This window comes from Paenibacillus sp. p3-SID867 (assembly GCF_025142895.1).
In the GTDB taxonomy this organism is placed as follows: Bacteria; Bacillota; Bacilli; order Paenibacillales; family Paenibacillaceae; genus Paenibacillus_AQ.
This window is the reverse complement of record NZ_JAMBDM010000005.1, coordinates 1-57,477: the sequence shown is the minus strand read 5'-3', so window position 1 is coordinate 57,477 and position 57,477 is coordinate 1. Positions and strand designations below refer to the sequence as shown.

55 protein-coding genes, 1 pseudogene and 1 riboswitch (1 of these 57 only partly in view) are annotated in these 57,477 nt (G+C 51.4%); of the genes and pseudogenes, 31 read left to right on the top strand and 25 right to left on the bottom strand.

The window, feature by feature from the left end; translation table 11 throughout:
- From M4D81_RS12030 to M4D81_RS12015, 4 genes are all read left to right on the top strand, one after another.
- Nucleotides 1-90: the final stretch of an ABC transporter permease gene (locus M4D81_RS12030; RefSeq protein WP_071222200.1), read on the top strand. 891 nt of this gene lie to the left of the window's left edge; the window shows 90 of its 981 coding nt (coding positions 892-981); its start codon lies beyond the left edge, outside the window; the stop codon is at nt 88-90.
- A 30-nt stretch (nt 91-120) separates the two neighbouring features.
- Entirely contained in the window at nt 121-1,005 is an 885-nt protein-coding gene (locus M4D81_RS12025; RefSeq protein WP_071222199.1) for a carbohydrate ABC transporter permease, read from the top strand.
- Between the two features lie 66 nt (nt 1,006-1,071).
- Nucleotides 1,072-2,625 (top strand): extracellular solute-binding protein, encoded by a 1,554-nt coding sequence (locus tag M4D81_RS12020; RefSeq protein ID WP_083397711.1) that lies wholly within the window; start codon nt 1,072-1,074, stop codon nt 2,623-2,625.
- 185 nt (nt 2,626-2,810) lie between these two features.
- Nucleotides 2,811-2,990, top strand: coding sequence for an aspartyl-phosphate phosphatase Spo0E family protein (locus tag M4D81_RS12015; protein WP_071222198.1), 180 nt, complete (start codon nt 2,811-2,813; stop codon nt 2,988-2,990).
- A gap of 32 nt (nt 2,991-3,022) precedes the next feature.
- On the opposite strand, the gene M4D81_RS12010 is transcribed toward M4D81_RS12015, so the two are convergent.
- The 6 genes from M4D81_RS12010 to M4D81_RS11985 form a co-directional block, all read right to left on the bottom strand.
- Nucleotides 3,023-3,838 (bottom strand): TatD family hydrolase, encoded by an 816-nt coding sequence (locus M4D81_RS12010; RefSeq protein ID WP_260066475.1) that lies wholly within the window; start codon nt 3,836-3,838, stop codon nt 3,023-3,025.
- Nucleotides 3,839-3,917: 79 nt separating this feature from the next.
- Entirely contained in the window at nt 3,918-4,751 is an 834-nt protein-coding gene (locus M4D81_RS12005; RefSeq protein ID WP_260066473.1) for an ABC transporter ATP-binding protein, read from the bottom strand.
- 53 nt (nt 4,752-4,804) lie between these two features.
- Nucleotides 4,805-5,560 carry an ABC transporter permease gene (locus tag M4D81_RS12000; protein ID WP_260066472.1) on the bottom strand — a complete coding sequence of 252 codons (756 nt, stop codon included), beginning with the start codon at nt 5,558-5,560 and terminating at the stop codon, nt 4,805-4,807.
- Nucleotides 5,557-5,850, bottom strand: a complete 294-nt coding sequence (locus M4D81_RS11995; RefSeq protein ID WP_260066471.1) for a thiamine-binding protein — start codon at nt 5,848-5,850, stop codon at nt 5,557-5,559. The genes M4D81_RS12000 and M4D81_RS11995 overlap by 4 nt, the downstream gene beginning before the upstream one ends.
- A 96-nt stretch (nt 5,851-5,946) precedes the next feature.
- The gene (locus M4D81_RS11990) at nt 5,947-6,978 is read right to left on the bottom strand and encodes an ABC transporter substrate-binding protein (protein WP_260066470.1); all 1,032 of its coding nucleotides are present in this window, start codon (nt 6,976-6,978) and stop codon (nt 5,947-5,949) included.
- A 114-nt stretch (nt 6,979-7,092) separates the two neighbouring features.
- A riboswitch (TPP riboswitch) is annotated at nt 7,093-7,204 on the bottom strand.
- A gap of 173 nt (nt 7,205-7,377) precedes the next feature.
- A complete protein-coding gene (locus M4D81_RS11985; RefSeq protein WP_071222193.1) occupies nt 7,378-7,761 on the bottom strand; it encodes a VOC family protein in 384 nt (127 codons plus the stop codon).
- 233 nt (nt 7,762-7,994) lie between these two features.
- Between M4D81_RS11985 and M4D81_RS11980 the strand changes: the two genes are divergently transcribed.
- Nucleotides 7,995-9,530, top strand: coding sequence for a GGDEF domain-containing protein (locus M4D81_RS11980; protein WP_260066467.1), 1,536 nt, complete (start codon nt 7,995-7,997; stop codon nt 9,528-9,530).
- Nucleotides 9,531-9,738: 208 nt separating this feature from the next.
- Complete coding sequence (locus tag M4D81_RS11975; protein WP_260066465.1) at nt 9,739-10,785, top strand: EAL domain-containing protein; 1,047 nt, start codon at nt 9,739-9,741, stop codon at nt 10,783-10,785.
- A 233-nt stretch (nt 10,786-11,018) separates the two neighbouring features.
- Here M4D81_RS11975 and M4D81_RS11970 read toward each other — a convergent pair whose 3' ends face one another.
- The 3 genes from M4D81_RS11970 to M4D81_RS11960 all read right to left on the bottom strand — a co-directional run bounded on the left by M4D81_RS11970 (nt 11,019) and on the right by M4D81_RS11960 (nt 15,218).
- Nucleotides 11,019-13,322, bottom strand: coding sequence for a glycoside hydrolase family 65 protein (locus M4D81_RS11970; protein WP_260066464.1), 2,304 nt, complete (start codon nt 13,320-13,322; stop codon nt 11,019-11,021).
- A 90-nt stretch (nt 13,323-13,412) separates the two neighbouring features.
- Nucleotides 13,413-14,063 (bottom strand): beta-phosphoglucomutase, encoded by a 651-nt coding sequence (gene pgmB, locus M4D81_RS11965; protein ID WP_260066462.1) that lies wholly within the window; start codon nt 14,061-14,063, stop codon nt 13,413-13,415.
- 120 nt (nt 14,064-14,183) lie between these two features.
- Nucleotides 14,184-15,218, bottom strand: coding sequence for a LacI family DNA-binding transcriptional regulator (locus M4D81_RS11960; RefSeq protein ID WP_071222189.1), 1,035 nt, complete (start codon nt 15,216-15,218; stop codon nt 14,184-14,186).
- 610 nt (nt 15,219-15,828) lie between these two features.
- On the opposite strand from M4D81_RS11960, the gene M4D81_RS11955 reads away from it, so the two are divergent.
- The gene (locus M4D81_RS11955; RefSeq protein ID WP_260066887.1) at nt 15,829-17,523 is read left to right on the top strand and encodes an alpha-amylase family glycosyl hydrolase; all 1,695 of its coding nucleotides are present in this window, start codon (nt 15,829-15,831) and stop codon (nt 17,521-17,523) included.
- Between the two features lie 119 nt (nt 17,524-17,642).
- Here M4D81_RS11955 and M4D81_RS11950 read toward each other — a convergent pair whose 3' ends face one another.
- Entirely contained in the window at nt 17,643-19,910 is a 2,268-nt protein-coding gene (locus M4D81_RS11950; RefSeq protein WP_260066461.1) for an ATP-binding cassette domain-containing protein, read from the bottom strand.
- A gap of 99 nt (nt 19,911-20,009) precedes the next feature.
- Between M4D81_RS11950 and M4D81_RS11945 the strand changes: the two genes are divergently transcribed.
- The 7 genes from M4D81_RS11945 to M4D81_RS11915 all read left to right on the top strand — a co-directional run bounded on the left by M4D81_RS11945 (nt 20,010) and on the right by M4D81_RS11915 (nt 26,222).
- The gene (locus M4D81_RS11945) at nt 20,010-20,951 is read left to right on the top strand and encodes a helix-turn-helix transcriptional regulator (RefSeq protein WP_260066459.1); all 942 of its coding nucleotides are present in this window, start codon (nt 20,010-20,012) and stop codon (nt 20,949-20,951) included.
- A 159-nt stretch (nt 20,952-21,110) separates the two neighbouring features.
- Complete coding sequence (locus M4D81_RS11940) at nt 21,111-21,785, top strand: response regulator transcription factor (protein WP_071222186.1); 675 nt, start codon at nt 21,111-21,113, stop codon at nt 21,783-21,785.
- Nucleotides 21,782-23,170, top strand: coding sequence for a sensor histidine kinase (locus M4D81_RS11935; RefSeq protein WP_260066456.1), 1,389 nt, complete (start codon nt 21,782-21,784; stop codon nt 23,168-23,170). Before M4D81_RS11940 ends, M4D81_RS11935 begins: the two co-directional genes overlap by 4 nt.
- Before the next feature lie 339 nt (nt 23,171-23,509).
- Complete coding sequence (locus M4D81_RS11930; protein ID WP_260066454.1) at nt 23,510-23,671, top strand: hypothetical protein; 162 nt, start codon at nt 23,510-23,512, stop codon at nt 23,669-23,671.
- Nucleotides 23,672-23,852: 181 nt separating this feature from the next.
- On the top strand, nt 23,853-24,773 hold the full coding sequence (locus tag M4D81_RS11925; RefSeq protein WP_397376687.1) for an ABC transporter ATP-binding protein: 921 nt from the start codon (nt 23,853-23,855) through the stop codon (nt 24,771-24,773).
- A complete protein-coding gene (locus M4D81_RS11920) occupies nt 24,770-25,486 on the top strand; it encodes an ABC transporter permease (RefSeq protein ID WP_071222184.1) in 717 nt (238 codons plus the stop codon). The genes M4D81_RS11925 and M4D81_RS11920 overlap by 4 nt, the downstream gene beginning before the upstream one ends.
- Before the next feature lies 1 nt (nt 25,487).
- The gene (locus M4D81_RS11915) at nt 25,488-26,222 is read left to right on the top strand and encodes an ABC transporter permease (protein ID WP_071222183.1); all 735 of its coding nucleotides are present in this window, start codon (nt 25,488-25,490) and stop codon (nt 26,220-26,222) included.
- Between the two features lie 115 nt (nt 26,223-26,337).
- On the opposite strand, the gene M4D81_RS11910 is transcribed toward M4D81_RS11915, so the two are convergent.
- From M4D81_RS11910 to M4D81_RS11895, 4 genes are all read right to left on the bottom strand, one after another.
- Nucleotides 26,338-27,177 (bottom strand): Gfo/Idh/MocA family protein, encoded by an 840-nt coding sequence (locus tag M4D81_RS11910; protein ID WP_260066452.1) that lies wholly within the window; start codon nt 27,175-27,177, stop codon nt 26,338-26,340.
- A 34-nt stretch (nt 27,178-27,211) separates the two neighbouring features.
- On the bottom strand, nt 27,212-28,294 hold the full coding sequence (locus M4D81_RS11905) for a Gfo/Idh/MocA family protein (RefSeq protein ID WP_071222181.1): 1,083 nt from the start codon (nt 28,292-28,294) through the stop codon (nt 27,212-27,214).
- Between the two features lie 151 nt (nt 28,295-28,445).
- Entirely contained in the window at nt 28,446-29,393 is a 948-nt protein-coding gene (locus tag M4D81_RS11900) for a helix-turn-helix domain-containing protein (RefSeq protein WP_071222180.1), read from the bottom strand.
- A 341-nt stretch (nt 29,394-29,734) separates the two neighbouring features.
- Nucleotides 29,735-30,319, bottom strand: a complete 585-nt coding sequence (locus tag M4D81_RS11895; protein ID WP_071222179.1) for a TetR/AcrR family transcriptional regulator — start codon at nt 30,317-30,319, stop codon at nt 29,735-29,737.
- Nucleotides 30,320-30,559: 240 nt separating this feature from the next.
- On the opposite strand from M4D81_RS11895, the gene M4D81_RS11890 reads away from it, so the two are divergent.
- The 3 genes from M4D81_RS11890 (at nt 30,560) to M4D81_RS11880 (ending at nt 34,844) form a co-directional block, all read left to right on the top strand.
- Entirely contained in the window at nt 30,560-32,539 is a 1,980-nt protein-coding gene (locus M4D81_RS11890; protein WP_260066451.1) for a peptidase U32 family protein, read from the top strand.
- Nucleotides 32,540-32,648: 109 nt separating this feature from the next.
- Entirely contained in the window at nt 32,649-33,956 is a 1,308-nt protein-coding gene (locus tag M4D81_RS11885) for an aspartate aminotransferase family protein (RefSeq protein WP_260066450.1), read from the top strand.
- A gap of 12 nt (nt 33,957-33,968) precedes the next feature.
- Entirely contained in the window at nt 33,969-34,844 is an 876-nt protein-coding gene (locus M4D81_RS11880; protein ID WP_260066448.1) for a UbiA-like polyprenyltransferase, read from the top strand.
- Nucleotides 34,845-34,910: 66 nt separating this feature from the next.
- Here M4D81_RS11880 and M4D81_RS11875 read toward each other — a convergent pair whose 3' ends face one another.
- Nucleotides 34,911-36,659 carry an alpha-glycosidase gene (locus M4D81_RS11875; protein ID WP_071222174.1) on the bottom strand — a complete coding sequence of 583 codons (1,749 nt, stop codon included), beginning with the start codon at nt 36,657-36,659 and terminating at the stop codon, nt 34,911-34,913.
- Nucleotides 36,660-37,006: 347 nt separating this feature from the next.
- Here M4D81_RS11875 and M4D81_RS11870 point away from each other — a divergent pair, with 347 nt between their 5' ends.
- Together M4D81_RS11870 and M4D81_RS11865 are read left to right on the top strand one after the other, a co-directional pair.
- The gene (locus tag M4D81_RS11870) at nt 37,007-37,267 is read left to right on the top strand and encodes a metal-sensitive transcriptional regulator (RefSeq protein ID WP_071222173.1); all 261 of its coding nucleotides are present in this window, start codon (nt 37,007-37,009) and stop codon (nt 37,265-37,267) included.
- Between the two features lie 122 nt (nt 37,268-37,389).
- The gene (locus M4D81_RS11865) at nt 37,390-38,403 is read left to right on the top strand and encodes an NADP-dependent oxidoreductase (RefSeq protein ID WP_260066445.1); all 1,014 of its coding nucleotides are present in this window, start codon (nt 37,390-37,392) and stop codon (nt 38,401-38,403) included.
- Nucleotides 38,404-38,761: 358 nt separating this feature from the next.
- Here M4D81_RS11865 and M4D81_RS11860 read toward each other — a convergent pair whose 3' ends face one another.
- The 3 genes from M4D81_RS11860 to M4D81_RS11850 all read right to left on the bottom strand — a co-directional run bounded on the left by M4D81_RS11860 (nt 38,762) and on the right by M4D81_RS11850 (nt 40,652).
- Nucleotides 38,762-39,253, bottom strand: a complete 492-nt coding sequence (locus tag M4D81_RS11860) for a cytochrome c biogenesis protein CcdC (RefSeq protein ID WP_071222169.1) — start codon at nt 39,251-39,253, stop codon at nt 38,762-38,764.
- A gap of 122 nt (nt 39,254-39,375) precedes the next feature.
- Nucleotides 39,376-39,936 carry a TetR/AcrR family transcriptional regulator gene (locus tag M4D81_RS11855; protein ID WP_260066443.1) on the bottom strand — a complete coding sequence of 187 codons (561 nt, stop codon included), beginning with the start codon at nt 39,934-39,936 and terminating at the stop codon, nt 39,376-39,378.
- Entirely contained in the window at nt 39,933-40,652 is a 720-nt protein-coding gene (locus M4D81_RS11850; protein ID WP_071222166.1) for an MBL fold metallo-hydrolase, read from the bottom strand. The genes M4D81_RS11855 and M4D81_RS11850 overlap by 4 nt, the downstream gene beginning before the upstream one ends.
- A gap of 229 nt (nt 40,653-40,881) precedes the next feature.
- On the opposite strand from M4D81_RS11850, the gene M4D81_RS11845 reads away from it, so the two are divergent.
- The 3 genes from M4D81_RS11845 (at nt 40,882) to M4D81_RS11835 (ending at nt 43,154) form a co-directional block, all read left to right on the top strand.
- The gene (locus M4D81_RS11845; RefSeq protein ID WP_071222164.1) at nt 40,882-41,073 is read left to right on the top strand and encodes a hypothetical protein; all 192 of its coding nucleotides are present in this window, start codon (nt 40,882-40,884) and stop codon (nt 41,071-41,073) included.
- A 154-nt stretch (nt 41,074-41,227) separates the two neighbouring features.
- The gene (locus M4D81_RS11840) at nt 41,228-41,758 is read left to right on the top strand and encodes a sigma-70 family RNA polymerase sigma factor (protein ID WP_260066441.1); all 531 of its coding nucleotides are present in this window, start codon (nt 41,228-41,230) and stop codon (nt 41,756-41,758) included.
- Nucleotides 41,751-43,154 carry a DUF4179 domain-containing protein gene (locus M4D81_RS11835; RefSeq protein ID WP_260066439.1) on the top strand — a complete coding sequence of 468 codons (1,404 nt, stop codon included), beginning with the start codon at nt 41,751-41,753 and terminating at the stop codon, nt 43,152-43,154. Before M4D81_RS11840 ends, M4D81_RS11835 begins: the two co-directional genes overlap by 8 nt.
- Nucleotides 43,155-43,156: 2 nt before the next feature.
- On the opposite strand, the gene M4D81_RS11830 is transcribed toward M4D81_RS11835, so the two are convergent.
- From M4D81_RS11830 to M4D81_RS11815, 4 genes are all read right to left on the bottom strand, one after another.
- Nucleotides 43,157-43,369 carry a DUF6199 family natural product biosynthesis protein gene (locus M4D81_RS11830; protein WP_260066438.1) on the bottom strand — a complete coding sequence of 71 codons (213 nt, stop codon included), beginning with the start codon at nt 43,367-43,369 and terminating at the stop codon, nt 43,157-43,159.
- Nucleotides 43,370-43,569: 200 nt separating this feature from the next.
- On the bottom strand, nt 43,570-43,980 hold the full coding sequence (locus M4D81_RS11825) for a hypothetical protein (protein WP_260066436.1): 411 nt from the start codon (nt 43,978-43,980) through the stop codon (nt 43,570-43,572).
- Between the two features lie 150 nt (nt 43,981-44,130).
- The gene (locus tag M4D81_RS11820) at nt 44,131-44,502 is read right to left on the bottom strand and encodes a cytochrome-c oxidase (RefSeq protein ID WP_260066434.1); all 372 of its coding nucleotides are present in this window, start codon (nt 44,500-44,502) and stop codon (nt 44,131-44,133) included.
- Between the two features lie 211 nt (nt 44,503-44,713).
- Nucleotides 44,714-45,874: a copper amine oxidase N-terminal domain-containing protein gene (locus M4D81_RS11815; RefSeq protein ID WP_260066431.1), complete on the bottom strand. Its 1,161-nt coding sequence runs from the start codon at nt 45,872-45,874 to the stop codon at nt 44,714-44,716.
- Nucleotides 45,875-46,110: 236 nt separating this feature from the next.
- Between M4D81_RS11815 and M4D81_RS11810 the strand changes: the two genes are divergently transcribed.
- Nucleotides 46,111-47,184, top strand: a complete 1,074-nt coding sequence (locus M4D81_RS11810) for a lactonase family protein (RefSeq protein ID WP_260066429.1) — start codon at nt 46,111-46,113, stop codon at nt 47,182-47,184.
- 210 nt (nt 47,185-47,394) lie between these two features.
- Here the strand turns inward: M4D81_RS11810 and sleB are convergent, their stop codons facing one another.
- Nucleotides 47,395-48,054: a spore cortex-lytic enzyme gene (sleB, locus tag M4D81_RS11805; RefSeq protein WP_071222149.1), complete on the bottom strand. Its 660-nt coding sequence runs from the start codon at nt 48,052-48,054 to the stop codon at nt 47,395-47,397.
- A 359-nt stretch (nt 48,055-48,413) separates the two neighbouring features.
- On the opposite strand from sleB, the gene M4D81_RS11800 reads away from it, so the two are divergent.
- From M4D81_RS11800 to M4D81_RS11785, 4 genes are all read left to right on the top strand, one after another.
- On the top strand, nt 48,414-49,490 hold the full coding sequence (locus M4D81_RS11800) for a sulfate ABC transporter substrate-binding protein (RefSeq protein ID WP_071222147.1): 1,077 nt from the start codon (nt 48,414-48,416) through the stop codon (nt 49,488-49,490).
- Nucleotides 49,491-49,528: 38 nt separating this feature from the next.
- Nucleotides 49,529-50,377: a sulfate ABC transporter permease subunit CysT gene (gene cysT, locus M4D81_RS11795; protein WP_260066425.1), complete on the top strand. Its 849-nt coding sequence runs from the start codon at nt 49,529-49,531 to the stop codon at nt 50,375-50,377.
- A gap of 12 nt (nt 50,378-50,389) precedes the next feature.
- Entirely contained in the window at nt 50,390-51,256 is an 867-nt protein-coding gene (cysW, locus tag M4D81_RS11790; RefSeq protein ID WP_260066423.1) for a sulfate ABC transporter permease subunit CysW, read from the top strand.
- A 144-nt stretch (nt 51,257-51,400) separates the two neighbouring features.
- The gene (locus M4D81_RS11785; protein WP_071222142.1) at nt 51,401-51,613 is read left to right on the top strand and encodes a YezD family protein; all 213 of its coding nucleotides are present in this window, start codon (nt 51,401-51,403) and stop codon (nt 51,611-51,613) included.
- Nucleotides 51,614-51,908: 295 nt separating this feature from the next.
- Here the strand turns inward: M4D81_RS11785 and M4D81_RS11780 are convergent, their stop codons facing one another.
- The gene (locus tag M4D81_RS11780; protein WP_071222141.1) at nt 51,909-52,820 is read right to left on the bottom strand and encodes a hypothetical protein; all 912 of its coding nucleotides are present in this window, start codon (nt 52,818-52,820) and stop codon (nt 51,909-51,911) included.
- Between the two features lie 148 nt (nt 52,821-52,968).
- Between M4D81_RS11780 and M4D81_RS11775 the strand changes: the two genes are divergently transcribed.
- Nucleotides 52,969-53,952, top strand: a complete 984-nt coding sequence (locus tag M4D81_RS11775; RefSeq protein ID WP_260066420.1) for an alpha/beta fold hydrolase — start codon at nt 52,969-52,971, stop codon at nt 53,950-53,952.
- A 21-nt stretch (nt 53,953-53,973) separates the two neighbouring features.
- The gene (locus tag M4D81_RS11770) at nt 53,974-54,726 is read left to right on the top strand and encodes a MerR family transcriptional regulator (protein WP_260066419.1); all 753 of its coding nucleotides are present in this window, start codon (nt 53,974-53,976) and stop codon (nt 54,724-54,726) included.
- Between the two features lie 399 nt (nt 54,727-55,125).
- Here M4D81_RS11770 and M4D81_RS11765 read toward each other — a convergent pair whose 3' ends face one another.
- Entirely contained in the window at nt 55,126-56,019 is an 894-nt protein-coding gene (locus M4D81_RS11765) for a hypothetical protein (protein WP_260066418.1), read from the bottom strand.
- Between the two features lie 364 nt (nt 56,020-56,383).
- Between M4D81_RS11765 and M4D81_RS11760 the strand changes: the two genes are divergently transcribed.
- Together M4D81_RS11760 and M4D81_RS11755 are read left to right on the top strand one after the other, a co-directional pair.
- Entirely contained in the window at nt 56,384-57,016 is a 633-nt protein-coding gene (locus M4D81_RS11760) for an NAD(P)-dependent oxidoreductase (RefSeq protein ID WP_071222135.1), read from the top strand.
- Between the two features lie 66 nt (nt 57,017-57,082).
- A pseudogene (locus M4D81_RS11755) lies at nt 57,083-57,477 on the top strand (bifunctional ADP-dependent NAD(P)H-hydrate dehydratase/NAD(P)H-hydrate epimerase); the annotation flags it as partial.

Here is a 57,477-nt window from a genome sequence, read left to right as displayed (position 1 = left end):
ATCGGACTGTTCAAATCGATTGTCGGCGTCATTCTGGTGGTTACGGCCAACCGGTTGGCGAGGCGTTACGGTCAAGAAAGCTTGTACTAAAGGATGGGTGAAGACAAGGAGGAGTAAAGCATGCATGAGAAAGGATGGAAAACCAGGCTGTTCGGTCTTGTGAATAACGGACTGCTGCTGATCATCGGTTTGGCAACGATATTTCCGATTTATTATACCGTTATTTTGTCGTTTACCGATCCGGTGGAGTATTATCAACGCAGCCTGATATTATGGCCGCGGGTTTGGACGCTGGATGCTTATAAGCATTTACTCTCCAACGGATTGTTTGTCACCTCGATTTCCGTGAGCGTGTTCCTGGCTACGGTCGGCACGCTGCTCAGTCTGCTTGTTACCGGGGGCTTGGCTTATGCGGTGTCCCGCAAACGCCTGCGGTTTCGCAAGGCGATCATGATTATGATCCTAATTACCTTTCTCTTTACGCCGGGATTGGTGCCGCTGTATTTGGTGGTTCGTAATGTGGGACTCATTGACAGCATCTGGTCGCTTATCCTGCCCAGCTTGACCAGCGCATGGTATGTGCTGCTCATGAAGGGATTCTTCGACAGCATTCCGGAAAGTCTGGAGGAAGCTGCGATGATTGATGGTTCGAATGATATCGGCGTATTCTGGAGAATTATTCTGCCATTGTCGCTGCCGGCGCTGGTCGCTTTCGGATTGTTCTTTGCGGTCGGTTATTGGAATACGTATTTCAACGCACTGATGTTTATTAACGACCAGAAGATGTGGCCGCTGCAAGTATTGCTGCAAAATATGCTTGTGGATCCAACGACGATGGGATCCGGGAGCGGCGGCGGATTCGCCTTCCAAGTGAATCGTCCCGTTCCAACGGAAACGTTGAAGATGGCGGCGGTCGTTATTGCAACCGTGCCGATCATGTTAGTGTATCCATTCCTGCAGAAGCACTTCGCCAAAGGAGCGATGGTAGGCTCTGTCAAGGAATGAATCGATATACGGTTTATCCGACATCATGATCAGTCAGGAGAGAGGTATCATTATAAGGGAGGTCTAATGATGAAAAGAATGGAAACCAAGCCGGGCAAGGCGCTTTTGAAAATGTCGGGGGTGCTGCTCTTGGCAAGCTCGCTCTTGCTTAGCGCATGCGGCAGCCGTGACGGAAGTGCACCGAGCGACAACGGAGGCGGAACAGACAGCAGTGAACCTACAAGCATTACGATACAGACCCTGAATTATGCCACCGAATTCATAGACAACACCAATGCACTATGGAAAGAGCTCGAGAAACGCACCAATACCAAGCTGAATATTACGTGGCTGTCGCCGTCCACGGCCGAAGAGAAGATCAATGTCATGCTTGCATCCGGCGATCTTCCAGAGGTTACTTTCGTGGAGACGCTGCAGAACCCGCAGCTGCAGAAAATGCTGAAGCAGGGGGTTTTCTGGGACCTGACACCGTTCCTTAAAGACTATCCGAATTTGAACCGCGAAGAATTGAAGGAAATGTGGGAAATCACCAAGGTGGATGGCAAGAACATCGTCATTCCTCGTTATTATCCTAGCTATGGCGGCGGAGTGTTCCCGATGATCCGCAAGGACTGGCTGGATGCCCTTCAGCTGGAAACGCCCAAAACGCTGGATGAGTTCCATAACGTGTTAAAGGCGTTTAAGGAAAAGGACCCGAATGGTAATGGACAGGCCGATGAGATTCCATATGCCGCAAATCCGGGGGCTCTCGCCTATATTTATAATATATTTAATGAAACGCAAGGGTCTTGGAAGCTTCAACCCGATAATACCCTGACTCCGATTATGACGTCGGACGAGTCTAGGGAGGCCATGTTGTGGATCAAAAAGGCATATGATGAGGGCTTGTTCCCCAAAGACTTCGCTATCATGAAGTTCTCGCAGGTAATGGATACGATGCGAAGCGCCAAGGCAGGGGTAGGGGGCATGTCCATGAACCATGCCTGGGTGACCGGCGAAGCCGTGAAGGGCGTTGATCCCAAGGCGGATCTCATGCCGCTTGCTTACTTGGAGAATGCAAACGGGGTGAAGTATACGCCTTCAGGATCGCCTTATTATGGAGTATACCTGATTCCGAAGAAAGTGCCGGAGGCGAAAGTGAAGAAAATCCTCGAGTTTTTCGACTATGGTTATAGTCAGGAAGGCAATGAAATGTTGACCTACGGAATCGAAGGTGTCCATTACAATGTGGAGAACGGGAAGAAGGTTGCTACGCCGCAGGCTGCCGTTGATAAGACGGGTGACGGCAACTTGAACAATATGATTCACCTCGTCAGCGACGATATGGCTATCAGCGCGGTAGGGATGCCGGATGAAGTATATGAGCGGAACGTAGAGATCGTCACAGAGCGTAAGACGGTCAAGGTTCCGAACCCTTCGGGAGAGCTGTATTCGGAAGCCTACAATAAATACTACCCCGAGCTTTCCAAGAAAGTGGATGATATGCGGGTCATGGTCATCACGGGCAAAGAACCGGTTGAATCGTACGATAAACTGATCGAAACAATCAAGAGTGATCCGAAGATGAAGGAAATTACAGACGAGATGTCAAAGGCATATCAGGAGAAATATGTTAAATAAGTACGTTAATTAAGTACGTTAAATAATGGAACCAAAGAACCACAATGCTGCGGTTGGCATTGTGGTTTTTTGGCGTGAATAACAGAAATAAGCCCCTCCATGTCATATTTCTGATGTCTAATATTGAACATCCTATAATTTTACATTAAAGCATAAAATATTACATGAGGGGAGGATATAAAGTCATGGAAACGAAGGAAGGCATAAAGTTTAGTATCGAGCAAGAACGGCATAAGCTTCATAAGATGAAGCAGCGGTATCGTGATTTTAATCATCCTAAAGTCCTCAGACAATCGATCGTGCTTGATGAGTTGATTAATCAATATAACCGATTTCTTCTTAAAGAGAACAAGCCGATTGCCTAAGCAACCGACTTGAACTGCATGAAGATTCTTTTTTATAGACGGTAAAGTCTCGCGGCGTTCTCATATAAAATCCTGCGGGCTTCAAGTATGGACAGCCCCTTAAGCTCAGCCCATGCCGAAGCCACAGAAGCCGTCAACCGAGGATGGGTCATTTGTCCGGTGAATGGACCTTCGAACGGCCAAGGTCCATCGGTTTCGGTCATGACGAGATGATCCGGATACCTACTTGCCATAGCACGAATTTCTTCCTCATAGAGGATGTCGGGCGTAAAGGAAATATAGTATCCATTATTTTCCATCCGATGTAAGGTGTCACGGGAGCCCTTAGACCAATGAAAATGGGCACGAGTGATGCCGTATTTTTCGAGCAAATCACATGCGATATCCGCATCTTCATATACAGCGTGCAGATTCACCGGTTTATGATGCTTCTTAGCAAAAGCTATAAATTGCTCCAACAGATAGGCGTAAGGGCGGTTATCCCAGGGTCGGCCTTCCGATTCAGCCTCCAGCCTGGCGTAATAGGGGAGACCCACCTCTCCTACGGCAACCATCTCATCGGCATGCTCTGCCATCCAATCCAGCAGCTCTTCGGTTTCGTCAGAGGAAGGGAGGGGCTGCTCCGGATGATAACCGAAAGCCGGCCGCACCATCGGTCCGTACTGCCGGGCCAGCTCCAGGTTTCGCTTGCAGGAAACCAGATGCATGGAGACAGAGATGACGGATTGAACCTCATGATGGCGGATATCCGCGAGAATCGCTTGTTGATCGGATAACGCATAACTGTCTAGATGAATATGAGTGTCGATCAGGGGGGAATTCGCTTCACTCTGCATGAATGATTTCATCGTTACATCACCTCGCTTGTAAGCTTCCACGAAGCGCTTTGCCCATCATGGATGTATGTATTGCGCTGGCCTTCATCGGTCAGCGCTTGTGCTGTTCTTCCCGCATGATGGCGGAAATTTCGGTTTTTAATGCGATGAAGGACGGATCCATCAGGATGTTTTCGGGACGCGGACGGGAGAAAGGGACTTCTACCCGTTTCAAGATGGTTCCGGGCCGTGCTGACAGGATATAGATGCTGTCCGAGAGGAGCAGCGCCTCCTCGATATGGTGGGTAATCATCAGCACCGAACGGCGCGTATCCTCCCAGATATCGAGCAGCCAGCGCTGCATATCACTGCGCGTTAACGCATCCAATGCACTGAACGGTTCGTCCAGGCACATAACTTCCTGCGGACTCATCAGTGCGCGCAGAAAAGCTGCCCGCTGCTGCATTCCTCCAGAGAGGGTGTGCGGATATGCCTTTTCGAAGCCGCTGAGTCCGGCACGTTCCATCCAGCTGCGGGCATGTTCCCTGGCAGTGGCTTTCGAGGTGCCTCGCAGCTCTTCGGGAAGGAGCACATTGTCCTCCACCGTACGCCAAGGGAACAGGGCCGGCTGTTGAGGCATATAGGCGATGCGGCCTTTTTCCCCGGTCACGTCCTTACCATCCATGAGGACAGAGCCCGCATCCGGAGCTGTTAACCCCCCAATGATATGGAAGAGGGTGCTCTTTCCGCTGCCTGAAGGACCGATCAAGGAGACGAATTCCCCGGGCTGTACTTGAAGCGAAAGGCCATCCAGCACATGCACTTCGCTGCGCCGGTCGCGGAAGGTTTTTCGAAGGCTGCGAACCTCGAGGGCAGGTGAGGTTGAGACCGGCGCAGCCGACGGGTCAGCTCCGTCCTGGACCGTCAGGGGTACTTGATGTGTCATATCGACAAATGGCCTCCTATCATATAAGATTCGAAACATCTATTCACGGGGACTCAACCTTTTCGATTCCAGCGGATGAGCCGCTTCTCCAGCAAAGTGATCAGCAGCACCATCAGCAGGCTGAGCAGGACGATGACCAGGATGGCAACAAACACCCGATCCGTGCGGTAGCCGGATTTTTGCAGCATCATGTAGTAGCCGATTCCCCGGTCCGAGCCGATCCATTCCCCGATAACCGCACCCATGACCGAATAGGTAGCCGCAATTCGAATCCCGGAGAAGATGGAGGGAAGGGCATGTGGCAGCTCCAGCTTGCTGAAAATTTGCCATGAGGTAGCCCCCGCCATCTGCATGTAATTCATCATGGTTCGGTCAGTACGGGTCAGTCCGTCCAGGGCCGCAACAGCGACGGGGAAGAAGCAGACCAGCGTAATCACGATAACCTTGGGCAGCATGCCGAAGCCGAACCAAATCATGAGAAGCGGGGCTAGGGCGATTGTCGGCACATTCTGGCTAAGAATAAGAAGCGGATAAAGAGCGGTTTTGAGAAAAGGCACCATGTGCAGTGCCAGCGAGATGACTAGACCGATCGCCGTACCGATCATAAATCCGACCAGGGTTAATTGCAGGGTAGCCGCTGTATGCTGGAAGAGACCGGAAGCTCCGGTAACGGCCTCATGCCCGATGGCCGTCGGCGCAGGCAGAATAAAAGGTTCAATGTCGAATATGGATACTGCGGCCTGCCATACCACCAAAAAGAAGAGGACCGCCACAACGGGCGGCCAAACCGAACTCCACCAGCTTCTCATGGACGGTATTTCTCAGTCAGCTTATCCATGCTGATGCCGCTGGGGTGATGGGCGATTTTGACTTGGGATATGATGCTGAGACTTCCCGCATTCACCAGCGCTTCATGCATGCGCTCCACGATTTTGAGCAGCTCGGCGAGCTCACCTTCCATGGTCGTTTCGAGTGCATGAACCTCGTATTTCACGCCTGATTCCTGAATGACCTTAATCGCTTCATCTACATAAGGGATGCTGTCGGCCCCGTTTGGCGTTCTCGGTATCACTTGAATGCTCAAAAGTGTATTCGCCATGTAAACTCATCCTTTCGTGCAAGCTATATTGTAATGGAAGAGAGAGGGGCAGCCTGCCGTAAATGCCGTCTCTCTTCTTTTTAAATAGAAATAACCTTATGGCTGCTCCGGTAAAAAATCATTGGTGAATGCGCGGTCCGCATCAAGTTCCTTCTCCAGCAGCTTGCGCTCAAACATCCAGTCGGCATATCCTGACCATACTTCGGCTTTCTGCTCGCCCCAGCGGGATGCATCATCCTGATAACGGGGGCTCAGCCATTTCTGGCTGGCGAGAACCAGTTCGGCATCCAAGTCAGGAACCGCCTTCGTAAGCAGAGCTGCCGCATCTTCAGGATGTTGAATCGCATAGTCGTATCCTTTTGAAGTCGCCCGCATGAACGCTTTGATAAGCTCAGGGTCCTCCTGGATCAGCTTCTCGTTCGTCACGATTACCGGTGTGTAATAATCAAGCTGCTCGGAGTAGTCCTTCACATAAATCATGTCAAGCGGTTCATTGCGAAGCTCGGCTTCAATCCCCGTCCAAGCATAGAAGATCCAGGCAAAATCAATGTCGCGTTTGACGGCCGTAAAATAATCGGCATCGCCCATATTGACCATATTCACCTTGCTGACATCGGCGCCATCGATCTCCATGATGGATTTCATGACGGCTTCCTCCACAGGTGAGCCCCAGCCGCCATAGGATTTTCCTTCAAAATCGCCTGCCTTCACGATGCCTTTGTCCTTGGGGGCGGCAAAGCCGGACGTATTATGCTGAATGATCGCTGCAATGGAAACGAGCGGCAATCCTTGGGTTCTGGCCAGTGTTACGCCTTCCTGATAACTGATGCCAAACGGCACTTTTCCGGATGCGACCAGCGTATCCGTTCCGCCTGCTCCCGGCTGGACGATCTGGACATTAAGCCCTTCTTCCTCATAATACCCAAGCTCCTTCGCTGCATACAGGCCGGTGTGATTCGTATTGGCGGACCAATCGAGCATCAGCTGCACGTCACGGAGTTTCCCGGAAGTCTGACTGCCTTCGCCTTCGGCACCTGTCTTCTTGTTCTGTTCGCTTGTACCGCATCCGGACGCGACCATAAGCAGGACGCAAGCGAGAAGCAGCGGAATCCATCTTCCCTTCTTCATCGTTTCTTCTCTCCTTTAAGTTCTCTTTCTATTACCTCGCAACTCCACACAAAAAACGCCCTGATGATATCAGGACGCATGACGGCGTAAGTGTATACCACGGCAAATAAATAGCTGCCGCAAACATGGGCTTCCTACGCTGGCATTACCCAGATCAGGTGTAAGGGTCAGTATCATATCGGATACACTCTCAGCCGGCCATATCCCAGCTCCCCCGGTATTTATGAAGTTTCGATCATTACATCCGCTATTATAGTCCTAACACACCAGACCTGTCTAGTTCGAAGAGGTACGAACGGGGCAGGTCTTTGCTTAGAATACTTATGCAATGGGAAACATTAATTGATCCTATGAACCTTTCACGAGATAAAGTATTTGAAAAAGGCTGCTACGTGGAGGTTAGCGCTGGAAGAACTCAATCCATTCCCCTTCGGGACCATGTACGAAGAAATAACGGAAACCATTCGGGAGCGTCACGATTTCCTCGTCCAAGTGAGGAACGTCAAGTCCTTGAACCCGGGCATATTCCTCTTCAATGTTATCCGTGCTGACGGCGAAATGATGAACGGTGCCCTCCGCTGGCAGCGTGTCGCTGTATCCCTGAATAAGCTCGACTTCCGTCTCGTTGCTGCCGTTAAACCCGAGGAACGCCAGCTGGATGACGCCATTCGTATGGGTCAGGCGATTCTTTAGTTCTAGTCCGACTACGGATGTATAGAAGGCGATTGTAGCTTCTAGGTCCCGGACAACAATACCGACATGATCTAAGCGTTTCTGTGACATGGTTCAACACCCTTTCCGATCTATATGAGATATGACTGAAATGTTATCACATAATCCCTATACGTCAAGTGGGAGTTGTGTTCATGCAGGGGCTGATAAAGATGATTTTTCTTTCATTTCCTCATCTTTACTTTTGAGTGGGTAAAAAGTATCATGAGAAATAGAAAGATTAATTCAAAAGACCTAACATATGAAAGTGATCCAGCTTACCTTTTGGCCGAGGAGGAATGCTTATGAGTCCAACTCCAGCAGATCATCTGTGGATTCGACTCGCCATGATATATGCATTCATTCAGATCATGATTGCTCTGTGGATGCCTGAGGCTTTATCGCTTCAGCGTGTTCTAGTCATTATTCCTCCTGCAGCCGCCTCCGTTTATTTAATGCGGATTAGTCGGCGTTATGAGGTTCATCTTCGCAGATTTTGGCTTATTGTGAGTCTCGGATTAATGGGGGATGCAGCGGCACGAATCATTCACGCTTGTTATGTTTGGTTTGGAAAAGAGAGCGCTTTCTCTCCGATCCTAACCCACTTATTCTGGGGACTTGAACTCATTTTGTTCGCAAGTTCTCTCATTTATTTATTCCGGCATGTTCAAGGATCGTTTCGGGGACTCCGGTTTATGCTGGATATCGTGATTGTTGGCATAGCCGTCATGACAGTAGGGTGGGAATATTTCATCAAGCCTGAGCTTCAGGGGCTGGCCCATGAGGCAGTATGGGGAAACCTTTGGGTGGACATGCTGTATCCCCTGTGCGCAATAGTACTTATTTTTTTTACGCTGGTATTGTATTTTAATACCGGACTGTTAGGGAAAAGGGCGGCCATTCTGTTATGTCTTGGCGGAAGCGCTTATATTGCCGGAGATGTCCTGTACATCTATCTCGTTGATCTGATGGGTATCGAGGTTCGTTCCTATCTGTATCCACTCTATACGATATCGGTATTAATCATTAGTTTCGCAGGTGCGCAGTCCGCTCCTAATTCCCGTAAACCATCCGTTGGCGAGCGGGAGCCGCGTTCAGTCGGAAGCCTGATCGTAAGGTACCTGCTTCCCTACAGCGTGCTTGGCGGGATGTTTGCCCTTATGGCGCAGCGGTTTGGAGGGTGGACTGGACTGTTTACCGGCCTTTCCCTGTGCGTGATCCTGATTCTGTTCAGGCAGATTTTAATCCAGTTCGAGAACGATCGCTTGTTTGACCGACTGCATGAGAGTCTGATGCAGAGTGAAGCCCTGGCACATCGTGATGATCTGACGGGGCTGTATAATCGCCGTTATTTTAATGCAAGGCTGGCGAGCTCGCTGAAGGAGGCGGACCGCGCAGGTTCCCGTGTAGGCTTATTGTATATGGATATGAATCGTTTCAAACGAGTCAATGACCGATACGGCCACCGTACCGGCGATTTGTTGATACGAAAGGTTGCAGATCGGCTTCAATCTCTTGAATCCAAGGGAGTTTTGGTTTCTCGTTTAGGAGGAGACGAATTCACCGTTATGATCCATCCGGCTGGTGAGGATCAGGAGCTGATCTGGATGGCGGAGGAGATTTGGACGTTGCTTAGCGAGCCGTATGAATTGGAAGGGCATGAAGTCCGAACCACGCCGAGTATCGGCATTGCAGTTTATCCGGATCATGCCAGAAATGATCAGGAGCTGATTGGCCGCGCCGATGCCGCGATGTATGCGGCGAAGGAACGGAACGCCCCTTGGCATTTTGATGTGGAGCGGACGATGCTGCTGCAGCTTTTGGATCAAAAGGTTGAGTAGATCAAGCATGACCATCGTATTGACAATACGTTGTTAAAAGCAATATAAGTCGATTTTTGTAGAATTTGGTGTAATCATTGTACGAATCTTGCGCATTTCTCTTAAAATAGGTCATAACTTCGATATAAAATCCATAAAATGCAAAGAAATCATATTCAAAATGCCGATAAGAAGCATAGTGAGAGCTAGCTTGCCAAGGAGGACGAACATGATTTGCGACAATTGCAGCACCTTTGAACCGATTGAGGACCAGGGGACCATTCATATGAAGCCTGCAAGTGGAGAGCTTATTCAGTTGCTGGCAGTGAACGGCTACGCGGTACAAGAGAACAATGAGGGTTGTGCTGTAAACTACAAGGTACGTGCGGACCTGATCTCCATGATGAAGTGTCTGCAGCCCCTTCCGCTGAAGATTCGTCAAGAGCTGTCCTTCTGTGTTACCGGTGGAGAAGCTCCGCAAATCCGGCATTCGTGGACCCCTATGCAGAAGTTCGAACTGCAGATGGAGCATTACGATATGGTAAGTATCATTTTACATAAGCAGTTTACGAGCTTTATGCAGCCCATCGTGGATTCATCCGAGCAGATCGTTGCCTACGAATTTCTCCTTCGTCCGGTAGAGTGGGGAGTCAGGTTCCAGCCGTATGAGCTGTTTGAGACAGCCCGTAAAACCGGATTGCATGCATTCCTGGACCGGGCGGCACGAACCAGTGCCATTGAGACCAGTGCCGAGTGGCTTCCTATCGGCGTGAAGCGATTCGTGAACTTCCTGCCATCCTCTATATATGATGCGCAGATGTGTCTAAGCCACACCTTTCATACCATAGACAGGCTCCATCTGGATCCGAGGGATTTCGTATTTGAGGTTGTGGAAACCGAGAAGATTGATGATGTCGAGCATTTGCAATCGATTTTCGAGGTGTATCGCAGTCATGGAATCTCGGTAGCCATGGATGACGTCGGTGCAGGTTATTCTACATTGGAGCAGATGATTAAGCTTAAGCCGGATTATGTAAAGATCGACCGGAGTCTGATCGACCATTGCGATCGTAACCCCGCGCAGCAGGAGCAGCTCAAAATGATCACGAACAAGGCTCATGATTTTGGGGCCATGGTGCTGGCTGAAGGCATTGAGAGACGGGAGGAGTTTCATTTTTGCCGAGATATCGGGATTGAGCTCTCGCAGGGGTATTTGTTTGGGAAGCCATCTGAACGGCCTCCGCGTGATCCTCATTCTCAACTCATTTATTCATAGCATACATAATCGGTATTTCCCCCGCCATCGGGATGCGGAGCTTTGCATCTGATTGTCACAGCCTTTGGCTGAGTTCAGACAATATAGATGCTTGGCGTGGATGAAAACGGGCCCTTTAAGAAGGAGCAATGCTGCCTGAAGGAGCCCGTTTTCTGTAAAAACAAGAGCCCTGGAATGTTCTCCAGGGCTCTTGTTTTTATATAACTCGGTAGTTTTTATTAGACGTATGCCTGTTATCTTGCGGCTTGGACCTCTCCAAATCCGTCGATGCTGTACTCCTTACCATTCACGTTCAGGACAGCCGGCGTATCCGTTTCGTTGACGATGATGGTTTCCTTGCCTTTGACGTTGACCTTCAGGCGGGAACCGCGGAACATCACCTTGAAGGAGAAGGAAGACCAGTGACCTGGAATGAATGGATTCAAATGCAATACGCCGTCCTTCACGCGCAAGCCGCCGAAGCCATGCACAACGGACATCCAGGTTCCCGCCATACTGGTTGTATGACAGCCGTCCTCGGTATCGTTGTTGTAGTTGTCCAGATCCAGGCGAGCTGTACGAAGGTACATCTCGTACGCCTTCTCCTGGTACCCAAGCTCGCACGCGAGAATGGAGTGTACGCAAGGCGAGAGAGAGGACTCATGCACCGTGAACGGTTCATAGAAGTCGAAGTTGCGTTTTTTCGTAGCCAAGTCGTACTGGTCGCCAAGGAAGAACAATCCTTGCAGCACGTCAGCCTGCTTAATGTACACCGAGCGCAGAATGCGGTCCCAGGACCAGTTCTGATTCAGGGGCAGGTGGGCTGGATCCAATTCTTTCACAGGGACAAGCTCCTTGTTGAGGAATCCGTCCTGCTGCAGGAATACGCCGAGCTCCTCATTGACCGGGTAGTACATTTTGCTGATGATATCCTGCCATTTGGTCGTTTCGACATCCTGCAGCCCCAGCTTCGCCGTAAGCTCGGCATAGCGGGAATTCTCGTTCTCTTTCAAATATTCGAGCACGTCAAGCGTGTATTCCATCGTCCAGCTGGCAATGCGGTTAGTATACCAGTTGTTGTTGACGTTGTTCTCGTACTCGTTCGGACCGGTGACCCCGAGCATCATATACTGATCCTTCGCCGGCACGTAATTCACGCGCTCTTCCCAGAAGCGGGAAATTTCGACGAGCACTTCCAGGCCGTATTGGCCGAGGTAAGAGAAGTCCCCGGTATAGTTTACATAGTTATAGATGGCATAGGCAATCGCGCCGTTACGATGGATTTCTTCAAACGTAATTTCCCACTCGTTATGGCACTCCTCGCCGTTCATCGTCACCATAGGATAGAGGGCGCCTTTGGTAAAGCCGAGCTTCTTGGCGTTTTCCTTCGCTTTTTCCAGGTGTTTATAACGATAGATCAGCAGGTTGCGCGAAATGCTGGCGTCCGCGGTGCTCAGGTAGAACGGCAGGCAATAAGCCTCGGTATCCCAGTAGGTGCTGCCGCCGTATTTTTCCCCGGTGAAGCCCTTCGGCCCGATGTTCAGACGGTCGTCTTCGCCGCTGTAGGTTTGGTTCAGCTGGAAGATGTTGAAGCGGATCGCTTGCTGGGCCGCCACATCCCCTTCAATGACGATATCGCTTTCCTTCCATTTGTCGCCCCACGCATCCGCCTGCTCCTTCAGCAGCATCTCAAATCCGGTTTCGACCGCCGGCTCCAGCACAGCACGTGCAGCATCCACCAATTCGCCGAATCCATGATTGCGGGATGTGACGTTGGCTACATATTTATAGATGGTGATGGCTTCACCTTCGGACACGGATACATTTACGCGGTTGGCCGCATACTTCTCTTTTTCCACCAGTTCGGCCTGAAGATCCAGCTTCGCGCCGTTCTTAAGAATGCTATATGACATGACGGAGGTCACATGAAAATCGAGTTTCTTGGTCTTTACGGTCAATGCGGCCGAGCCTTGCGCAGCTTCCTTGAATACCTCCAGCCAGAACTTCTCGTCATAGTTGGAGTCTTTGTTCTTCACATCGCCATCGAGATAAGGCGTGACCGTAAGCTCTCCAGCAAAATTAAGCGGAGTTACGGCATATCGAATGGCGCCGATCTCGTGGCGAACAATGCTGACAAAACGGACAGCTTCAACCTTGAGCTCCTTGCCGTTTTCCATGACGGCGATAAAGCTGCGGGAGAGGAAGCCTTCTTTCATATTCAGCTCGCGCACAAAATCCTTCACCGTGCATTTGGCCAGATCAAGCGGCGTCCCGTCGATTTCAATGCCGATGCCAATCCAGTTGGTGCTGTTCAGCACTTTGGCAAAATATTCGGGATAACCGTTCTTCCACCAGCCTACACGGGTTTTATCCGGATAATACACGCCGGCCATATAACTGCCTTGCAGGGAGGAACCGCTGTAGGATTCCTCGAAGTTGGCGCGCTGGCCCATAAATCCGTTACCGATACTGAAGATACTCTCCGAGATCTCATGCGTGTGAGGATCAAAGCCCTCCTCAATAATTGACCATTCATCAAGCTTTAAATATTGTTTCACAATCATCGGCTCCTTTGTTTTTAGGAAAAATGGTTGCAGATCTATATGGGATGAAACTACCGGATGCCGTAAGCATGTGTCGCAATTCGCTTACAACTCCAGCAGACGATCCACCGTAAATCCTTCCAGGGAGGGAAGAACGATGTTGGCGCGCCCCAAGGTTTCAGGCGATCCGATGCCGACGCTCCGCATTCCCGCGCGGATGGCGGCTTCGATGCCGGCCTCTGCATCCTCGAATACGACGCAGTCGTCAGGCCGGGCGCCAAGCTCTCGGGCTCCCAGCGTAAATACCTCGGGATCCGGTTTCGCTTGGGCAGTCTTCGTTCCATCGATGATAGCGTCGAAGTAGGGAGTCAGGCCGGTATTGTTGAGGATCAGCATCGCGTTCTTGCTGGCGGAGCCCAGCGCAACCTTGATGCCGCGGTCCTTCAGCGCTTGGATAAATTCGCGGGCTCCAGGCAAAATCTCGGATTCGTCCATGTTGGAAATATACTCGACATACCAAGCATTCTTCTTCTCGGCTAGCGCCAGCTTCGCGTCTTCATCGAGCGTGATTCCGCCAACCTCAAGCAGAATATCGAGGGAAGCCATGCGGCTTACCCCCTTCAGGCGTTCATTGTCCTGCTCCGTAAATTCAAAGCCCAGCTCTCCGGCAAGACGCTTCCAGGCAATGTAGTGATACTTGGCGGTATCCACCAGCACGCCGTCAAGATCAAATAAACAAGCGGTTAGGTTTGACATGATCATCCTCCTTAATGAATTAGTGCAAACGTTTGAACCAAGCTGCAAAAATAAAGGAAGCACCACGATGCTTCTTTATTTTGATAATACTTCGTGTATTCCGCCATGCTTATCCAAACCTTATGATTTCGGCAGCGAAAACATCGAGGATTCGCGGATCATCAACCGGTGCGGAATGATATAGCGGTGCGGTAGTATCGTGTTGTCATCGTTACGAATGGTCTGGATCAGCGCTTGCGAAGCGGTGTAACCCAGGTTGTAAATACCGATGTCCACACTGCTCAGCGGCGGGGTCGATAGTTCGGTCAATGAGATGTTATTGAAACTGATAATGGACACATCTTCGGGAACCTTATACCCCAGCTCGTGCAGTCCTCTCAGCACGCCGAAGGATACAATATCGTCAACAATAACAAGCGCCGTCGGACGTTCAGGCAAGTTCATGAAAAAGGACATGGCGCGATAGCCGCTCTCCTGAAGGAACTCGCCTTCGACAATCCATTCTTTTCTCATCTCCAGACCGGCATCGGCAAGCGCTTTGCCATAGCCTTTCATCCTGTCCTGAGAGACGATCAGGTTAGGCGGGCCGCTGACAAAGCCGATCCGTTGATGTCCAAGGGAGATCAGATGCTTGGTTGCATCATAGGCAGCCTGCACATTATCGGTATCGACGGATAACAGATCCGGGTATTTCTCGCTCCGGCCGACAAGCACGAACGGATAGTTGTTGGACTTGAGAAAATCGACAACCTGATCGTCCTGCCTGGAGTACAGCAAAATGGCGCCGTCGACGCGGCGACCGTTAAGCAGCCGGGATACGGCCTCGACTTCTTCCTTCTCGTTGCCGCCCGAACTGAGAACGACGTCGTATCCGGAGCGGTTCGCTTGGGTGACGATCCCGCGGATCAGTTCCATGAAGAATAAGTTGAGGAACAATTCTTCCGCAGGTTTCGGCAGAATCACGCATATGCTTTCCGTCGTTTTGGAAACCAGGCTCTTGGCCATAATATTGGGATGGTAGCCCATTTCCTCCATGATCTCTTTCACTTTCCGCGAGGTTTCGCGGCTGATCCTAGGATGATTGGAAAGCACCCGTGAGACGGTGGAGGGGGATACGCCCGCTCGTTTTGCGACATCTTTAATCGTTACAGACATAATAGGACCTCCAGTGGAACCGTTTGCGTTTTTTTGAAAATAAGAAAGCGACTACTGGAGTTCTCTCTAATTTCAGAAGAGTAACTTCCGCTAATCGCGGACCGTTCTTCTTTATTTAATTGTGGGTCTGTCAGGCCCTGTGTATACATGATACCTATTGATTTAAAGCCATATTGATCCGGTTTGTTAAACGGTTTCACACTGCTATATTAACGTTAATCGATAGGCTTGTAAATACGTATCCAAGTCAGTCCAGCGCAAATATTTCACAAATACATCAAAAAAGAAGAAAGGATTAGAAAATGGGAGAAAGTGCGGTATTATAGTCAGAAAAACCCGGAAAACAACTTAAAACGGCGTTGTGCAAACGATTTAACAAAACCAAGAAGTAAGTTATGATATGGATGGATAAAAACGAGTCGTCATCTACGAAAGAAGATGAATTTTAAGTTGGACCACGAAATGTAACCGTTTTACTGGAAAAAAAATCATGAAATTGAATACAAACGTTTGCGCTATTCTAAGATTGTTGTAGGGACCCTTTTGAATAGAGAAGTGCAGCAACTGGATGAATTTCAGCTGCCGCAATGAACAGGAGGTAAACAACGTGATGCGTTCTACTTGGGGAAAATGCAGGGCTCTGCCTATATGGCTCGCTGTCTTTGCGCTTACGGGAAGTCTGCTGGCAGGCTGCAGCGGCACAGCGGCTCCATCGCAAGAGGAGGCTAAGCCGCCGGCAGCCCCGGAAACAAAACAGCCGGATCCGAAAGCGCCCGAAGCAATGGAGACAGCGGAGGTGGATGAGCAGCCCTCCGACGTCTATTATGAGATCTTTGTACGCTCATTCTATGATTCCGATGGGGATGGGATCGGTGACTTACAAGGCGTCATTGAGAAGCTGGATTATCTGAATGACGGAAATCCGGAGACTTCAGAGGATCTTGGCGTGACGGGGATTTGGCTGATGCCGATTAATCCTTCGCCGAGCTATCACGGCTATGATGTGACCAACTATCGTTCCATCCACCCGGACTACGGAACCCTTGATGACTTTAAGACGCTGCTTGCCGAAGCGGATAAGCGCGGAATCAAGATTATTATGGATTTGGTAGTTAATCACACAAGCACGGAGCATGCCTGGTTTCAGCAGGCTGCAAAAGACAAGGCTTCGGCAACCCGCGATTGGTACATATGGGCCGAGGATCAAGGTAGGACTCCTTCAGGAGCCAGCGCCGCAGGCAGCGACTCGCCATGGCATGAGATCAATGGGGCCCATTACATGGGCACGTTCTGGGGCGGGATGCCAGACCTGAACTTCGATCACCCCAAGGTCCGCGAGGAGATGAAGGATATCGGGAAGTTCTGGCTGGAGCTCGGCGTCGACGGATTCCGGATCGATGCAGCCAAACATATTTATGAGGATCTGATGTCCGATAAAGGCGAAGCGACAACGGCTAAGAATACAGCATGGTGGCAGGAATTCCGCGCGAGCATGAATGAGGTGAATCCGGACGCTTATATTGTCGGGGAGATTTGGGATAATTCCGCTGCGGTCATTGCGCCGTATCTGGATAACGCGTTTGATTCCGGGTTCAACTTTAGCCTGGGCGAGAGCATCATCGGTGCCGCGATGAATGAAAAGGATAACAATCTGGCCTTCACCCTGGAGCGGATGTATGGTTTGTTCAGCCAAGTATCAGGCGGCAAGTTTACGGATGCCGCGTTCTTGACGAATCATGACATGAACCGTGTCATGTCGCAGCTGAAGGACGATAAGAACCACGCCAAGATGGCCGCCGGCATTCTGCTGACCATGCCGGGCAATCCGTTTATTTATTACGGAGAAGAGATCGGGATGAAGGGAGCGAAGCCGGACGAACAAATCCGCGAACCGATGATCTGGTCCAATACGGGCAGCGATAAGGGGCAGACAACCTGGGAGCCGCTTAAGCATAACCGCGGCGATCAGGTGCAGGGTGTGGAGCAGCAGGCGGGAGATCCGGATTCTCTGCTGTCCCGTTACCGCACGCTGATCCGCTGGCGGAATGATGTGCCTGCGCTGAACAGCGGAACGATTGAATCCTTTGCTTCCGGCAATGGGCAGGTGATGGCTTATATCCGCCGTTCCCAAGACAACAAAGCCCTTGTTGTCCATAACCTGTCAAGCGAAGAGCAGACGGTCGATTTGGCAGCAAAGAGCGGGGAATCACCATTCCAATCCTTGTCGAAAACAACGGATGATAGAGCGGCATTAGACGGCAAAGGCTTAACATTGCCTCCTTATACAACCGTCATATTAGAGTAGGCAGCTGCTTCTCTATTGAATGGAACACAAAAAGACCGCGAGCTCCCTTGGAAGGAGGGGTACTCTCGGTCTTTTTGCCGTTTAGGATGCCTTCGCATGAGCCTGGAAGGCCTAGATGTCTAGCCTTGAAACTGCCGTAAATATCTGGCTGTTAGGGAATGCGGGTTATTCAGCAGATCGGCCGGTTTGCCGGAGAACAGGACATTCCCGCCGTCATGTCCCGCGCCGGGTCCCATGTCAATAATCCAATCCGCTTGGCTGATGATATCCAGGTTATGCTCAATCACAATGACCGTGCTGTTCTGAGCGACAAGTCGGTTGATGATGGACATAAGCCGCTCACAGTCGGAAAGGTGAAGGCCAGTCGAAGGTTCATCGAGCACATAAATTTCACCTTGCTTATCAAGCTCTGCTGCCAGCTTTACCCGCTGCCGTTCCCCTCCCGATAGCGTGCTTAAGGGCTGGCCGAGCGTCAAGTAACCCAGTCCAACATGCTGTATGCGCTGAAGCGATGCCACGATACCCTGTTCCGTGAAATAATCCAGCGCTTCGTCGGTGGTCATGGCGAGCACGTCACTGATGTTTTTACCGCGAAGTTGATAGCCCAGAACGTCATCATGAAAGCGGCGGCCCCGGCAGGCTTCGCAAACCGTAACCAGGCTGTCCATAAAAGCCAGATCCATCGTAATCGTGCCGGAGCCGTTACACACCGGACAAGCCCCCTTGGCATTAAAGCTGAACAGGGATGGACTTACCCGATTCTCGTCGGCGAACAGCTTGCGGATGGCATCAAAAATGCCAGTAAACGTCGCGATATTGGAGCGGTTGGACGCCTGGATCATATCCTGGTTAATAATGATGGCCTCCGGATAAACGTCCGGCAGCACCTGGTTAATGAGCGTGCTTTTGCCTGACCCGGCAACGCCTGTTACCACGGTCAGCACCCCGGCCGGAATGCTCACGGATACCTGCTTCAGATTGTGAAGGGAGGCGTCTTTGATGCGCAGCCATCCGGCCGGCTCCCGGACCGCGGACTTTAAGCGGGCGCGTTGACTGAGATATTTACCTGTCAGGGTGTTGGCGTGCCGCAACCCTTCCGGGTCCCCCTCATACACGATCGTACCGCCGGCGCTGCCTGCTCGCGGCCCCATATCTACAATATGATCGGCAATCCGGATGACGTCCGGATCATGCTCCACGATGATGACTGTATTTCCCTTATCCCGAAGCTGTTGCAGCAGGCGGTTCATGTTATGCACATCGTGCGGATGCAGGCCAATGCTGGGCTCGTCAAAAATATACGTTAAATCCGTCAAGCTGCTCCCCAGCTGGCGCACCATTTTGATGCGCTGGGACTCGCCTCCGGACAGTGTTGCGGTTTCCCGGTCCATCGTCAGGTAACCGATCCCGACCAGAAGCAGCTGCTCCAGCCGAGTGATGCAGGTTCCCACGACGGTTGCTGCCGCAGGATCCTCGATCGTCTGCAAAAAAGCGATCAGCTCATTGACCTGCATCCGTGCACAGTCGGCGATGGATGTGCCGTTGATTTTGCAGGAGAGCACCTCCTGATTCAGTCTCCCGCCATGGCATAACGGGCAGGCAGTCTCAGCCACCACTTGATCAATAGCTTCCCTGTACGTCCTCGCATCCCGTGAATCCTTGCTCAGGAACGTCCGCTCCAACCGGGGAATAATGCCTTCATAATACGAGGTGGGCGGCCATTCCTCCGTTGGGTTGGGTGGTTTAAAACCGGTTTTGTACAGCAGCGTGTCCCATTCTTCCTCGGTGTAATCCTTCAGTTTCTTATCATTATCAAACAGGCCTGTGGCGACATAACGCTTCCAGCGGAACTCCCCCGGGCGGAACGTTGGGAACCGGATGGGGCCTTCGTTCAGCGATTTCTCCTTGTCGATCAAGTTCTCGATCCGAAAGCTGTTCACTTTGCCCAGTCCCTCACAATGGGGGCACATGCCTTGAGGGTTGTTAAAGGAAAAGACGTCCGAATATCCGACAAAGGGCCGGCCTATTCGGGAGAATAACAAGCGTAGCAAGGAATGGATATCGGTGATGGTTCCCACGGTTGAACGGGCATTGCCGCCGATTCTTTTCTGATTGACGACGATGGCCACCGACAGGTTTTCAACCGAATCCACCTCCGGCTGTCCGTAATGGGGGAGGCGATGGCGGATAAAGCTGGAATACGTCTCATTCAGCTGACGCTGGGATTCCGCGGCAATCGTATCGAAGACCATGGCGGATTTGCCGGAACCGGACACACCGGTGAACACCGTGATTTGTTTTTTGGGGATCGAGAGGCTCACGTTACGCAGGTTTTTGTTGCGGGCACCATTAACCTTGATGGCCTGTTCCATAGGGTTGCACATCATGAGGGCTCCTTTCTTGTATCGTTTTGACCTGGACACAGCAATAGCATATCTTATAAACATGACAATTATTGTCTAGTTATAACGTGTGAGGTGGGTATTATGTCAAAAGCGAAACAGCTTATGGATGTCATCATGTATGTCAATGCCAAAAGGAGCTTTACCGCTCAGGAAGTGGCCGATGAATTCGGCGTTTCCGTTCGCACGGCGCACCGGTATCTAACCGAGATCAGCGACATGGGCGTTCCCTTATATACGGAGCAAGGGCGGCACGGGGGATACCGTACATTGAAGAGCCGCGTTCTTCCGCCGATCCTGTTCGATGAAGATGAAGTGTTTGCTATATTTTTTGCTTTTCAAGCCTTGAAGCGTTATACCTCGTTGCCGTTTGAGCTGAATATCGGCTCTGCCTCCCGCAAGCTGCTGGCCGGATTTCCGAAGGATACCAAAATGATGATCAGCCGCCTGGAATCGGTGCTGACATTCTGGAGTCCAAGCAGAACCGCAGGGTCCCCTTATCTAAAAGACGTCATTGAAGCCGCTCTTCATCAGCGGGCTATACGGATCAGCTATCGTTCCAAATCGGGCACGAGAGACCGGGAAGTGCTGCCGATCGGCGTTTATGCCCAGGATGGTTTATGGTATATGCCCGCGGTGGAGCATGGGAAGGAAGGGGTGCGCCTGTTCCGCATGGACCGAATGGAATCCTTAGCACTGACCGATAACACCTATGAGGCGGACATTAGCATGCAAGAATGGCTCGAGGATTACCCCATTCGGGAGCCGGTTCGATTGTATGCAGAGCTGACTAGGGAAGGGGCGAGACAGTGCGAGAGCATTCCGTGGCTGGAGAACGAGGTAGCCATGCAAGATGAGCACCGGGGCATTGTGGATACAACCATCGATCGCAATGATCTTGAGTATGTCGCTCAAATCTTCCTGCGTCTGGGTACGGAAGCGAAAGTCATTGAACCTCCGGAGATCGTTAATATGCTGAGGGAAAAGGCAAGGCAGCTGAGCTTGCATTACGGATTGCCGGATTAGCGAATCAGATGCCTGCACGCCGGGTATCCCATGATACAATGACAAATGATGGATCAATGTATACCTACATAGATAAGGGAGTCTTTTTTTTGGCTTGAAGGATCTAAGGAGCTCCTTCTAAGGGGATATGATTATTTGCACGAGAAAGGAAGATGGATCATGAGCGCATGCATTCTATATATCGAGGATGACCGGGAGATCGGCGGATGGGTCAGTGAGTTTCTCAAGGACAAGGGGTATGAGGTGCGGTGGCTGCTCAGCGGAGAGAAGGCCGTAGGGGAAGCAGCTTCGTGTGCGGTCGTTGTTCTGGATGTTATGCTTCCAGGACTAGACGGCTTTACAGTCGGGCAGCGTCTCAAAAAGGCTTATCCCGGACTTCCCATCCTGATGCTGTCGGCTCGAACCTCCATTGACGATAAGCTGCAGGGGCTTGAGTTCGCCGATGATTACTTGACGAAGCCCTTCCACCCGGACGAGCTGGCTGCCCGTCTCGAGGTGCTTCTGCGTCGATCCGTCGTCAAATCCGCGGAGCCCATGAGAGTGAAGCACTTATCGGTATACGAAGCCGAGAATCGGATTGTGAACGAGGATACCGGCGAGGAGACGCTGCTGACCGGTAAACAGCATCAAATTTTCATGTACCTGCTCCAGCACCAGGGGCGTGTCATGACCAAGGAGCAAATATATGAGTCGGTCTGGGGAGAGTCATATATCGAAGGGGATAAGACGCTGATGGTCCATATCCGGTATCTGCGCGAGAAGCTGGAGCGGGATCCCGCCAACCCGGAGATTATTGAGACGGTCCGCGGGCTTGGTTATCGGGTGAGAGCATGAGATGGAGAAAGAAGCAGGGAAGGTTCCGCAATTCACTGACCAACCGGTATTTGCTGTTGATTTTGATGGCGATGATCTTCATGCCGATCATGTTTCCGTTAGCGTCGATTTTTTACTGGTTCGTGAACGATACCTTCTCGGACCGTCCGCCGACCCCTGCAGGAAAATATACCAGCGGTGCCGCGTTAGAGAGAATGTGGCACGAGGAAGCAGCCGGATTAAGCGGAGCTTCACCGGAGGCCATTAAGCAGAAGCTGAATTCGATACGGCAGGAGTATCCGGAGATCTCCATGTTCTGGGTGGATGGCGGCAATGAGACCAGGCTGCAGCTGCCGGTGCAGCCTAACCTGCCCGAGGTATGGAGCGCGCTCTATACCGTGCAATTTATGAAAAACTCCAGGGATAGCGACCCGTTCACTTCCGTGGCTTTTATCGGGGGAGAGGGATCGGGAGAAGGATTCATGGTCATGCAGCTGCCGAGAAAATACCTGAATGTCCAGCAGCCCATTGCGAGCGAAACGGCGCTGTACGGGGTGTTCACGGCATCGATGTCCGGCCTGTTCATTCTGGTCTCCTGGCTGTTCTTCGTGCGTATTCGCAAGCGGCTGCTGCGGCTTCGTACTGCTATGAAGTCGTCCCATACGGTGACGGGCATACCGCAGCCGGTTACGTTAACCAAGTATGACGAGATTGGGCAGCTGGAAGAGGGCTATAACGATATGGTCATCCAGTTGGAAGAGGGGCAACGCCGCCAGCGCGAGGAAGAAGAGCTGCGCAAATCCCTGATCGCCAATCTGTCTCATGATCTGAGAACCCCCCTGACGGTGATTCGAAGCCATATTTTCTCCATGGAACGGGAGCCGCTGAGCCCGAAGGGGAAAGAATCGCTGACACTCATTGAATCGAAAATCGCGGATTTAGGCGGTCTGATCGACAACCTGTTGTCCTACAACCTGCTCACCAGCGGCAGAGTGCAGCTGAGCATGGAGCCAACCGACGTTCTGCGAATCGTCAAGGAAAGCGCGGCGGCCTGGTATCCCGTGTGGGAGAAGGAGGGAATCGAACCCGATATCCAGGTGCGCGACGAGCCGCTCAGCTGGAACGTGGACGTGCTGTGGTTCAGACGACTTCTTGATAATCTGTTTCAAAATGTCGTCCGCCACGCCAAATCCGGGCAGTACATCGGAATACATACCGAGGAGAGAGAAGGGCTTGAGGGCGTGCTTGTCATTTCGGATCACGGACCTGGAATCGAAAGCGACTCCGGCAACAAGGGCACAGGTATCGGCCTGGCCATCGTGGATCACCTGACAAGGGAAATGGGGCTTGGATGCCATGTGGTAAGCTCGGATGAGGGAACGAGGATCAGCATCTGGAAGCGGTGAGGAATCAGGGAGTGCATGCTGGCGAAGAGCGAGATCGTTTCTAGCGGGAGTTATATGCAATTCAAGTAACCTACCTCAGTTACGAGCAGTAAGGCTAGTATGTGAAGGATTTAAACCATCCAAGTAGTTTTTAGAAAGTTATTTCGAACCGTCGGATATATGAGAAGGAACCGGAATTTGCCGGTTCCTTTTTTGGTTGCGGAATATACCTAAGCGTGCGTGTTCTGAGGCAATCTTGGAATGGCTGTCGACCCTATGTGATTTAAAAAGTGACGGGGTAGGCATTTTTGGTTTAAGGTACGATGATTGTACTCTCAAGTTTAAACGGTGAACTTCTACGTGTACACCAGCGGAGGGGACGGAATCGTTGCTGGAGAAGCGAAGCGGTCGCCTTTAAATCCGGGAAACCACCCTTGGGCAAATTCCAGTTTCCTGGATTTAACAGCGATCGGGAGAACGATCCGGCACCGGAGCGGCCTTAGCTGCGCGAAGCTACTCTAGCTCTTTTCACGAAGTCATTCCTATCTGCACGAAGCTCCAGCGACAGAGATCCACGAAAATTCCCACGATGGTGGCAGCCACTCCGAAACCGTTTGGATAGCCTGCCAGCTTTTTTAAAGTAAATTTAAACTTGAGGCCGACCGGCATTTAACCTTGGACAGGTAGGATATTACCTGAGGTGATGAACGTGACGGAACTCGTCATTCAAACGAAAGGCTTATATAAAATATACAAAAAGCGCGCAGCAGTCGTAGGTTTGAACCTGGAGATCGCACGCGGCGACATTTATGGCTTCCTTGGACCGAACGGCGCCGGGAAAACAACGACCATCCGCATGCTGCTCGGACTCATTCAACCGACTCGCGGCGCGATTCATTTGTTCGGCAAGGATTTGAAAAGTGAAAAAATGGACATTTTGCGCCGGACCGGATCGCTCGTGGAGTATCCTTCGTATTACGGCCATTTGACGGCCGTTGAGAATCTGGAAGCGATTCGCCGGATCACCGGCGGGCCGAAGTCCCGCATCTCGGAAGTGCTGGAGATCGTCTCCTTGACGAAGGAGGCCAAGCGCCCGGTCAAGGGATACTCGCTTGGGATGAAGCAGCGTCTTGGCATCGCGGCTGCCCTGCTGAACAATCCGGAGCTGCTCATTCTGGATGAGCCGACCAACGGCCTGGATCCGTCCGGCATACATGAAATCCGGGAGCTGATCAAGAATATGCCGCGCCAATACGGCATTACCGTGCTGGTATCCAGTCACCTGCTGGGCGAGGTCGAGCAGATGGCGGACAAAGTCGGCATTATCCGTGAAGGAAGGATGGTGTTCCAGGATACGATCGATAATCTGGTATCCACGGCTTCCAGCGGTTTCCGTTTATCGGTATCCGAGCCGGAGTTAGCACTCGGCTTGGCACTGGACCTGGGCTGCGAAGGAGTCCTGCGTAATCAGATGCTGGAGCTGGAAAGCATGCAGGACGCGAAGATTGCGCTGCTCGTGAAGCGGCTCGTGGAGAATCAGCACGCGGTGTACCGGGTGGAAGAGCAGCGGAGGTCGCTCGAGGATATTTTCATGCAGATCGTAGGGGAGGGAAGCCGGGTATGATGTTCCGTGCGCTTTCCGCCGATTGGCTGAAAATCCGGGGCAAGGGCATTTGGTTTCTCGCTGCGCTCGGTCCCATCGGGCTGGCAGCGATGCAAGGGCTGAACTTCGGACTTCGCTATGATTACCTGATGAAATCCTACGCGGCAGATCCTTGGGGCGGGCTGCTGGAGAACGTGCTGTTTTTTGTACCGATTGCCCTCTTTCTTGGAATCACACTGGTCTGCTCGCTAATGGCCAACGTGGAGCATCAGCTGAGCTCGTGGAAACAGCTGCTGGCATTGCCTATATCCAGAACGGCGGTATTCAGCGCCAAGTTCGTACAGGCCTTCCTCATTCTCTGCGTATCCTGTCTCCTTCTGTCGATCAGTACCGCCGTGCTCGGCATCATACTGGGGATGGGGGCAGAGCAAATGCCGTATATGGATCTGCTGCGCATTGGCTTTGTACAGCTATTTGCGGCACTTCCCATGCTGGCTTTTCAGCTGTGGCTCTCATTGACACTCAAGAACCAGGGGATTGCGGTCGGAATTGGGATTACCGCCTCTGTCGTATCGATGTTTGCCCTGCAATTCCCCGATTGGATGCCGCTAAAGTGGCCGCTGCTGGCTTATATGGGGCCGGGCGAAGTCAAGGTCATCGGAGCGGGTTTGCTGCTGGGCGCGGTCATAACGTGCGTTGGCCTGATTCATTTTAACCGAAAGGATGTGGACTAAGATGACATCCTATAGAAGAGCGGTGTCCGCAGAGTGGCTAAAACTGTCGAAATCGAAGCTATGGCCGCAAATCTTCTTGTGTGCGATTCTGGTCATGCTGCTTGGCATATTAAATGGAAAGCCTGAGGAGCTTGCGCCATGGGAGTATTTGATCAGCATTATGATCATCCTGCATGCGATGCTGCTGCTCCCGATTCTGACGGGGATTTTTAGTGCCATGGTGTGTCGGTATGAGCATTCGGGCGGGGGATGGAAGCAGCTGCTTGTCCTGCCGGTTTCACGCGGCACCGTCTATTTTGCGAAGTTCTCGGTGGTAGCCATGCTGCTGGCCGTCGTCCAGTTACTGTTCATGGGAGCCGTGCTGGGAGCCGGTTTGATCCACAAGGTGGATGCTCCGATTCCGTGGGAAATGCTGCTGCGTTGCCTGCTTGGCGGTTGGGTTGCTTGCTTGCCGCTTGCCGCGCTGCAGCTTGGAGTCTCCACGGCCTGGAGCAGTTTTGCCGCTCCGCTGGCATTGAACGTTGTTTTTACCATACCGAACATGCTGGTAGCCAACTCGCAGACGTATGCCCCATACTATCCGTGGACGCAGCCGTTTCTGGCGATGATGCCGGCGGGTCAAGCCGATTTCGGCGCATTCAACCTGCCGTTCGAAAGCCTCATGACCGTCGTGGTTGGCGGGTTTCTACTGTTCTTTCTTGCAGGCTTCATCTATTTTCAGCGGAAAGAGGTGTAAGCATTCAGAACCGGAAAAACCGGTTAATGCATGACAAAGAGCTGCCCCGGGCCCTTTTGGCCTGTTGGGGCAGCTCTTTTTTGTTTTCCTAATGTGTAACGAACTCTTGATTTCGCTATTGAGGCAAGTCCACCCACTCATAAGGGGTGTCAGCGGCCTTGAATCCATACTCGATCATCGTGATGACGGCGACCGTTTCTGCCGGGTTGACGGCAGGCTCGCCCGTTTCGAAGAAATTCACCAGATTCTCGATGAACAAGTTGAAAAAATTCGAATTGGCGGTGACTTGCTTGAAGCCCCCGTCGCCATTCTTAATGCCCAAGGTAAATGGACAATTATCGCCAAGATGATTTACGGTGGCCTGTCGTCCGTTCCCGAAATCGATCAGCAGGGCAGGGGAGTCAGGCGTACCGATATACATCACCCGCTTCGGACTGGTCCCCATCAGGCTGACGATCGGCTCGATTTGATGGATCGAATAATTGGCGAAGGCACCCGGTCCCCAGCTGCTGATCGTTTGGATATCGCTTCGGTCCAGCTCACGGTATTCGCTGGCAAAACGCAGGGCGGACGTCGAATACATCGGCGTTCCGTGCTTTGCCGCAAGATCGAACAGGCGGATAGCCGTTTCGCGGTCAGGCGCGAACGTTTTATCGATATAGGTCGGCTTGCCGGATTGCAGCGGAAGCTGGGACAGCTCCTCATGGAATTCCGGGTTATCCGGGGACAGCACGATCAGGTAATCGCTGCGCTCCACCACCTCTTCGACTGTGGGCAGCAGCTCAATGCCAAACTCCTGGCTCCAGGCAGCGTTCGTGAGCCCGTTTTCTTTGTCTCTTTTGCCGTAGGCGTACACGACCTTCATGGCATGTTCCGATGCCTGTTCAATCCAACCGGGATATTTATTCGCATGGAATTGGTCCAGATGCAGGTCGATGAATCCGATTTTTTTCATGATAAAAGGGCCTCCCTGGCGTTCGAACTATAGGTTATAAGCTGTTCTGGGCAACGGGCTGCAGCGAAACCTCCGCGCCTTGGTCGGACGAGTCGTAAATCGCCTGGATGATCTGGGAGGAGAGGATGACCGTATCGATGTGCGAAGGCTGCTTCTCCCCGGTTTGAATGCAGCGGATGAACCCGTCGATCTCATTCTGGAACATGCTGCCGAGATTGAACTTCGGCGTGGTTTCAATCAATGCGCCATCCTCCGTTGTATAGAAGGTGAAGTCAGCGCCGTACTTCAGCCGGATGCCGCCTTTGTCGCCGAGGAAGTCGATGAACATTTCTTCAGCGCCGATATTTTGCGCCCAAGCGCCGTTCAAGGAAATGGTCGGGCCTTCGGTGCGGACAAGAGCCGTGACAAAATCGTCAACGTCATACGTGCCGTCATATTTCGGCGGACCTGCCCACATTTTGAGGAAGGTGTAATTCTCCATGTCCTTGCCCAGCTTGCAGTAGGCCTGCCCGGAGACGGTCTTCGGCTTCGGATCGCCCGTGCAGTACATCACGACATCGAGGAAGTGAACGCCCCAATCGATCAGCGCGCCGCCGCCGGCAATGGCTTTGGTCGTGAAGGCGCCGCCGAGACCCGGGATCGAGCGGTGGGAACGGAAGCTGGCATATACGTGATACAGCTCGCCAAGATCGCCGTTTTGGATCATTTTTCTGATTCTGTTTACGCTTTCATTGTAACGGTTGACCACCCCGATATTGAGCGTTTTGCCCGTTTCGTGCTGAACCTTCTGCATTTCCAGCGCTTCCGCGTAGGTGCGGGCTGCCGGTTTTTCGCATAATACATGCTTACCTGCCCGCAAGCAATCGATGGCAATGGAAGCATGAACGTCATTCGGCGTACAGATCGATACCGCGTCGACCTCAGGGTCGTTCAGGATCTGGTTGTAATCTTCGATGGCTTGGCCGCATTCGTATTTCGCGACGGCGGCATCGGCCCGATCCTTCACGATATCGCAGAAATATTTGATCTCGGCATCTTCGTTGGCCATGTAGGCGGGAATATGGGCACTGTTTGCAATCGTGCCGCAGCCAATCACGGCAATTGTAATTTTGTTCATCGGTTCTCCTCCAAAATCGTGGATTGATGATGCTGTGAAAACATAAGCCTGTCGCTTGATTCTTCGTTATTGCTTGCCACGAGTATAGCATGTGAACGAACCGATCGATTTCACTATCGTGTTTATTTATTGGATTATCGTACCGGGGGTGTTAATCCACGGTTTTAAAAGCGTTCTTTTTATAGTAGGCAGGAGTCGTTCCCGTATATTTCTTGAAAGTGCGGCAGAAGTAGGGAAGCTCGTTAAACCCGACCTTGAAGCATACATCGGTTACCGTAAGCTCGGGCTCCGTCAGCAGCCGCATGGCCATCCGTATCCGATAGTTGGCCAAGTACTGGCTGAAGGTCCAGCCGGTCACTTCCTTGAATCGTCGGCAAAAGTTCGTCCGGGACATCATCGTCCGCGCACAGAGATCCTCCAGCCATAGAGGTTGGTCGTAATGGTCGTGAATATATTGAACGGATTCCATAATAGGCTCACGGTATGGGGCGCTGCCCGCGGCTACCGCTGTATGCTTGCCTTGCTCGGCATGCTCGCGGTTCACGATGGCGAGCAGCTTCAGCAGATTGGCCTTCAGCAGAATATCGAAGAATGGGCCCCGGCCTCCGAACTCGTTCAGCATTTCGGTCAGGAGCTCCTTTACGGCGAGGTCGCTGCCGCCGGTTAAGGTGATTTTGAGCGGGACGCGGTCTTCGGTCGTGACAAAAGGCTTGATAAAGGAAAGGTCGAACAGCTGCGGCTCAGCCGGCATACCCTCCAATCGTTCGTTAATGAAGGCCGGCATGAATTCGCAACCCAGCACCTCCAGTTCTTTCCCGGGAACCATCTCCACGCGATGAACGCTGTAAGGAGGGAGCACGAATATATTGCCCTGGACCATCCGGTATTTTTGCCCATAGAGCGTATGGATGAATTCGCCTTTGCTGACATACCAGATCTGCAGATAATCGTGCATATGATCGGACAAACTCCCGAACTTTTCGGTAATGCGGTACATTTTGCAGGGCAGGCCATTCGCCATCTCCAGCTCCGACGTAAAGTAGGCGATTCCTCTTCGGGTGCATTCGGCGATATCCGGTTCCAGCCAGTGAATAGCCATCGTTTTTTTCCTCCTCACGTACGTTTCGATCCTGTTATTCATAGCATAACTGATTAAGGACATGAAGGAAGAGAAAAAGCAGAAAAAAGTGAGCTGTTCATGCGCATCATGTCCATTGATCGATGGGATGAGGATGCCCTTAATAAAGAGTGAACAAGTGCATTCTTTTGGCTAGGCGAGGGGCCTGATCTAGAAAGTGAGACCTTCCATAGATGTTTCCCGTTGATGGCGTGATTCAAAATAACTAAAGATCAATCCCCTTTAAGCGTGCGAAGATCAAGTTTCGTACAGCAAAGAGCCGAGGAAACCTGAAGCACAGGTAAACCTCGGCTCTTTTTTCGTTACGGGCAAAACTCCTTCAGCATCTGCTCCTTCACTTCTTCAATGGGGAAGTGCTGGGGATAGGTGGATATCATCAGCATGATGCCCTGCAGGGTAGAAGAAAAGTACAGGGAGCGCTTGCGCGGCTCGGGAACCCCGAGGCTTTCGAATATGCGGCACTGAATCTCAAATTGCCGTGCAGCCTCTTCCACAAGACGCTTGCTGTAGGGAAACAGCTCTTGATCCGCTTCGGGCTGGGTTTGAAGATGCAAGTAAAAACGGAATACTTCCGGCTGCCGATCGACGTTGTCGATGGCTTGCTCCAAAATATACTTCAGCTGATCTGCAGGTGCTTGGAGCGAAGCGGCATTCTCTATGACTTCGGCAACGCCTGCGATTCGCTCCTCGACCATAGCGGCAAGCAGTCCTTCCTTGCCTGAAAAATAGTTATAGAGCAGCCCTTTGGAAATGCCGGCTTGCTTGGCTACATCACTAATGGAAGTGGCATGGTAGCCCTGATGGATAAACAAATCCATGGCGGCTTCCAAAATTTTCTCTTTCGCCATCTGGCGTATGCGTTCGTTCTCGCTGGGTGAGCGTGGCATAAAATCTTCATTCCTTCACGAAAGAATACCTAATCAATCTTCAATCATTTACAGAACTTGATGAGATTTATTTTAGTATTGAATGAATGATTGGTCAATATTAAAACAGAAGCGGATCATAAGTTGCTTCTCGGAGCTGGAAGCGCATTGTGAATTTTACTGTGAATTAATTCACTAATAATGATTGTGAATTATGTTACAATCAAAAAAAATAACTTTGCGGATGAGGAGGAACGGACGATGGCTCGTTATTTTAACGGTAAAGAAGTGGAACTGTTGGCTCCTGCCGGAACATTCGAGATATTCAAAACCGTCATTGACGCAAACTGCGATGCCGTATATTTCGGGGGACCATCCTTGAACATGCGCATGATGCGCAAGGGCTATAACTTAAGTTATGAGGAAGTCAAGGAAGCCGTCCAGTTGGCCCATGAGCGTGGTAAACGTGCCTACATTACAGTGAACAACCTGATGGATGAGGAGGATCTGGAGGAAGCGAAGCGTTATTTCGCCTTTTTGAACGAGATTGGTCCAGATGCCATTATCGCACAGGATCTGGCCGTATTTCCTCTGATTCAGGAGATGAACTATACCCATATTCCGGTTCACTCCTCGGTCATGATGAATGTGCACAATCTGGAGATGATTGATGCCGTAAAAGCATTGGGCGTTTCCCGCATCGTGGCTTCCCGGGAGATGGACCTGAAGACGGCGGAGGTGCTGCACACTAGGAGCGGAATGGAGTTCGAGTATTTTGTGCACGGCGATATGTGCACCGTTCACGGCGCTAACTGCCTGTACAGCTCCATGCTGTTCGGCAACAGCTCCAACCGGGGACGATGCATGAAGCCCTGCCGCTGGGATTATCGGGTGAAAAAAGACGGCTACCTCTATCCTACCGAGTATCCGCTTGCGGCGAAAGATATGTATATGTACGAGCATATTCCGGAGCTGATCAAGTCTGGCATTACCAGCTTTAAAATTGAAGGACGCATGAGAGACATAGAATTTCTGCTGATGGTCGTTAATTCTTACGGAGATGCCATAGATCGTTACATTGAGGATCCGCTGGGCTTTAACCGCGAAGACGGGGCGGATACGCTGCATAAAAACCGGAAGCGCGATTTCACGACCGCTTATGCCTTTGACAAGCCGGGACTAGCGTTCATCAATCGCCGTTATGAGGGAACAGGCAAGTTTTACAGTACGGGGAAGGTGTTCAGCACGCCTACCGCGGAACGCGAGATGAAGGAGGAGCGGGTGCTCCAGGTGAAGGAATCGCTTCGTCATGCGAAGCGGGAGCAGCCTTGCGCGTCGATTCCGCAAATTACGGTGCATGTCAACTCGGTGGAGCAGGCCCGCGCGGCAATAGAAGAAGGGGCGGACGTCATTTACCTGACAGGCGACGTGTTCCAGTCGGATCGTCCTTTCAGCCGTGAGGATATCGAAGCTTTGACGGCAGATAAAGGGAATGCCGAAATGATTCTTGGCATGCCGCGCATGATGAATGAGCTGCATATGGAGCAGTACCATCATTTCCTCGCCGAGGGGAAACAGCATAAGTTTTACGGCCTGGATGGCTTGCTTGCCTCCAATATCGGTGCTATGCACAAGTTTCAATCCCTAGGGCTGCCGATGATTGCCGATTTCAGCCTGAATATATACAACCATATGGCGGCTTCGTTTTATCAGAAGCATTTTGGCATATCCAGAATCATGCCGTCCCTTGAGCTTCAGCTCCATGATTTGACGAAATTGCTGCGTCATCCGGAGATTCCCCTCGAGGTCATCGTCCACGGATCGCCCATCGTCATGTATCTGGAGCATGACCTGTACGCCAATGCGGCAGAGTTTGAGCCCATAGCTGAAGAGGATAACCGGTTCGTGGATAACCGACATCTCGTACTGCTTACGGATAAAGGGGAGAACCCCGTATACCGGGATGCCGCAGGGCGTAACCACTTGGCACTGGCAAAAGAGCTTTGCTTCATGCCGTTCTTGAAGGAGCTGCACGAAGCGGGCGTGAATCACTTCCGCATTGAAGGCAAGACGTATACGACGGAGCAGCTTCGCGGTCTGGTGCGGATATATCGTCAAGCTGCCCTGAACCTGGATTCATGCGGCAGGCTGTATCAAGACATGACACCGATCTATGCCGGTTATACACTGGGTTCGCTCCAATTCGGTCATGCCATGCAGCTTGAGCTGACGGAAGTATGAGATGAGCTTCGAAACGGAGTATGAGGATTAACCAGATATTGAGTCATCCGTTTGACGTATTTTCACGGAACATGGGAAAAAAGAGAACAATTCAAAGAGGTGAATATCCATGAGGCATGCAGATCAGACGTATATCGGTCCGGAAGCTATCGTGACAAAGCGTCGGGAATACGGCTACCCTTGCACGGCCAATTTCTATAAAGAGCCGCCCCAGATCATCAGCGGCAAGATGCATAAACTTTACGGGCATGATGGCAAAGCGTATGTCGACTTCTTTACGGGGGTGTCGGTTGTCGCCTGCGGCCACTGCAATGAAGCCATTACGGCAAGAACGGTCGAACAGCTGCAGACGCTGCAGCATACGTCAACCATTTACCTTACCCAGCCGATGGTAGATTTGGCGGAGCGGTTGGCAAACGGCGTTTTGCCTGGCAACCTAAAGCGAACGTTCTTCGTAAACAGCGGCTCCGAAGCGAATGAAGGCGCGCTGCTTGTCGCCCGTCTGCACACGAAACGCCGCCATTTTCTGGCGCTGGAATACGGTCTTCATGGCCGCACCTTCCTGACCATGAACGTGACCGGCATCCCGATGTGGCGTGCCGATGATTTCCTGGACCAGGAAGTGGCTACGTTTATTCCGCGTCCCTATGATCCTGCCATGGATCAGGATGCTGCCGCTCGCCGTTCCCTGGATGCGTTGGCGAGTGTGCTCGCTGCGAAGGGAGATACCTTCGCAGCCATGATCGTGGAACCGATCCAAGGCAACGGGGGAATGATCGTGCCGCCGGATTGGTATTTCCGTGAGCTGAAGGCGATGCTGGAGGAGCACGGCATTCTCCTGATTGCCGACGAAATTCAGACGGGCTGCGGCCGCACGGGACGCATGTTCGCGATCGAGCATTACGGCATCGTGCCTGATATTCTTACCATGGCCAAGGCACTAGGCAATGGCGTGCCGATCGGCGCCTTTTCCACGACGGACGAGATTGCCGCCAGTCTGGATCGGCCTTCCGCCTCGACCTTTGGCGGCAACCCGGTATCATCCGCCACGGCGCTTGCCGTCTTGGATTACATCGAACAGCAGGGCCTGGTTGAGCGTTCCCGGCGCGTTGGCGGGCGGCTCATCGAAGGTTTGAGGGAGCTGCAAGGCCGATATGAGTTTATCGCCGATGTCCGAGGCAAGGGCTTTATGGCCGGGTCCGAAATCCGTGCAGCGACCGAAGAGGAAAGCGCAGCATGGACGGATATCATTCTGGAGCGCATGAAGGAAGAAGGATTTATTATCGGCAAAAATGGGGTGGGCCGAAACGTGCTGGCTTTCCAGCCGGCCATGATGATTCCGGAGGAAGATATCGAGGCCATGCTCAGCGCGCTGGACAAGGTGCTGGCTGGGTTATCCCAATTCGTAAACGAATGAGGTTGGATTCGGATGCAGATGATGTATAAAGTCGTTCATAAGACCAAAATGTTCGGAGAACTGGTGATGTTCTCCCACACGCTGTTCTCGCTGCCCTTCGCCATCATTTCCATGATCTGGGCCGCGGACGGCGTACCGTCATGGCATGTCATGCTGTGGTCGTTGATTGCGCTGGTTGCCGCACGCAATGGGGCCAATGCCTTCAACCGCATCGCCGATTTGAAGTTTGATGCCGCTAACCCGCGGACGGCGAACCGCCATATGCCAAGAAAACTCCTGCTGCCTCGCGAAGTGTACGTATTTGTGGTCGTTAACTTTGCCATCTTTATTCTCGCGGCAGGGATGCTGAACCCGCTCTGCTTGGGACTCTCACCGGCAGCAATCGTGCTGATCTGCACGTACTCGTACACGAAGCGCTTCACCTGGCTGTGCCATCTGTACCTGGGCTTTACGATCGCTTCGGCTCCGATCGGGGCATGGTTTGCCGTAACGGGGCAATTCGCTTTCATTCCGTTTATCATCGGTACCGTCGTCATGCTGTGGATTGCAGGCTTCGATATCATCTACGCCACGCAGGATATCGAATTCGATCGCAGCACAGGCTTGTGGAGCATTCCCCGCGCGTTTGGTTTGGAAGGCGGGCTACTCATTTCTAGGGTGCTGCACGGGTTTATGGTCATCCTGCTGGTTTCCCTTTACTTTATCCAAGGCTTAGGCTGGCTCTACTTGGCGGGAATTGCCGTTTCGGTGATGCTGCTTGCCGTGGAGCATCGCATCATCAAGCCTTCCAGCCGCAGACGGATGCACCTCGCCTCCTACAACCTGAATCAGGTGATTAGCTTGACGATTCTGCTCTTTACTTTGGCCGACCAATTTGTGCTCGGATAAAAAACTCCCTTCGACTGCCGGCCCGCATACTCGGGCTCGATGGCATTCAAAGGGAGTTTAGTGTTTTTATTGCCCGGCTTTCAAAATCGCAAAGCCGTAAGCAGGCAGCTTCACGGTCAGCTGACCCTGCTTAGCGCTAAGGCCTTCGCCGTTCCACAGGTTCGTCCATTGCTGGTCCTGCACAGGGACGGTTATCGTGTTGCCCGCCTTGTCGTTGTTGACGGCAATGAGGATCGTTTCGTTGTCGTCCTCACGCAGGTAAGCGATTTTGCCGCCATTCTTCTCGGCCTTCAAAAATTTGAAGGTTCCCGTGCGGAGAGCGGAATGCTCTTTGCGGAGCTGAATGAGTGTTTGGTAGAAATGGAACAGGTCCTTGTCATGCTTGGACTCGTCCCATTCCATGCATTTGCGGCAGCCCGGATCGTGTCCGCCGTCCATGCCGATTTCGTCGCCGTAATAGATGCAAGGCGTGCCGAAATACGTAAACTGGAACATCGCGGCCAGTTTCATCAGGCGTTTGTCGCCGTTCGCCTGCGTTAACAGTCTTGCGGTGTCATGGCTGTCCAGCAGGTTGAACATCACTTCGCTGGCTTGTCTCGGATAGCCGGCAAGCTGCTTGCCGAGCATGAACGAGAACTTCTCGGCATCGGCGGTACGGTTGATGAAGAAGTCCAGTACGGCATTCGTGAACGGGTAGTTCATCACGGCGTCAAACTGGTCGCCTTCCAGCCAGATGGAGGATTCATGCCACACTTCGCCAAGGATGTAAGCATCCGGGTTGGCTTTTTTCACGACTTGACGGAATTCGCGCCAGAAGCTGTGTCCCACCTCGTTGGCAACATCCAAGCGCCAGCCGTCGATGCCCGTTTCCTTGATCCAGTACTCGGCAGCCTTGAGCAGATAAGCCCGGACTTCCGGATTCTCCGTGTTCAGCTTCGGCATCAGCGGCTCGAAAGCAAACGTATCGTAAGTCGGAATGCCATCCACCACTTCCAGCGGCAGGGAGCGAACGTAGAACCAATCCTTATATTTGGAGTTCAAACCGTTCTTCTGCACGTCAACGAACGGGGCAAACGTTCTGCCGGAATGATTGAAGACCGCATCCAGCAAGACGCGGATTCCGCGCGCGTGGCACAGATCGACCAGTTTCTTCAGCGTGTCCTTGTCGCCGAACTGCGGGTCGATTTCCATATAGTCTTCAGTATCGTATTTATGGTTTGTTGTTGCCGTGAACAGCGGCGTAAAGTAAATCGCGTTGACGCCGAGCTCGCTTAAATGGTCAAGATGGTCGATAACCCCCTGAAGGTCACCGCCGAAGAAGTTCTTCGGCGTCGGTTCGGCACTGCCCCAAGGCAAAGTGCCATCCGGGTCATTGCTTGTATCTCCATTCGCGAAGCGTTCCGGGAAGATTTGATAGAAGATCGCGTCTTTGACCCATGCCGGCGGGTGGAAAACGTCATCCGGATTGATGAACGGGTACTCGAACAGGCGGTCCGGATTGGCCGGCGGCTCTGTCAGGAAATCATATTCGGTCATCCAGCGCTTCTCGTCGCCCTGCTGGAGCAGGAAGCCGTATTTCAAACGGCGGTACGGAGGAGTTGCCTCGCACTCCCAATAATCGAACATTTCATCCGAAGACAGCTTGGTCATCGGAATATACTCCATCGTTTGATCCCACAGGTACTTGTCGCCTGCGAGGGCGTACACTTCGGTAAGGTCGTCTTTTTTGGTGCGGATTCTGAGATGGATGGTCGTGCCGTTATAAGCGTAGGACCAGTTTTTGCGCGGACGGTGATAGATGGCTTCCAAGAACATCGATAATTCCTCCTTAAATAGGTAAATTAAAAAAAGGCACAGCCAGGACTATGAATAGCCGAGGTTGTACCTTTGTAAGATAACATTGCCTTTAAATTATGAGGTTTGGATCTGGTTGCTTATGAATTCATTAGCTGATTAAAAATATACCACGCGCTCTGAGCGTATTCAAGCCCCAAGTCGAAGTCGCTGATCCTGGCCTGCAACGAGGGAGACAGGATGCGGATTTTCGAGCGGAATACCGCCGGGCGGTACAGGTCGCAAGGAAAGAGTGGGCATTTGTTGTATAATATAGGGATAAGGACAAGCCTGACAGTGACAGATACGATATATAGGAGGACAGTCATATGCAATACGACGATCAGATGAAAAACCGGATCAAGCGGATTGAAGGACAGCTTCGCGGCATCTTGAAGATGATGGAGGAGAACAAGGACTGCAGGGAGGTCATCACCCAATTATCCGCTTCGCGTACGGCGATCGACCGAACCATTGGCGTTGTCGTCAGCTCCAATCTGGTGGATTGTGTACGGAAGGCCGAAGAGAATGGTGAGGATACGGAGAAGCTTGTGCAGGATGCCGTTAATTTGCTCGTTAAGAGCAGATAAAGGATTAGGCACCGAACGCGAGAGCGCCGCTTGTTAAGGGGCTAGCCTTAGGGCTAGGAAATTTGTAAACGGACAAAATGGGTAAAGATAGGATGACGGTTTTTTTAAAGGAGGGTACTCAGATGTCTGTAAACGAACAAATTATACTAGCCAAAAGGCCGCAAGGCATGCCGGAGGAGTCGGATTTTATATTGGAGGAGCAGCCTTTGCCCGTTCCGCAAGCCGGAGAAGTTCTGGTACGGACCGTATACTTGTCGGTGGATCCGTATATGCGGGGCAGAATGAGCGATGCCAAGAGTTATGCGAAACCCTACGAAGTAGGACAGGTTATCGCTGGAGGCGCAGTAGGGCAGGTCATGGAATCGACGGATCCGACCTATCGGGCAGGCGATTATGTTGCAGGAACATGGGGCTGGCAGCGCTTTGCCGCCGTGCGGACAGGAACACTGCGTAAGGTCAACCCGGATCTGGCGCCTGTGTCGACCGCCTTGGGCGTGCTGGGGATGACCGGTTTGACGGCCTATTTCGGACTGCTGGATATCGGTCAGCCGAAGGAAGGCGAGACGGTAGTGATATCGGGTGCCGCAGGCGCCGTTGGCATGATTGTCGGGCAGATTGCCAAGATCAAAGGGACCCGGGTGATCGGTATTGCCGGTTCTGACGAGAAAACCAAGTACCTGACGGAGAAGCTGGGGTTTGATGAAGCGATCAATTACCAGACCGAAGATTTGGCATCGTCTTTAGCGGAAGCTTGCCCGAATGGGGTGGACGTCTATTTTGACAATGTCGGCGGTGAGATTTCGGATGCGGTGCTGCGTCTGATCAACAAAAATGCACGGATCCCGATTTGCGGCCAAATCGCACTCTATAACCTGGAGAAGCCCGATACGGGCCCGAGAATTCAGAGCCTGCTGTTGACCAATACGGCACTGATGAAGGGCTTCCTGGTCGGCGACTATGCCAGTCGGTACAATGAGGCATTGCATGAGCTGGCCGAATGGCTGAGGGATGGCAACATTCAGTACGCCGAACATATCGTCGATGGTTTCGAGAAGACCATTGAGGCGTTTCTGGGGCTCTTCTCCGGAGAGAATCTCGGGAAACAGCTGGTGAAGGTAAGCGAGGAGCAGAGTTAGCCTTTTGATATAGATAACAAAAGAGTGTCGAATTCACGCGCTTCGAAAGCCTCCTCATACGGAAGCTTTGCGAGCGGAAGGGTTATAGCCTACCGGCTTGCGTGATCATCGGCACTCTTTTTTGTGCTTATTAAGTTTAATGACTATATAGATTGAACTAAAGAAAAGAAGAACTTCAACGGAGAAGGAGGAATTATTGTGTAGAAACGAAACCTTTGCCCCCGGATTTTAACCATGATATGAATGTATCGAAGAAATCTGGGGGCAACAGCGATCGGAAGAATAATCCGCATTCGTAGTGATGCTTAGGCTAAGAGTCTTTAGTTCAACTTATATAGTTAACGATGGAACATGTCCGCTATATAGCCGCTCCTGGTGTCGTAAATTGCTGATACTGGCGATACATCGAGATACGCCAGTGGACAATCATGCCGTAAGCCAGCATGAAGAACAGCGCCGCGGTCTGCGGGATGGAAATATGCTGCTCAATGTATCCGTGGAGCAGGAGCCGGACTGCCAGCAGGCCGAGCAGAATGTAAACAAAGCTTTTCGATTTCTGCATGAAGATCTGGCCATCGACCTTCTCGAATTTGGTGCTTCGAATCAGTGGATAGGAGAAGATGAACCAGCCTACCAGAAAGGCAATTCCCGCCCACCATATAGGGATGCGTACCTGCGGCTCAACGAACATCAGAAACCCGGTGCTCATCGCGACGGGAGGGATGATGATCTTCTTGACGGTGACGGGGCGGTTGCTCGCTTTCATCCGAATGAAAATAACGGTCAGTGCCATAACCAGCATCGCAATCGTAGAGCCTATCTGAAGAATTGGGGAATCGAAATTAACCACAATTCAGAACCTCTTTCCATAAATAAAATGACATGAAATGTGCTGCCTTTTGATTATAGCACATTCTGATGCCAGGCAAAATCAGGCAGGAGAGGGAGCATCAGCGCGGTTGGCAGCCGTCTTTAAGGTTGGAGTCCATCGATGAAAATCCGGATCATGAAATCCAGGCTTTCATCTACATTCAGATCCATAGCGAATTGACCCCCGCGTTCCAGAGATGAGAAGCCATGACACAGGCTGCGAAGTGTCCTCACGGCATGCAGCGCCTCCTGCTCACTGAGCTGGTATGGAGCCAAGATTTGGAGCAGAAGCTCGACAATCTGATTGCCTACCTGCTGCGCCTCCTCTTGTTCCGGATGGAGAGGCTGCAATGCGGCTTCGTATAATCCGGGGTGAGATCTGGCAAAGTCGACATAGGTAAGGCATACATAACGCAGCGCGTCTTCACCAGACCGGCCGGCGACAGCCTTCAGCAGCCGATCATGCAATGTCTGGAGGCCATACAGCATCAGGGCGGCATGCAGACCCGGCAGTCCGTCTACGTGGTTATACAGGGAAGGCGACCGAACGCCCAGCTTGCCTGCAAGCGCGGCCAAGGTCACGGCATGGAGTCCATCCCGATCCGCCAGATCGGCAGCGGTTTGAAGCAGTTGAAGCCGGTCGATTCCGGGTCTTGGACTCATTTTGCATTCCTCCTAATTGTAGATTCTGCATGCATAACGGCCTTCTGCATGGCAGCGACAGGATTCTTTAGCATCCGTCCGTGGCCGACAGCAAGAACGGCGGGCTTCCGTGCGGTTAGCACTTTGGCGCTTTCCAAGGCAAACTCCTTGCTCCAGGTCGCCATGGCAGGGAAGGGGAACCAGGGCTTGAGCACACCGGATACGGCTAATCCGCCCCGTGTCTGCCAAGCATCGCCGGCAATCAATATACCGCTGCGCTCATCGAGAAATGCCATATGCCCCGGCGTGTGTCCGGGAGTGGCGATCGCCTTGAGCGAACCAATGGTATCCCCGTCACCCAGAAGCACGTCCGGAACGGTGGTTATGTTCTTGGGGATATCTCCGCGAATCGGAGCTTGCAACTCTCCAGGCTGGAGCTCCGCGTTTCCTTTCAACAGCAGCGCATCACGCCGCGAGATGTAGACCGACGCATTCGGAAGCTCTTTCTTTAACCCGTCGAGCGCCCCGACATGGTCGCCGTGGGCATGGGTCAGCACGATCCGGGTGATGGGCTTGCCTATAGCGGCTGCTGCTTGCAGGATTCCCTTTTGGGAAAATGACATACCCGCATCAATCAGCGTAATGCCGTCGCTTTCTTCTACAAGATAGACATTTATCGGGAAAAGGCGAGGAAGAAAAGAAATTTGAGTCACGTGCTCAATCGTTGTTTGCAACATAATATGATTCCCCTTTCACTCAAAACTAATTATGTTAGTATAATAACTAATCTCATTAGTTTTATCAAGCCTAAATTTTAACATTTTCATGAATAGGCTCATTTTATCCCTAAAATTTTTATATATTTACCAAATTTTGAGTGCAATTTTCATCGTTTTGCGTTACCATAAAGATAGATATACGGAAAAAAATGTAGATTGTTGAGATGAAGGGTGAGGGGCGGACGACATGGATATTTTCAAACGCATCGTACTTCTGATGGTGATGTATGCCTTCTCCGCGGTACTTCTGTATGTAGCCAGTCAGCACACGCCATATCTGCTTCCTGTCATCTGGATTTCTGCGCTTATGCTGCTGTTATGCGGCATCGGCTATCTTGGATACCATTATTTCTTTAAAGGACGCAGAAAACGAAGTTAATCAAGAGATACGTACAAGTCTGCCTAACCGGGCGGGCTTTTTTGTTTGTATAAGGAGAACTCGAAAAATAAAAAAACCGTTTGAATCACTTTGCAGTCTTATATACAGTGATGTAAACAAGCGAGGCAGGTCGGACAAGGGGAAGGGTAATCGGATGATAGATCATAATGAGCTTGCGGCTGCTGCATGCAGAGGAGACGAGGAAGCGTTCTATGCACTCGTGACGGAGCACCGAAGGCGCCTATATGGAATTGCGTACAGTTATTTGCATAACGAGAGTGACGCACTGGAGGTATTGCAGGAGACGGTGTGCAGGGCTTGGGTGAAGTGCCGGAAGCTGAAGCATCCGGAGGCATTTGTCCCTTGGCTCATTCGGATCCTGATTAACTGCTGCATGGATGAGCATAAACGAAAAAAACGCGTGGTTCCGGTTGAAGAAGTGCGCAGCCAGGAGACGGCTGCCGAGATGGTCAGTGACAGCAAGCTGGATCTGGAGCGTGCGCTCAGCCGGATGAAGCCCAAATACCGCCATGTGCTGATTTTGAAATACTATCAGGACATGACAATCAGCGATATCGCCAATATTCTCGATGTTCCGGAGGGTACGGTCAAAACCCGGCTGCATCAAGGATTAAAGCTGCTGCGGCAAAAAATCGAGCCAGGAGGTGCCATATTCCATGTTTGAGAAGGAAGAGCGAATGCTCAAGGAGATGAACAGGGACGCGGAGATCAGCGCAGCGGTTGTATCCGATGAAGCATTGGACGCGGCGGTGCGAGGCGGGATGCGAAGAGGACGGCGCACGCATCGGAGCCGGGCCCGAATGGCTACCGTCTCTGCCATGTTTGTAACCGTTGCGGCTGCGCTGCTGTTCGTCGTCTGGATCGGGAACGAAGGGCTGGTAAATCCCAAGGAGCAAATGGCGGCTCAAGGGCCGTATCCGTCATTGACCGGGTTTGATTTCGGAGAAGATATTACGCTGAATTCAGCCAACAAACACGGCATGATTCAACTGGTGGATCAATCGGCGACCAAGGGGGATTATACGGTAACGGTCAACGGGATACTTGTAGGCTCCCAGCAGATGGAGGTGTTCTATACGGTCCAAAACCGTGCGGAGAATCCCGCAGATGTAAAGGGGCTGGAGATGAAGCGCCGGGGATCCAGCGAACCGCTGCCTTATAGTATTGGGTCGTCGGGTGGAAACGAGATTAAGCCCGGCGCCGACAAGCTGTTCCATTCCCGATCGTATATTCATATGGCCGAGAATCACTCTATACCTGAGGAACTGACGTTATCTTTTAAGATCGCTCCCTACTCGACAAATACGGCTTATGAATCTTCGGCAGAGAACGAGCAGGTGATCGATGTTAACGTATCCGTTGATATGGAGACAGTCCGGAAGTATATTAGCACGATTCCACTCAACAAAATGCTGCAGATTGAGAGTCAGCGGTTCTATTTGAAAGAAGCCGTGTTGTCTCCAGCCGGTATCGTCGTGAAAGCAAACATCCCATCCAGCAATACGATGAAGGTATCCGGTTTATGGGATGTGTATTTGGAAGCCGTGGTTAACGGCGAGAAGATCAGATTGAACAGCGATTCCGCATTTTTGCCCGGTGCAGGCGGTGGAGACATGACTTACTTCTTCGACAGCAATATATTGGAGAAGCCGGAATCGATCACGCTGAAAGCGAGCGGATTTCAGGCAGTGGACCCCTCGAAGATGAAACTCGTGGTGGATACGGATAAGAAGGAGGTCATTCGTTCACCGGACGGCGATCTTCGGTTCGGAGAGTACACGGGGCATACGCTGACAGTTGAATACGAAGAACAGGCTGACCGGCATATGGGCAGCGTGTCGATTGAACCGGAGTTTGTGGATGGAGAAGGGAAAAAGCATAGGATCAACGAGGATGCAGGGGGGCTCAGTGCCTCGTCCCAATCCTCATCGGATTCTGAGGTAAGCCTCATTACGCAGTATATTCACCTTAAGCCCGGGGTTTACCCTCAGCCGCTGACATTTACGTTAAGCAGTTATCCTGGTGTCATGGAGCAGGCATTCGAGGTGCCGATTCAATAAACTTAGAGATGCTGAAAGCTCATCAGGATAACCACAACGCCGAATGCGATGGCCACTTTGCCGGCGAATTTTAGATACCATATTCTCAAATCGCTGAGTTCAATATCATCTCGCGTTCTTCTAAACCACCATGAATGCGGATTTCTGATGGCATGTATGCCAGTCGCAATGAATGCGATGCCCATGAACGCTGTGGATATGAAGTTGATGAACATGCGTAGATCAGCTCCTTTCTTTAGAGATAATACGTATAGTTAATCAACAAGGTTCCAACATATGTAAAGTAATAGAGCGTTCATTCTTTATGTTATGCTCCCGAATTAAGGACACGAAAAAGGAACCGCCCCCGACCAGATGGCCGGAGGACGGTTTCTCTTTTTCATTTATGATATTTTGAATCATGGGCTTGATGGCGCTATTCCTTGTGTTCGGTAGGGGAGCTGCCTTCGTGTCCCTTGGCATCCAGGAGTTCGATTAGAGCTTTGGGCACACCGTTAAGCAGGAGCCATTCACGGAGGGTTTCGATGGCGCGGATATGGCCATTCCCCTCATCCCGCCAGGTTAGCAGCTCGACAACTTTAATGACGAGGAGCATGAGCTCCATTTTGTCATGCTCAGTTTGGTCTGCGCGGATTTTTTGGAATGCGGCTTCTTTTTCCCAATCCAGCAGGATCTCTTCACCAATGGTTGGTCTCATGAGTGAATAGCTGTAATCGCACTGCGGGCAGAGTACCGTGGTGAACTGTTCTGATTTGAACGTAACCCCGATATCCGCCTGACACTGACGGCAGTGAAATTGGACTTCTATAGCTGAGTTCGTTTCCATATCTATGTTGCCTCCTTCGAAGAGAAAGGTATCTACTTATACCCAATAGTCGGTAACTATGACCCATCTCCCCCTGAAAGAGGCGCATAAAAAAGGAACCGCTAATGAGACGATTCCTTGAGGACCCGAGCTAGAAATCAGCGTTGCCTTCTAACGCGTGCTTTTAACATGGGTTAGCACATTATAGAGAAAAGCGAGAATGCCCAGCGTTACCAGAACCCCTCCAACCGCAATGACCGGCTCTATCGATTCCATGCCGCTTACCAGCAGTGCAAGACCAATCATCATGACAGGCAGACCGATATTGTGCAGCCAAAAATGAACTTTACCTGCGGTGGATTCCCCAGCTGCGGGGAACTGAACATAAATAACACCTGCAAGAGCCAGGGATGCCCAGCCCAGAAGGTTAACGTGTGCATGAACTGAGGCGTAATCGTAGCTGTGGGTGATCGACATGTACATGCCGAGCAGTACCCCGAGCACGAAATAAACAGCAGAGATCTTGATTAATTTGACACCCATAAAACCCCTCCTTCAAGGATTACTATTATGATATATGTCACCTATGGTGAAGTAGACCAAGAGGGAGGAAGATTTAATAAAGAACTAAGTTAGAACCCCCCGGGGGGCGAATATCAATCGCACGACTTTACATGGCCGATACAAAAAGAAAACCGTGCCCCTCGTCGGGGAATTCACGGTTAATGTTTTACGTTCTCGTTATGCCACTGACCTATTCAAGCTCCAGCACATCATAGATCAGCCATTTGCCTTCGGTTTTCTTGAGCCAGTAGAGGGAGGTCGAATGGATGATTTCACCGCCGGCATCATCGGTTTCTTCAGCGTAGACGACGGCGTCTTCCCCTTGGAAGAAGACCGTTCGGAGCTCAACTGATTTAAGGTTGAAATTCACCTCATCGAAGATGCCTTCCGCAATGCTGGTTCGGAACATCTCGTGGAAGGCCGATTCCGGATGAATAACCGACATGAGCAGCGGACCATTCTCATCATTGAAGCCCTTGGACTGGGTGTCAATGGTCGCCACGATGGCTTTTTGTTCCGCTTCCGGCACTTCCGGATGAGCTTCCAGCAGCTCATCTCCGACTAGATATTCCGTCTCGTAATGGCTCAGATCATAGATTTTCCATGCCCCCGACGCATCCTTCTTCAAGAGATTCTCGTAATGGAGCGTAGCATCCCAAGCAAAAGGCCCGCTGGTGCGGTCGAGGGTCACACTCGTGTAGGCATGGATCGACGTTCCGGCTACCGTTACTTCCCATACGTCAGCGGATACATGCAGATCGTTCTTGAATTGGTTCTGATAATTTTCTTGGATTTCTGCAAAAACAGGAGATTTGGGATGGAATGCGCTCATGACAGCATCCAGTTTCTTGGCATTACCAGCTTCTTCAATCGTATGATAAAGCTTCTTCACCTCGTCGGTGGCTTTGTCGATTGCACCCTCCCGGTCGATCTTGATGGTACGTGACTTGGAGTCCCACTTCACGGGCAGTCCGGTGGCTTCCGCTACGAAACGAAGGGGAACCAGCGTGTTGCCGCTTTGCGTGAATGGGGCGATCTGAAGCGTGGTTTTTGCGCCATTGACATAAGCGGTCTTCTGCCCGATGGTCATCTGCAGCTTCTGATCGAGGAATGTACCCGTCACCTGTTTATTTCCGCTGTTCCAATTGACTTTATAATCCAGGGCCTGAAACAGAGGGCGGAACTGCACGAAGGTAACTCCATTCTTCATAATAGGGGCTGCCTGAAATTTGATTTCCTGGTTATCGAGGTAGACTCGGATATTCCCTTGATTCTTTGCCGGAGCGGCTTGCGTCGCGCTGGCGAACAGGAACAGGAAAGCGATCGCCAGTAGGCTGATTTTTTTCTTCAATTGGCTGTCATCTCCTTCAACGAATGATAGAATAGAGGGGTAATTGTGGTAATCGTACATGATAAAACCAATGCTAGCAATAGATTTCTTCGTGAGTAATAAGGGGTAGAGCAACGTGGCGGCGGCTTGCCGGTTCGAATTGAAAAAAGGCGGTAAGCACGAAGCCCATATGGGTAATACATAATAAGGATCAGGCCGGGTCACCGGAACATTCATTAGACAAAGGAGTGGATCACATGACAGCAGGACAGGAACTGATATTTTACATAGGAACCTACGGTTCAGAGGAAGAGAATCGCATTCATTGGGGGGCGATGGATCGGGGGACAGGCGAGCTTCGTCTCTTAGGCGGTACGGCTGGTATTGAAAACCCTACCTATCTGGATTTCGATGATTCCATCTCCGTACTGTATGCAGCCAGCGAGAAGGGCGAAAGCGATGTGTCGGCTTATTCAGCCAATCTGGTAACCGGTGAATTAACGCTGCTGAATGTTCAGTCTACCGGCTCATCCGGTGCGTGTCATGTATCCCGGGTATCGGACGGGAAGTATCTGCTTACGACAGGGTACAGCGATGGACATATATCGGTGCTGGCATTAGAAGAAGACGGGCAGATCGGAGAGCTGGTCTCCAAGATCAAGCACAGCGGACGCGGTCTTCGCGATGACCGTCAATCGGAAGCGCATCCGCATTCGATATTTGAAGACCCCGTCAACAAGTATATCGTGGTCAGTGACCTGGGCATGGATGATGTGAACCTGTATCGGCTGGAGGAAGGCAAGCTGGTCACCCACCGCGAGATCAGTCTTCCGCCAGGCTCGGGCCCAAGGCATGTGTCCTTTCATCCATCAGGCAAGTGGGTGTATGGCACGAACGAGCTGAACAGCACGGTAACGGCTTACGCAAACGACGGGACATTTGGGGATTTGAAAATATTACAGCATATATCGACGCTGCCAGAGGATGTAGTGTTGGATAACAACACATCGGCCCACCTGCTGGTATCTCCTTGCGGCCGTTATCTGTACGCCTCCAACCGGGGCCATGACAGCATCGTTCAATATGTGATCGACCAGGAGACCGGTACGCTCCGCGCAGTTAACTGGGTGTCTTCCGGCGGTAAAACGCCGCGCCACTTCAATATACTTCCGGGCGGTTTTCTGCTGACGGCGAATCAGGACAATGGTTTGATCGCAAGTTATCGGATCGATCCGGACACGGGTAACCTGGTCTCTACGGGTTATACACTAGAAGTTACGCGCCCGGTATGTATCTGTCCTGTAGAGAAGGCAAAGGCGAATAAACGTTAACTTATATAAAGTAGAAGCAGCCCGAAGACCCGGAAATGGGACTTGAGCTGCTTCTTTTTTGGTGTTCTTCGCCCGTAGCAATGAACAAGGAGCACGGTGTTCAACCTCCGCAAAGAGAGGAAACAGGCTAAGGGCAAGGCCATAGGAAATCATAAGAACTCATAGGAATTCATAGGAATTCATTGGTTTAAAGATTCATTCGATGAATAATTAATGCGCAAAGATATGATTGCCGATCTGCAGCACTTGCGGTCTGGACCAGATCCATTTGCTGGTCGCTGTTTTGGGATTGAAATAATAAAGGGATTCATAAGTCGGATCCCAGCCGCGAACGGCATCCAATGCGGCCAGATAGGCGGTCCGGTTCGGGGGGAGCCAGTATTGTCCATCGTCTACGGCTGTAAAGGCCCCTTTTTGAAAGACGACGCCCCGAATATCATTCGGAAATTCGCTGGATTGAATGCGGTTCATGACAACAGCCCCGACGGCAACTTGTCCTTTGTAAGGCTCACCGCGGGCTTCACTGTAAATGACTCTGGCCATGACATCCATTTCGGATTGATTTAACGTATATTTTTTCAGCTGTCTCCAGGTTTGCGCGCCGGTAACTCCATCGGCTGGCACACCGTATTCTTTTTGGAAACGGGTAACAGCTGTTTTCGTGTTTGCGCCATATTTGCCATCCAGCGGCTGCGTGTAGAAGTCCAGCGTTTTCAGGCGATATTGAAGTTCCCAGACATCCCCGTTTTCACTGCCCGGCTTTAACAGCGGAGCTGCCTCCGTCGTTTGGGCGAATGCAGGCATGAACAGAAGAATACTTAGGAAAAGAGCAGAAATTATTTTCCTAGTTGGCTTTCTTATGGTGATCATCTCCTTTGGGGTTGAATTATAAGGATGGAAGCGGGTTCATACAACCCTCAGTAAATGGAAAACCGCGCAGTGACTGCGTTCGCGGGCCAAAAATGGTTCTATGGACCGGGGGGTCCCATACTTGTAATTATTTGAAAAAAAGGTTTGACAGCAGAGGATGGACTTATTACAATAGCAACATAACATACTAAACAGGTAGGAATTATAATATTTCGTTCTCACCGTATCGACGGAGGAACGCTCAAGGATCAAGAGCAGGCACGGTAGCAAACCGGCTTGACTCTGTTCTGATGAGCCTTCCTCCGTCTTTTTTTGCCATACGGCCTGTTTAGTAGAGAATACCAGGGGGAGTGATCCATATGAAAAAGGTGTTGAAGCAAGGGGTTCTCATCGGATTAACCATGATGTTGACGGCGGCGCTTACGGCTTGCGGTGCAGAGAAAACAGAGACAGTCGCAACCGCCAATGGAGAAGCGCCTGCTTCGGGTTCAAGCAAGCCGAGCGTGGAACTTCTCAATGTTTCTTACGATCCGACCCGCGAGTTATATGACCAGTACAATAAAGCATTCGCGGCGCATTGGGAGAAAGAACAAGGCCAGAAGGTAACATTTAAGCAATCGCACGGGGGTTCAGGCAAGCAAAGCCGTTCGGTAATCGACGGTTTGGAGGCGGATGTGGTGACACTGGCCCTCGGATACGATATCGATGCAATCCGTCAGGCCGGATTGATCAATGAGGGCTGGGAGAGCAAGTTCGAGCATAACAGTGCGCCTTACACCTCGACGATCGTTTTCCTCGTCCGCAAAGGCAACCCGAAAGGCATTAAGGATTGGCCGGATCTGATCAAGGAGGGGGTAGAGGTTATCACACCGAACCCGCAGACCTCTGGCGGCGCACGGTGGAACTACCTGGCGGCATGGGGCTATGCACTCAAGGTTAACCATAACGATGAAGCGAAGGCACAGGAATTCGTGAAAGAGCTGTTCACCCACGTGCCGGTGCTGGACAGCGGCGCACGTGGTGCAACAACCACTTTTGTAGAACGTGGAATCGGGGATGTGCTGCTGGCTTGGGAGAATGAAGCGTATCTCTCGATTAACGAGCTGGGACCGGACAAATTCGAAATCGTGAACCCGTCGGTCAGCATTTTGGCGGAACCGCCGGTGGCCGTCGTGGATAAGAACGTCGACAAGCGAGGGACCCGTGAGGTAGCGGAAGCGTACCTGCAATATCTATACAGTGAAGAGGGACAGACGATTGCGGCGGAGAATTACTACCGTCCGACGCTTGCCAGCGTGGCTGACAAGTACAAGGAGAAATTCCCGGCCATCGAATTGTTTACGCTCAAGGATGTGTTTGGAACATGGGAAGAGACGCAAACGAAGCATTTCAATGACGGCGGCATCTTTAATCAGATTTACGTGCCAGGCAGCTGATCGGCATAACCGCCGAAGGCAGGAAAGGATGAGTGGATATGGCTGTACTCCGCGTACAGAAGCAAGGCAGAAATCATCGCAGGGTGCTCCCTGGTTTTGGAATCGGCATGGGACTGACCGTCCTTTATATGAGTTTGGTTGTGCTCGTCCCGCTGTCCGCGCTGCTGCTCAATCAAACCGGACTAACCTGGGAGAAGTTCTGGTCGGTTGCAACCGATCCGAGGGTGCTGGCCTCCTACCGGGTGAGTCTGACGACAGCGGCGCTGGCCGCATTCGCGGATACGATATTGGGACTGCTGCTGGCTTGGGTGCTGGTGCGGTATGATTTCCCCGGTAAAAAATTGTGGGATGCGCTGATCGATTTGCCTTTCGCCCTGCCAACGGCCGTGGCGGGGGTGGCTTTAACCGCGATCTATTCCGCTAATGGCTGGATCGGATCGCTGCTGGAGCCGCTAGGGATCAAGGCGGCATTCTCTCCCTTAGGCATTACGCTTGCTCTTATGTTCATCGGCATACCGTTTGTTGTGCGGACGGTACAGCCGGTGCTGGAGGACGCGGAGCGGGATACGGAAGAGGCGGCTGCCACGCTGGGGGCAGGCCGATGGCGAACGTTTAGCACCATCATTCTGCCAACCCTGATTCCTCCGCTGTTGACCGGATTTGCGCTCGCTTTTGCCCGGGGGATCGGAGAATACGGCTCCGTGGTTTTCATATCGGGGAATATGCCGATGAAGACGGAGATTGCGCCGCTGCTGATCATGACAAAGTTGGAGCAATTTGATTACGCCGGCGCGACGGCGGTTGCCTTAATATTGCTGCTCATCTCTTTTGCACTGCTGCTCGGCATCAATATCTTACAACATTGGTCGCGGAAAACCGCGCGTTAAGGAGGGGATACCATGGCTGGAACTGTACCTGCTGCTGTTTCTGCAGCGAGACGAAACACGCCGTCCTCTCCGGCTGCAGCGGAGAAGCCGTGGGTGAAATGGACATTCATAAGTTTGGCTGGGCTTGTTCTGTTGTGGCTTATTGTGCTGCCTCTGATTACGGTGATGACCGAAGCGCTGAAGAAGGGATGGGACGTCTATATAGCAGCCTTATCCGATCCAGATGCCCTATCCGCGCTTCAGCTGACTTTACTGGTAGCGGCCATTACGGTACCGCTGAATTCGATGTTCGGTGTCATCGCGGCATGGACCATAACGAAGTTCCGTTTTAAAGGCAAAAATCTGTTGATTACGCTGCTCGATCTGCCGTTTGCGGTATCGCCGGTCATCGGAGGCTTAATCTTTGTGCTGATCTTCGGTCGGCAGGGATGGTTTGGCCCTTGGCTTGAAAGCCATGATATCAAGATTATCTTTGCCGTGCCCGGCATTGTTCTGGCTACATTATTTGTCACGTTTCCCTTTGTGGTCAAGGAATTGATCCCGCTGATGGAAGATCAAGGGACGAAGGAAGAGGAAGCGGCCGTAACGCTGGGCGCCAAGGGCTGGCAAATATTCTGGAGGGTTACCCTGCCTAATATCAAGTGGGGGCTATTGTACGGCATCATTCTGTGCAACGCCAGAGCCATGGGCGAGTTTGGGGCCGTGTCCGTTGTATCCGGTCATATCCGCGGTGAGACGAATACGCTGCCCCTTCACGTCGAAATTTTGTACAACGAGTATCAGTTTTCGGCATCGTTTGCGGTGGCCTCATTATTGTTGTTATTAGCCGTCGTAACCCTGCTGCTGAAAAATTGGTTTACGCGAAAAAATGACCATTGACAGTCGTTTCCAACCCATGCTAATGTTAATTCATACTATGTAGGTTGGAAAAGAATGAATAATGAGCGCTGCAGGCAGATGGCCACTTCGACTTGTGGGGATGAGTAAATAGATTGGGGCTTTGCCCGGTGAGGAGGCGTATCCATGGCTAAACCTTTAAAAGTGGATGAAATGTGGCTCGAACGCATAGCAAGCCTGCTGAACGACATGGAATTCGGTTCGCTGCAAATTGTAGTGCATGAGGGTCAGATCGTTCAGATGGAACGAACGGAGCGCAAGCGTTTCGAGAATACGGCCTCCGGAGCGGTCAAGACGTCCCGGGCATCCGGCCAACAACGAAGAACGAGCGCAAGATGATCCCGCGAGGTTGTCGAGTATTGAGATAAGAACTTCCATCGATGCCATGAAGTGCACCTTATCCAGTAGACTTTGGGAAAAACACCCTAGAGTGTTAGCGATGAATTCTAAGGGAGTGCGCTTCAGCATTCATGCGGAAGTTCTTTTCTTTTTTGTAGGAACAAGGAATGCGGTATGGAAGAGCGTGATATCGGATAATATGTGCCTGCCCCATAGGATTGCGAAAATAAAAAAACAGCCCGGCCGATGAATTTCGGCACGGGTTGTTTTTCGTAATACTCATGTCGCTGTTGTCTTATCTGGACCGCAGAGGACTGCTGCTAATCTCCGGTTCACTAAAATTTGCCGTTTCACTAAGAGGGTCGTGATCTCCCGCAGGATGAAGAAATTGTTCCATTAGCTCAGGGTGTCCGGCATAGGGCCGCTCACGCCGCTGGCGAGTGGCCGTAACCCGGAAACCCGCCAGATACAGCAAGCACTGGGTAGCCAAAACGTAAGGTGAGGCCTCGTTCCAGATCAGATTAAATAGGGCTGAAGCTACAATCAGCAGATGCAGCACGGTATAGATAATGCCATGCGTTCTTCTTCTGGAGTCCATCAACAATCGGTAGAAAGAAATCGTGGCAATCATGTTGGAGAGCCATAGACACCATACCTCGGGGTTTGTCCAGGCAGAGGATTGCCGTAGTTCTTGAACGAGAATCGTCGTCCATAGGATTGCAGCACCTAGTGAAAGGGCAGGTATTGCAGGTTTCAAGAGGAGCCATAATCCCATACCCCAACCTGGTTTCTCGAGCCGTCCAACCAGCTCGTCGCGCTCCTTCATAAGCCTGTTGATCTCGCGGTCCAGCAGCTTGTGAAGAGTTGTCAATCTGGATTCATCACGATCGCTTAGAAAGGTATCAATCTGTTCGTGGAGCTCCCGAGTCAACAGGTCAGCGGATTTGCATTCCTGCAGAAGCCGGATAAGCAGATCCTCGGGGACGGCCGTTCGGGTCGGTCGATTGATAAGGGTCCCCAGAGGCCCGGCCAGTCTGGTGTAAATCGTCAAGGACTGACGAATGCGGGCGAGTGAATCCTTGCGTGCACCCAATAGCCGGGATGCACTGTATATGTACAGGCCCGTAAATACCGCAGTGGCAAGAAGCACAGCCACAAGCGTGTCGAGTGAGCCAAAGATATCATTCATCCATTCCGTAAGGGACAAGCGGATCCCTCCTTCAATATTCTACCTTTCACTATTGCACAACAAGGGAGGGATTTCAAGCTGATTCGGTAACAGGCAGCTATGGAGAGCATAGGGTGTTGCGTATAACGTTACGTCATATCCTATAGTCACCTTAGGAGGGATTGAAGTGAAACGAAAAAAAAGATGGGTAATCTTGGGTAGTATTCTCATTGCGATACTAGCTATACTGACGGTAATCGGCTTCCTATTTAGAGATGACGGGTCGTTAAGCGGTTTTGTTACAGAGGATGGGCAGAAGGAATATGCGGCAGCTTATGGTGAGGCGATGAGTCACTTACCAGAACCGGTTGAATCGATTAAGGTTCATACCGATTTTGGCATGGTACAGCTCTACAAGTTCCAGGGGGGCGATACACCGCATAAAACACCCCTGCTGCTGCTTCCCGGTAAAGGATCTGCTACACCGATGTGGAAGGCCAATCTAAGCGGCTTTCTAGAACACAGGCCTGTATACACCCTTGATTTGATAGGAGAGCCGGGTTTAAGCACAGAAACCAGACGGATTGAAACCGCTGCGGACCAAGCAGCATGGTTAGCGCAAGTGCTGGATCAGCTGCCGGAATCAGAGATCCACCTATTAGGGCTTTCGTTCGGCGGGTGGAGTGCGGCGAATGTGGCGCTCAAGCATCCTGAGAAGATTCACTCGCTCATATTGCTGGACCCTGTCTATGTGTTTGGCCCCATTCCATTGAAAATGATACTGGTGTCCATTCCGGCGTCCGTGCCCATGGTGCCCAAACCGATCCGGGAGAAAATGCTCAGCTATATATCCGGCGGGGCTGAAGTTGATGACAGCGACCCGACCGCCAAATTAATCGAAACCGGTATGCGGACATTCAAGAGCAAGCTGCCTATGCCGGAAGCCATCAAGCCGGAACGATTAGCTGAGCTGACGATGCCGGTGCTCGGTATTTTAGCTGGACAATCGACGATGCACCATGCTGATAAGTCGTATCAAACGGGGAAGGATTCTCTGAAAGACCCTAATAGCGAGATGGTCGTATTTGATGATGCCTCGCACGCAATTAACGGGGAATACCCTGAAGAGTTACTGGAAACAATAGAAGCTTTTTTAGCGAAAATCGAGTAAGGGACGGGAAGGGATGGGTTCATGGGAAAAAAATATTCCGTAAAAGAACTCAGTCAATTGTCGGGAATAACTCCGCGAACCATTCAGTATTACGATAATGAAGGGATTCTTAGGGCGGAGCGAGATGAGCTGGGGCATAGAGTATATTATGATAAACAGCTGTATGTACTTGAACAGATTATGTTCTATAGAGCCATCGGTTTCTCTTTAAAAAAGATCAAAGAACAATTGATCGTGGGCACCGAGGAGCAGGATATCGAGAACATTCTAGATTACCAGGCATCAGTCCTCTATTCACAGAAAGAGAGTATCCAAGCCAAGCTTGACGGATTGCATGTCGCTAAGGAAATGATGAAAGAAGGTTACACCGTACCCTGGGAGCTGTTAGCCCATCTCATGCGTTCATTGAATGAGGTCGATATGTCGGCTTGGAAAGAATACGAATTTTCGGAGGAAGACTCGCGACTATTTCGAACAGTATTTAACTCTGAGCAGGCGGCATTGGATTTTTACAACACGTTCAGAAAAATATCGTTGCAAGCTGCAGCTTATAAGGCCTCAAACGTTCCCATCGAGTCCCGTTTAGCCAGAACCTTAGCCGAAGAATGGCAACGGATGGTTCAACGTGTGACACATGGCGACGAACGGATTCATGCTGCCTTCTTAGCAGTCGATCGAAATCGGGATCGATGGAACGCTGGAGAGCGTCAGCTTGTAATGGAAGCAGAACAATATTTGCAGGACGTCTTGAAGCACTACACTGATCTTGAATGAGCTGCAAGCTGCGCGGGTGCTGCTTCCTATGCAGGAAGCTTAATCGCATTCTTTTGTTTATATGATTCTATGTTTACATGCCTGATCGGTTTTTCTATCGGTAAACAATGTTTCCTCAAGGGAACATAAGGGGCCGAGCCGCATATAGTATATGAATAAGACATCGAAGAGAAGGAGGGGCCGGGGGATGGAAGTGCAGGTGAAAAAAGCGCCGCTTCAACGCGCGAAATTGACGGTCGGTTATGTACTGCTTCTCATGTTGACGGTTTGAAAGCAATCAGGCTTTTTACCCGATGGAGAGGAGAAGTTCTTTCATCTAAAAATATAAAGATGGCGCCAGAGGAAAACACCCTCTTGAAACGCCATCTTTTTTATTCCTATTATGAAATAATCGCGATGTTATCGATCGGAGTCATGCAATGCTTTCCAGTATCTATAGTCGTGAATGGCGAACCCGGAGAACGAAGGGTGCTTCTCCGCTTTGATACATAACTTGGATAATTGTTCCTCCATATAGGACGTGCCTTCCTCAAAAAAGGTAATGTAAGCTCCCTCATTACTCGATTTGGTCTCTACGGCAATCAGGGCTTCCTTGCCGAGCTCATCGGCTTCCTTAAGCTCGGCAGCAGCGACTTTATAAATGGTATCTGCCTGATCACGATAGGCCATAATGACGACCTGGTCGAACTGCTGGATCATCCACCGGCTGATTGACATCGACTGGTCCGGCAGCTGGTAGCCGTGCAGCCAGAATGTCACGTCGGAACCGATAGGCAGATTCAGCTTCCGCGCTTCATCAACCAGATAACGGACGCTCGCCTGCCATTGCTTTACCACGGTGGCCTGGTTTGTTTTCCACTCGGGCAGCACATGCGGCTCGATATCGACATGAATGCCGGTGAAGCGCTCATTCGGTGCAGCGGAAGCCTGATATTCAGCGGTCCATTGAATGAACGTCTCCAATCGGTGACGCTCCGTTTCAAGCGCCCAGTTAGGCGCGCCGCCAAGGACATGAACCGCGATCCCCTGTTTGCCCGCTTGGCGGATAAAGCTGCGGTAATATTCGGGCCGAACATCGCGGTTCATCTGCAGATAGAGCACATTGACTCCTTGATTGGCGGCAAAATCAAGAATGTCGTCAGCCGAATCTTGAATCTGCGGCGTATCCCAGAACCAGGTTGCCTTCTGGCGGGGTTCGGCCGTAGCGGCATCAGGCTGAAGGGACAAGCTGCTTAGCAGCAGCAGACTGCCTGCGAGACAGAGGGCCAGCCAGCGGACGTATTTTTTTTTCATAATATGGATAATCTCCTTTACAATACGATTAGCTCATAGGAAAACGACAAATTCCAACAAACACACAACATTAGTATTGCGATTTAAGTCATTATTCAAGATATATATATTCGTAAATATGCACTTATGTACTCTATCGGCGAAAGTGATATTGTGATGCATAGGTCTAAAGATCTATTATTTTGAGGAAAAATGAACGAGTGGAGTTTGAAGAGGTCTGCATGGGGATAAGTAAATAGGAGGTGTGACAGCCCGGAACGGCTATAGACGGCACCAGGTGTTTATAATACTACTTAAGATTCAAGAAGAGCCATTCATCACCAGGGGTGATGTAGTATAATTTCTAAGCGAAGGAGCGATGAACATGAAGGTAGCATTAATTGGAGCAAGCGGAACGATCGGAAGACGAATTACGGAGGAAGCGCTGCGACGGGGGCACGAAGTTACTGCGATTTTGCGTAATCCGGATCGATTGGATGCAGAGCATGAGCGATTAAAGAAAGTCAAATCGGATGTAATGGATCCTTCATCATTAGAAGAGGCGATTCAAGGGCATGATGCTGTCATTAGCGCTTTCGGCCCGAAGTTCGGCCGGGAAGAGGAACTCGTTGCAGCCGCACGCACGATTATGGAGGGAACGAGACGTGGCGGCGTAACCCGCCTGTTGATCGTTGGCGGCGCAGGCAGCCTGATCGCCGATAGCGGCGTACCGCTTATGGAAACCCCGGAATTTCCGGAAGAGATCAGACCGCTTGCCCGTGCGCACGCGGATGCTTACGATCTTTATAAGGAAAGCGATCTGGAATGGACGTATGTCAGTCCGGCGGCGATCATTGAGCCGGGGAAACGTACCGGACAGTTCCGGATCGGCATGGATCGCCTGGTGACGGACGAGAGCGGAAGCAGCCGAATCTCGGTTGAAGATTTCGCGGTAGCGGTGATCGATGAGCTGGATGATCCGCAGTTTATTCAGTCCCGTTTTACCGTTGCTTATTAATAGACAGGCATCCTGAGTCGCCAATGCGTTTGCGTAGGATATATCGAAGCAAAGGGGAGAGCTTGGATGTATGTTGTGACGTCTGGACAGATGAGGGCACTCGACAACCATACGATTCATCAAATCGGCATTCCGGCCATAGCTCTGATGGAGAATGCAGGTAAGGCGATTGCCGAGGAAGTCCTGAAGCTGTGTCTGGAGCGTGATAGAGTGAGCCGTTCTCATTACGGAGCCGCTGCTGGGACAGCAGGAAAGGCTCGGTCCTTCATGTATGAGGACGGGCGGGGTGAACAGCGGCTATCCTTACCGGAGCAATCGGCAGCGGCGGAGGCTCTTATCGCCGGGGATGACCTGGCTCTGGAGATGAGCCGTCCGTCGCCTGTCATCGACGGAGATGCTCGATTGCCCACCGCGCTTGCGGCGCAGGAGCACTGGCTCATTCTGGTGGGCAAGGGCAATAA

Coding starts and splice junctions, on each gene's coding strand:
- M4D81_RS11765 (WP_260066418.1), bottom strand. CDS start 56,019: ATGAAAAAAAAATACGTCCGCTGGCTGGCCCTCTGTCTCGCAGGCAGT.
- M4D81_RS11950 (WP_260066461.1), bottom strand. CDS start 19,910: ATGATGTGCAACCCTATGGAACAGGCCATCAAGGTTAATGGTGCCCGC.
- M4D81_RS11955 (WP_260066887.1), top strand. CDS start 15,829: ATGCGTTCTACTTGGGGAAAATGCAGGGCTCTGCCTATATGGCTCGCT.
- M4D81_RS11870 (WP_071222173.1), top strand. CDS start 37,007: ATGCAATACGACGATCAGATGAAAAACCGGATCAAGCGGATTGAAGGA.
- M4D81_RS11960 (WP_071222189.1), bottom strand. CDS start 15,218: ATGTCTGTAACGATTAAAGATGTCGCAAAACGAGCGGGCGTATCCCCC.
- M4D81_RS11880 (WP_260066448.1), top strand. CDS start 33,969: ATGCAGATGATGTATAAAGTCGTTCATAAGACCAAAATGTTCGGAGAA.
- M4D81_RS11995 (WP_260066471.1), bottom strand. CDS start 5,850: ATGGCGAATACACTTTTGAGCATTCAAGTGATACCGAGAACGCCAAAC.
- M4D81_RS11845 (WP_071222164.1), top strand. CDS start 40,882: ATGGATATTTTCAAACGCATCGTACTTCTGATGGTGATGTATGCCTTC.
- M4D81_RS11975 (WP_260066465.1), top strand. CDS start 9,739: ATGATTTGCGACAATTGCAGCACCTTTGAACCGATTGAGGACCAGGGG.
- M4D81_RS12025 (WP_071222199.1), top strand. CDS start 121: ATGCATGAGAAAGGATGGAAAACCAGGCTGTTCGGTCTTGTGAATAAC.
- M4D81_RS11925 (WP_397376687.1), top strand. CDS start 23,853: ATGAACGTGACGGAACTCGTCATTCAAACGAAAGGCTTATATAAAATA.
- M4D81_RS11830 (WP_260066438.1), bottom strand. CDS start 43,369: ATGTTCATCAACTTCATATCCACAGCGTTCATGGGCATCGCATTCATT.
- M4D81_RS11985 (WP_071222193.1), bottom strand. CDS start 7,761: ATGTCACAGAAACGCTTAGATCATGTCGGTATTGTTGTCCGGGACCTA.
- M4D81_RS11865 (WP_260066445.1), top strand. CDS start 37,390: ATGTCTGTAAACGAACAAATTATACTAGCCAAAAGGCCGCAAGGCATG.
- M4D81_RS11800 (WP_071222147.1), top strand. CDS start 48,414: ATGAAAAAGGTGTTGAAGCAAGGGGTTCTCATCGGATTAACCATGATG.
- M4D81_RS11905 (WP_071222181.1), bottom strand. CDS start 28,294: ATGAACAAAATTACAATTGCCGTGATTGGCTGCGGCACGATTGCAAAC.
- M4D81_RS12000 (WP_260066472.1), bottom strand. CDS start 5,560: ATGAGAAGCTGGTGGAGTTCGGTTTGGCCGCCCGTTGTGGCGGTCCTC.
- M4D81_RS11785 (WP_071222142.1), top strand. CDS start 51,401: ATGGCTAAACCTTTAAAAGTGGATGAAATGTGGCTCGAACGCATAGCA.
- M4D81_RS11920 (WP_071222184.1), top strand. CDS start 24,770: ATGATGTTCCGTGCGCTTTCCGCCGATTGGCTGAAAATCCGGGGCAAG.
- M4D81_RS11990 (WP_260066470.1), bottom strand. CDS start 6,978: ATGAAGAAGGGAAGATGGATTCCGCTGCTTCTCGCTTGCGTCCTGCTT.
- M4D81_RS12010 (WP_260066475.1), bottom strand. CDS start 3,838: ATGAAATCATTCATGCAGAGTGAAGCGAATTCCCCCCTGATCGACACT.
- M4D81_RS12005 (WP_260066473.1), bottom strand. CDS start 4,751: ATGACACATCAAGTACCCCTGACGGTCCAGGACGGAGCTGACCCGTCG.
- M4D81_RS11980 (WP_260066467.1), top strand. CDS start 7,995: ATGAGTCCAACTCCAGCAGATCATCTGTGGATTCGACTCGCCATGATA.
- M4D81_RS11900 (WP_071222180.1), bottom strand. CDS start 29,393: ATGGCTATTCACTGGCTGGAACCGGATATCGCCGAATGCACCCGAAGA.
- M4D81_RS11945 (WP_260066459.1), top strand. CDS start 20,010: ATGTCAAAAGCGAAACAGCTTATGGATGTCATCATGTATGTCAATGCC.
- M4D81_RS11850 (WP_071222166.1), bottom strand. CDS start 40,652: ATGTTGCAAACAACGATTGAGCACGTGACTCAAATTTCTTTTCTTCCT.
- pgmB (WP_260066462.1), bottom strand. CDS start 14,063: ATGTCAAACCTAACCGCTTGTTTATTTGATCTTGACGGCGTGCTGGTG.
- M4D81_RS11770 (WP_260066419.1), top strand. CDS start 53,974: ATGGGAAAAAAATATTCCGTAAAAGAACTCAGTCAATTGTCGGGAATA.
- M4D81_RS11810 (WP_260066429.1), top strand. CDS start 46,111: ATGACAGCAGGACAGGAACTGATATTTTACATAGGAACCTACGGTTCA.
- M4D81_RS11895 (WP_071222179.1), bottom strand. CDS start 30,319: ATGCCACGCTCACCCAGCGAGAACGAACGCATACGCCAGATGGCGAAA.
- M4D81_RS11890 (WP_260066451.1), top strand. CDS start 30,560: ATGGCTCGTTATTTTAACGGTAAAGAAGTGGAACTGTTGGCTCCTGCC.
- cysW (WP_260066423.1), top strand. CDS start 50,390: ATGGCTGGAACTGTACCTGCTGCTGTTTCTGCAGCGAGACGAAACACG.
- M4D81_RS11820 (WP_260066434.1), bottom strand. CDS start 44,502: ATGGGTGTCAAATTAATCAAGATCTCTGCTGTTTATTTCGTGCTCGGG.
- M4D81_RS11915 (WP_071222183.1), top strand. CDS start 25,488: ATGACATCCTATAGAAGAGCGGTGTCCGCAGAGTGGCTAAAACTGTCG.
- M4D81_RS11910 (WP_260066452.1), bottom strand. CDS start 27,177: ATGAAAAAAATCGGATTCATCGACCTGCATCTGGACCAATTCCATGCG.
- M4D81_RS11760 (WP_071222135.1), top strand. CDS start 56,384: ATGAAGGTAGCATTAATTGGAGCAAGCGGAACGATCGGAAGACGAATT.
- sleB (WP_071222149.1), bottom strand. CDS start 48,054: ATGATCACCATAAGAAAGCCAACTAGGAAAATAATTTCTGCTCTTTTC.
- M4D81_RS11885 (WP_260066450.1), top strand. CDS start 32,649: ATGAGGCATGCAGATCAGACGTATATCGGTCCGGAAGCTATCGTGACA.
- M4D81_RS12020 (WP_083397711.1), top strand. CDS start 1,072: ATGATGAAAAGAATGGAAACCAAGCCGGGCAAGGCGCTTTTGAAAATG.
- M4D81_RS11835 (WP_260066439.1), top strand. CDS start 41,751: ATGTTTGAGAAGGAAGAGCGAATGCTCAAGGAGATGAACAGGGACGCG.
- cysT (WP_260066425.1), top strand. CDS start 49,529: ATGGCTGTACTCCGCGTACAGAAGCAAGGCAGAAATCATCGCAGGGTG.
- M4D81_RS11855 (WP_260066443.1), bottom strand. CDS start 39,936: ATGAGTCCAAGACCCGGAATCGACCGGCTTCAACTGCTTCAAACCGCT.
- M4D81_RS11875 (WP_071222174.1), bottom strand. CDS start 36,659: ATGTTCTTGGAAGCCATCTATCACCGTCCGCGCAAAAACTGGTCCTAC.
- M4D81_RS11935 (WP_260066456.1), top strand. CDS start 21,782: ATGAGATGGAGAAAGAAGCAGGGAAGGTTCCGCAATTCACTGACCAAC.
- M4D81_RS11940 (WP_071222186.1), top strand. CDS start 21,111: ATGAGCGCATGCATTCTATATATCGAGGATGACCGGGAGATCGGCGGA.
- M4D81_RS11825 (WP_260066436.1), bottom strand. CDS start 43,980: ATGGAAACGAACTCAGCTATAGAAGTCCAATTTCACTGCCGTCAGTGT.
- M4D81_RS11840 (WP_260066441.1), top strand. CDS start 41,228: ATGATAGATCATAATGAGCTTGCGGCTGCTGCATGCAGAGGAGACGAG.
- M4D81_RS12015 (WP_071222198.1), top strand. CDS start 2,811: ATGGAAACGAAGGAAGGCATAAAGTTTAGTATCGAGCAAGAACGGCAT.